The organism is Latilactobacillus parasakei, from assembly GCF_049674265.1.
Classification (GTDB): domain Bacteria; phylum Bacillota; class Bacilli; order Lactobacillales; family Lactobacillaceae; genus Latilactobacillus; species Latilactobacillus sakei.
Genome location: NZ_CP186861.1, coordinates 1,843,051 through 1,900,721, shown reverse-complemented (window position 1 = coordinate 1,900,721; position 57,671 = coordinate 1,843,051). Strand labels below are relative to the sequence as shown.

Here is a 57,671-nt window from a genome sequence, read left to right as displayed (position 1 = left end):
CTTCCGATGATTTTCTAGATCATCATTTAAATATTTAATTAAGCCGTACAGTGCTACTAATATAAATGGTAACGCATATTCTTCAGAAAAATTACCACCTGCAAATAACTCAATAAAGAGTCCTAGCGAGAGCCAAATTGTTAAACAAACTAAATAACTATTTTTCAATAAATAATTAAGTATTTTATAAAGTAATATCACTGTGGTAGTTAAAAATAAAACCTCAATTATCCATAACAGAAATTGCGCATGCCCTTGACCAAATAAGTAGGCCAATGAATTCACATAAAACAAAACACTACCTTTATGATCATACATATTGACATAAGGTACCATGCCATTATGAATCCCCCTACCAAAGTAAAGAAACATGGATGAATCATGTGTTGGTAAAACAGTTGATATCGGATTACTTCTAAATGTAAAACTGATAATCACAATAAAAATAGTCATACTGATAACATTCAGTACTAATGCTTTATTAGCAATAATTTTTTTCATTTTAACCCATACCATTCATTATTTATATTTTGCATATAATCCAATAATTCATTATACACTATCAGTGTATATTGTTCCGGCCTAAATAAAAAGGGATATCCTCAAATGAATACCCCTAGTTAAAAGTTTTTAAATACTTTTTAATCTTTTAAATAAATTATTCCAATAAAGAATAACGACGACAGCCATCAATAGCCATGCAATAATAGTATTAAGCATCAATATATGAATTATTCCATTCGGATGATAACTAATTTCTAAAGTATTAATTCCCACTTTTGAAGGAATAATCATAGCGCCAATTCTAGTTATTTTTATATCTTTTATTAATTTTCCATTTACAACAACCTGACTGTGATTGTATTTAATAATTGGTAGTTGTATATTCTTTTTTTCTTGATCCGTATTGATCCATTTTACTATCTGTTTATTCTTATTCACCTTTCGTTCGACTATAATTTGATTATCTAACACTTGTTGTTTATACAGGTTATATGGATCTACTTGACTATACTCAGCACTTTTAATACTTGGTGTAGCTGGTAAATAATCAGGTGTTCTCTTAGGTAATAATAGTAACCCTGCATTTAATTTATTTTTGTTTTGAAAGCTTTTTTTCAATAATTTAATATCATTTGTTGATCTTTCACCATTATATAAGGCATTAATATCGCTCCCCTGCCAATGTGCAATAGGAGCCTGTACTAAATGTCTAGCGTTAATAAAAATCATGCTCGCAATCACTAGCATACTGCAACTAACTAATCTTGTATAAGAAACTTTACTTAATGCTATTCCGATTCCTAAGAGCAAAAGTACAAAACTAATAACTGATAATCTCTCTGGAAACTGTAACATCGTTTTCAAGATTGGAAAATGATTTCCAACTCTCTTCCACGGCATTAAGCTGGATGAACCGATTAAAAAGATAATACCACATCCGTTAATAAGCTTTTCAACCAATGCCATATATCGGAATTTTATTAATGTATATATCGTCTGTGCGATAAAGATAAAGCTAAATATCAGTCCGTAGTGATTCCAGTTATAACTGGTAGTTGTAAAATGCATTACTGAATTACTTAAATCTGGATTGGGAAAAGTTGAAACAACAGTATTGCCACTATAAACATCCAATATTGCGCCCCAAACGTTCGCTGTCAATAACAACGTTATCCCCGCCGCAATTACCACCTTAATTAGTAATTTCTTTTTATCTCGACTTTTGTACAAACCAAAACTATAGAATAATACTAGAATTAAAATGCCAATTAAACTAGTTACTAAGTGGACTTGGATTAGAATTGACATAGTAATCGATAATAATACAACATTAACAGGCTGCGATTCATCCTGGATAACACGAACTGCTGAAATACATAACAATGGCAAGAAAGCAGCACCCCAGCCGGTAAAATTATGTCCAATTACCCAATACAAAACAACTGGTGAAAACATATATAGTACACTGATAACTATCGCAATCAAACGTTTAACATTTAGATAGCGATTTAAAGCGTACATATTACTTCCTGCAACCCACAATACAATTATATTTAAAACGACTTGCAACGTCACCCAACTCTTACTTAACGCTAAAATAATACCACCTAAATAATTAATAGCTGGCCCGTACAGCGCTGAAACAATTCTAGCGGAACCATTATAACCAAAATTAGATTGAAAATAACTAAACTTACCATTAAGAATTTGACTAGCAGTCTCATAAAAACTGTTCATATGAAATACAGTGTCCGTTCCAAAAATAACAGCATTACTTCTAATCTGTGGTATTACTAATATAATTGCACATACCAATATTATTAAAATTGATAAGATTTCAAATTTAAAATTATTTTTTCTATTCATTTTTACACCTACAAGTTTGTGATAAATTAATCATACCATTATATTTATCTAACTTCTACAAATTATATGCCGTTAATTACCGTTAAAATTAAATATGTATAAAAAAACAGAACTATCAATCTAACTATGATAGTTCTGATCTGACTTGCGCTAACAAGTATTCTGTGTCTGATCTAATGATAAATTAATGTACTACAGCACTCGACTGTGATTCACCATTAACTACTGCTTCTGATGATTCTGATTCTTTTTGAACTTGACTAGTACTTACTGAACTTATTTCAGATGTTGAACTACTTTGAGAAGTGGCTTCTTTAGCACTATCTTCTTTTATCACATTACTGCTTTCTTGTGACGATGTTTCTTTACTTTCAGCACTACTTGATTCCGATTCCTTATCTAATTTAAGCGTTGCCTTTTGAACAGATTTTTCAACTTCTGCAAAAGCTCTCGAATTACACCAGTAATAACGATCATTATACTTAAAATTATAATAATACTCGCCATTACTTACCTTATATCTTGCCACAACATGGACAACTCTATGATCAACTTGTGAACCTACTAATAATAATTTTGTTCCTGGAAGTGGTGACGGTGTATTATAAAAGCCATAGTTATTTAAACTAATTCTAAAATCTTTATTCATTGATTCTTTATCAACTACCTTAAATACGTCTGTAAAGGCACGTGTATTTGCCCAATAATAACGATCACCATATTTAAAGTTGTAATAATATTCTCCGTTGCTTACTTTGTATCTAGCAACAGCATGGACACTTGTTTGTTGAAGATGGTTACCTGTAATTAATAGTTTTGCACCATATATGGGAGATGGTGTATTGAATAAACTATAATCATAACTATTAATTCTAATATCTTTACTGATTGATTCCTTTGAAACTATCTCAAATGTATCTTTAAAAGCACGTGTATTTGCCCAATAATAACGATCACCATATTTAAAGTTATAATAATACTCACCATTACTTACTTTATACTTAGCTACTACATGAACAACACTCTGAGTTAAATCGCGACCATTAATTAATAACTTAGCGCCATTTAAAGGCGATGGTGTATTAAATAAGCTATAATCATGACTCGCAATTTGAACATTCTTATTGACGGATTGCTTTTCAGTTATTTTAAAACCATCATCTTCGCCTTCAGTGAACCGTCCATTGTAATCGTAACTCATATCAATTTTGTTACCATTATTATCCCATGTACTTGTAAACTGCCATGCTTCACATGGATAACCACACTGAGAAGTACCATACTCAGCTACCCATAAATTCTTATCATGTAATTGTGCATCTAAAACACGTTGAATTGTAAGCCAATAACGCATGACATACGTTGACGTTTTAGCATAGCCATTTGCAGATACATAATCTTCAAATGTATTAATATCTTTTGTAATTACATTACTGTCCTTACTGTTCTGTTCATCTTCGATATCCAGAACCATTACCCGGTTACTTTCAATTCCTAAACGTTTTGCTGCAGCAACAAAATAAGCTGCTTCTCGAATTGGACTAGTTACATCTACACTGGAATTAAATTCTGCATAATGATATGCGTTAACTAATAATCCCGCTTTCTTAGCATTATTTATTTGATCCTTAGCTTTAGGATTTGTATACCAATCACCCTGTGTCAATTTAACATTAACTGCTTTAACACCCTTTTGTTTCAAAGATTGAAAGAATGCTAAATTATCAGGTTGATAGCTAGCAACATCTGCAAATAGATTAGTGCTAGCCTGCACAGCATTCGTATTACTTATAAAAATCGGTAATATACTTAAGAACGCAATACATAGTAAAAATACCCAATTCTTTTTTTTCAAAGCTGATACCCCCATAAAAATTTAATCCGTTAATTAATATTACCATAACTGATAAGATTATCTAGCTAATTTCTTAATTCATTTATATAATGAAAATGATACATCATCTTAGGAGGAATTTTATGTTAATCTGGACCATTATCTTATTCATACTTGCACTAATTTTGATCATACTTTCTTTTTTTAAGCCGTTTAAGAGTAACCGGCACTTACGGATTATTTTATTTGTTATTTCAATATTCTGTCTTATTTTTAGTTGGATGAGCTACAGTCGTCTATCCTCTAAGAAGGAACCGTCGCATGATTCAGAAAAAGTAGCCACTGTAAAAAAGAAAAAATCTATCAAAATATCGTCTATCCAAAAAAGTAGCTCTGAAAAAACAAATGCTAAATCTCAATTTTCTGAAACTGATGATACCTTAAAACCTAGTACTTCCAATACTAGTTCTTCAGTAGTTGCTTCTGAAAAAAATTCAAGTAGTTCCATAAATAAACAAAATACGTCTTCTACTAGCTCTAGTATCACATCTAGTTCTAATAACAATTCAAACAGTAGTTCCAATTCCCACAACACGTCTAATGCGACTGCTGTTGCAAAAGAAACATTTGAAAACAAAATATCAGTTACAATATCTGATGCAAAACTAATTTTAACCCCACAGGATCCTGAACTAATAACACAACTCTCTAGAATTGCTAGTCACAATCAAGAACCGTATAATTTTGATACCACTAAAGATAAAATCACAACACTTTCTCAAAATTTCCCAACCTATACGATAACCTTAATTAATCCTCAAGATAACCAACCTTTATACGCTATGAAAGATGGCAAAGTCACAACAGATCATATTTATGGTTAATCAAAAAAGAGTCAAAACAACGAATAAAATCATTGTTTTGACTCTTTTTTTATCTTTCCAAATAAAATTCAAATCGTTCGCCCACGTATTGTGTGCGGACGTATTCAAATGGTGTACCGTCGTTTAAGAAGGATACTTGGCGCAAGCGTAAGATTGAGCCGTTGCGCTTGATGTCCAAGTATTCGGCAATGCGTTCTGAGGCGAGTTGAGCCGAAACGGTTTGTTGCGCGCCACCCATTTGGTAGCCGCCTTTTTCTTCCAGCGTCTTGTAAAAAGAGCTGGTGATTTCAGCTTTACTGAAATCAGCGACTAATGATTGTGGCACTGTGGCCACTTCAAAACAAATGGGAACATTATCCGCGTAACGAATCCGTTCCATCCGTAGCACTTGTTCACCGTCTTTTAGTTGGAGCTTTTCAGCTTCACTTAATGATGGGTTAGCAATGTGAAAAGAAATCGTCTTGCTAGATGGCGTCTTGCCTTGGGCCGTCATTAAATCTGTAAAACTGGTTACCCCGGACATCTTTTCTTGGACTTTTCGGTTTGCGACGTAGGTCCCGGCACCAATCCGGCGTTCCAAAATGCCTTCATCAACCAGCGTTTGGACGGCTTGTCTAAGCGTCATTCGCGAGACTTCAAAGTTTAATGCGAGTTCACGTTCTGAAGGAATCCGATCCCCAATCGACCACTTGCCGGCTTCAATATCTTTTTTAAGTTGATTATGAATTTGAATATAAACAGGTGATTCCATGGGTCACACTCCTATTGATTAATGTTGGTAACCTTGGCCGAAGCTATAAGTTGCCACTAAGTTTTGTTGTTGGTCTAAGATGTTTAAATCAGCATCGCGGCCTACTTCTAATTTACCTTTTTGTGTTAAACCAAATTCTTCAGCTTGGTTAACACTTGACATCATAACGGCTTCAAATTTATCACAGCCCGTGAAGGTTTGGATATTCTTGAAGGCGTCGATGTAAGTCAAGACAGAACCAGCTAATGTGCCGTCTTCTAAACGTGCTTGTTTGTCTTTAACGATTACTTTTTGGCCGCCTAATTCACTTTCGCCTTCAGCAATCCCTTTGGCACGCATTGAGTCAGTTACTAAATCGATGCGTTCTGCACCTTTTTGTTCATATGCTAATTTAATCATATCTGGCACGATATGGAAACCGTCTGCGATCAATTCAGCATACATATTGTCTTCTAACATTGCGTGACCTGTTACACCAGGTTCGCGGTGCTTGAATTCACGTTGGGCATTGTATAAATGCGTGACGTGAGTTGCTTTACTTTCAATCATTTGTTCACGTGTAGCATTACTATGACCAACAGAAGGTACGATGTTGTGTGCTAAACAGTAATCTTCGAACGCTTTTGAACCAGGATCTTCTGGTGCGTAAGTAATTAAACGAACGCGATTGCCTGATAATTTGTTCCATTCGTCTAATAAGTCAACGTCTGGATCTTTGATAAATTGTTCAGGTTGAGCACCCTTAAAGATTGGGGCGATAAATGGCCCTTCTAGATGGACACCTTGGATTAATGGGTTCTTTTCAGCAGCGTCTTTAACACCACGCATGGCATTTGCAATATTTTCGTTTGATTGTGTCATTGTTGTTGCAAATAAAGTTGTGACACCTTCGTTTTGCATCATCTTAGTTGCCATTTCGTCGATTTGGTTAGCATCGCCATCCATTGCATCAAAACCGTAACCACCATGACAGTGAACGTCGATGAAGCCAGGAATGATGGTTTGACCCTTCATATCTTGGATTTCTTCGCCAGCTTGTGCTTTATAGTCAAACATTGGGCCAACAGCTAAAATTTGTTTGTCAAAACGAATATAGCCATCTTCAATAACGTCATCACCAGTATAGATTACTGCATGTTTTAAAACTTTGATTGTCATTATCCATCCACCTCTATTATTAAATTACTTCCAGTATAAATGGTATAGACCAAAAATGCAAGGCACTCGACGTGATCTTTGAACCGTTTTCTTAAAAATTTGGTATACTGTCCTTATCAACTACTGTGAGGAGTTTTAAGCATGCTAAATATTGGGGTTATCGGTTTAGGCAACATCGCGCAAAAAGCTTATTTGCCAGTAATGGCACAATTACAAGATCAAGTTAACTGGGTTTTATGTTCCCGCCAACCCGCAAAACTGGCGCAACTACAAGACCAATATCACTTTAGCGATGGTTGTCTCTCTTTTGAAGATCTCTTGGCAAAATCCTTGGATGCCGTTTTTATCCATACACCTACTAACACCCATTATACACTTGTTAAGCAAGCACTTTCACATGGATTACACGTTTTTGTCGATAAACCGCTCAGCGAGAACCCACTGGAAGTCGCTGAACTCTATAAATTAGCCGAACAGCAAGGCCTATTATTAACGGTTGGTTTCAACCGCCGTTTTGTGCCGCAATTACAAAAGTTAAAAAGCATCCCTAATAAGCAACTGATCAACGTTACGAAAACGCGCGTCGATACGCGTCAACCAGCCGCTTTTGCGATTTACGATTTAATGATTCATACCATTGATACAGCCCTTTATTTAGCTAATGACGTTGGTTTGAGCGATAACGTGCAGACGTATTGTAAACAGGATGCCAACCAACAACTGCAAGTTGCCCAGCTGACCGTTGAAACGACCAGTCAACTCATCACTGCGACGTTAAATATGCAAGGTGGCACTAACCAAGAAATCGCTAGTCTTCAAAGTCCGCACGGTTTATTCACTGTTGATAACCTGACACAATATACCGCCAAAACGGCAACGGATAATCGGCAACAACAACCCGCGGACTGGGAACCAACACTAGTCAGCCGCGGTTTTGACCCAATGATTAGAGCCTTTATTACGGCATTGCAAACAAACGGTGAAAATCCCGTCTCACCTGCCAGCAGCTTATTAACACATCAGTTGTGCCACACGATGTGCAGACAAGCGCAACGTTGTTAAAAATAGGCCAGAACATGGCGTAAAAAAGAGGTCGCAACAAAAATTACTTTTGTTGCGACCTCTTTTTATACTTAAACGTGCTTCCCCGAACTGCCTTTTCCGGTTAACTACAAAATGAGCAGTATGGCTAAAACCTGCCATACTGCTCATTTTTAGGTTAATCCTCAAAGTCAAATCGTTCGAGTCCGCACGCTATTTTTGGCTTTCCAAGTCTTTTTCAATTGTTGCGTCGATACCTTTAACCACTGCTGACATTAAACCTGCTTCTTCCATTGCTAACAAGCCTGCAACGGTTGTGCCACCTGGTGATGATACTTTGTCGATTAAGTCCCATGGTGAATCGTCACTCAGCAGAACATTTTGGGCGCTCCCTAAAACAGCTTGGGCTGCGATTTCAGTTGCCGCTTTCTTGGTTAAACCGTGTTTAACACCGGCACGTGCCATTGAATCGATGAATAAGTAAACGAAAGCTGGTGAACTGCCAGCAAGTGCGCTGAAAGTTGTGAAGTCTTTTTCACCAATTTCAACAACGCCACCTAATTGTGACAAGACGTCCTTCACGCTCTTCAATTGATCAGCACTCACTTGTGCATTACCGACAACGGCTGTGATACCGGCGCGGTTAGCAACGTTGACGTTGGGCATAATCCGCAAAATAGGTAGATTATCCGCGTCCACTTGTTGACTTAATTTAGCCAACGAAAGACCGGCTGCCATTGAAACCATTAATGGTTTCTTTTCTTTAAAAGCGGCGCCTGTTTCTTCCAGAATAAGTGGCACAATATATGGTTTAACCGCCAAGAAGACAATATCAGCTTGTGCGACTACCGCGATATTATCTGCCACTGGTGTAATGTGTTGTTCAGCCGCAAATGCTTCATAATTTGCCGGATGAGCCCCGTGGACCAAAATATCCGTTGTTGCGATCTGATCAGCTTTCACTAAGCCTTTAATAATTGCTTGTGCCATATTACCGACACCAATAAAACCAATTTTCATTCTGCCACCCCTTTTTGTATTGAACCAAGAATACCGAAAGAAAGTGTTAAAGTCAATTAGCACCTTATCTATACTAAAAAAGCGTCCGGCAAAATTGACTTTTGTCGGACGCTTTCTCATTTAGAAGCGTGCTAAATTTTTAACTGATGCCTGCGACGTTTTAACCAATTCACCCACAACGACTGTTCGCTCGTAAGTCTGACCATTGACTATCTCGCCATCAGGATCACAGGTGTACAAAGTCACTAGGCGTTTTTGCCGGACATCATCCAAAATAGCTACTTGGTTGGCCTTAACCGTTTTGCGACTGATGACGCGATAGGTATAAACCTGCTTCGTATCGGTCAAATAAATCGCGGCGCCCACTTTCGTTTGACTGAGTGGTGAGAACAAAACATTTTCCTGGGCAATATCGTGACTACTTAAAACATAGTTTCGCTTGCCCATTGTCTGTCCCTGTTTATTGGTAACAGCCGCCTTTAGCATATTATCGTGCCCGTTTGTTTGACCAATACCTTTGATAATCGGCAATTTAATACCCACTGAGGGAATTGCCAACTTACCAACCGTAATCCCCCGCGTATCTTCATCCCAATAAGTTGGTTGCGGTGCGTTATCGTCCGCCATTTTTTTCGTCTGAACTGGTCGCACTTTAACGATTCGTGCGCGGGCGATATTTTGCGTCAACTGATCATGCCGATACTTTTGAACACCCATCAAACCTAGAAAAAGACAAAGTGATGCTATAAAAAGCCAACGAACCCATTTCACTGCCGGGCGCTTTTGCTGTCCTTTCATCCCCTTATCTCCTCCTTACAAGATTTTGCTGAACCTAGAAGCGTTTCCCAAAAACAAATAAGCCAGAAAGACTTGCTACGATACCCGCAAAAATAGTCGCAATTGTCTTGTCATGATTATCTTGACCCGTTTGAAGTAAGGTAGTTGGCTTGTTGCCAGTCTTATCGGCTGTGTCAGGCGCTTTATCAGCACTATTAGCTGATCCATTTTGACCATTATTAGTTGTGTTAACTGTCCCTGCTGCTGAATGGCTTGTTTCACCAGCACCATTTGATGCGCTATTATTTGACGAACCATTCTTTGAACCGTTATTGACTGAACTACTTGAATTACTTGATTCATTATTTGAAGCACCATCGAATTACTAACATTTGATGCTGACGAGGCAAACGAAATCAGTGAATTACTATTATCTTATTAGACGAATGAAATAAATAACAAAAAAGCTGGTGAAAATTAATTCATCGGCCTTTTTTGTTACCTTTTATCTTCTCTCAAAACCATTCTTTAAATTAACACTCTCTCTTGGCTATATATGGGCCCATGAAGTTTATAAGGCATACGACGGACTATTAGTCGGATTTCCTTTAACCTCTTCAGATTCGAGTTCTGGGGCTTACCTGAGGCGCGATTAAATCATCTTTCATACCTTAAAACACAGAACTGCTATTAATAATCCGCACACGCTTATTCTATAAATGAATAAAGCGTGTTTTTTTACTCACAAAAAAAAGCGCACCGACAACTGTCGGTACGCTTACCTGATAAATTATTGGGCTAGCTGGATTCGAACCAGCGCATGACAGGATCAAAACCTGTTGCCTTACCGCTTGGCCATAGCCCAATCAAGTGGAGGAGAGTGGATTCGAACCACCGAACCCGAAGGAGCGGATTTACAGTCCGCCGCGTTTAGCCACTTCGCTACTCCTCCATATGTCTGTCTCATCTCATCGATTCAACTATATTAGTTTACAAAATTTTCAGACAAAAATCAACCCTAAAATGCAAAAAAAACCTCGATTATTGTATAAATAACCAAGATTTTTTAAATAATTAGTTAACGCCTTCCATCAACTTGTGAATTGGTTTCACGAAGAAAATTAAGACGATCCCGAAGATTGCACTAACAATCCCGATGCCTAAGAAGTATTTAATTTCTGTTTGTGGTGAATATAAACGCACAAGTTGTGCATTAATTGCTTGCCCAGCAGCATCAGCTAAGAACCACATACTCATCATCTGTGATTGGAATGCTTTTGGTGCTAATTTCGTTGTAATCGAAAGGCCGATTGGTGAGATTAACATTTCAGCAATTTCAACAATCACCCATGAGCCGATTAACCAAAATGGGCTAACACGTCCAGCAGTCCCATGTAATAAGCCAGGAAGCGCCATGAACATATATGAAAGACCAGCAAAGATTAAACCAACAGCAAATTTACCAGGTGCTGAGGGTTGCTTCTTCCATGAACTCCACAACCAAACGAAGAACGGTGTTAATAGCATAATGAATAATGGATTAAGTGATTGGAACCATGAAGCAGCCAAATTAAAATGACCAATGTGTAAAACCGTACGATCTTCAGCAAATAATGCTAAGACCACTGAACCTGACTCTTCGATGCCCCAGAAAACAGCAGCAGCAATGAACAATGGAATATATGCTAAAACACGTGAACGTTCTTTTTTAGTCACTTTTTGACTTGCTAACATCCGATAGAAATAGATAATTGGTAAAGCAATCGCAACGATTGAAATTGCCAAAACAATATTTTCAATGTTTAAATGACCTGTAAATTGCATTGCTAAAACAATAATTACGATTGCGATAATACCAAGTACGATTCTGCGAATTACGCTTGTTAATTCTTCTGCAGCAATCGGATCATTAGGACGCGCATTTTCTTTATTAAATTGTGAACGACCACGATAATATTGAATTAACCCGAAGAACATCCCAATGGCAGCTAATGAGAACCCTAAGTGGAAATTCATCTGTAAGCCGACGGTCCCAACAATCAATGGTGCGACAAACGATCCCAAGTTAATCCCGAAGACGAACATACTGAAACCAGCATCTCGACGACGATCATCTTCACTGTATAAGCTACCAACCATTTCAGAAACGTTTGGTTTCAATAACCCAGTTCCGGCAACAATCAAGCCGATTGAAATAAATAAAGCAGTTGCGCCCATCGGTACCGCTAGTACAATATGGCCCAACATAATGAGGACCCCACCGATGAAGACGGTCTTAAAGCTACCCCAGATTCGATCACTCAACCAACCACCAGCAACACTGGCTAAATAAACCATCGAACCATAGATTGCCATCACTGACATCGCAGTCGTCTTGTCAAAACCAAGACCACCTTTATCTAAAGCAAAATACATATAGAATAGTAAAATTGCACGCATCCCGTAATAACTGAATCGTTCCCACATTTCTGTGAAGAATAATGTCGATAGGCCGTGCGGTTGGCCAAAGAATGTCTTTTCATGTTTCTCTTCCATTGTAATACCCCACTTTAAAACTTTATTATTTTTGAAACTAGGAATTGACAGCTGTTAAGATAGGGACTTCAATGGTTGAAATCGGCACTATACAAGAACTCTCTTATCATTCGCTTAGAATCTATAAATGACATTATAATCTTATTTTAATGTTAAAGCAATTCTTTTTTTAAATTTTTATGTATTTTTTGACTAACTTTCAAACCGTTTTTCACTAGGATTACCTAGCATTTTCGCAATTAATCTCCCCTACTTTCGTTTGTTTTCACCCAATATTTTCCCAAATTTGAATCAGTAATTATTAATATGTTATCTAAGTCATAATCGATTTTATCAATCTACTTCGATTTAATAATTATTTTATGGGTGAACGGGTGAAGAAACTTTGTAGTACAATGATTAAATAGAAAGTAGGTCGAATATTGTGACACAACTCAAATTAGTTGCACTTAAGAAATTATTAACGGATCGGTGGCTTAATTATTACGAAGCTACCTACCGAAACACCCAAAAAGAAGAGATTAATTATCATTTTGTCAGTCGTGAGGCTGATTTAACGACAGATAATCTTAAACACCCCGTAACAGCTTCTGCAGTCACCATGTTTTGCCTTAATCATGACCATAGTCAGGTCTTATTATTAAGACAATTCAGACTACCCCTCAACGATTATGTCTATGGTAATTCAGCTGGTTTAATCGAACCTGGTGAAACAGTCGAACAAGCCATTGAACGCGAACTCGTCGAAGAAACAGGCTATCAGGACGTTCATATTGATCAAATATTTAACCCTAGCTATTCTACACCAGGTATTACGGATGGTGCCATTACTTTAGCCATCTGTACAATCGATCAACACCCCACTCAAGAAACAACTTTAGAATCTGCTGAGGAATTGACCAGTATTTGGGTTAATAAAAAACAAGCTGCTGAGATATTAGCAAACGGTAAGATTTCAGGCCGAACGCAATTACTATTGTGGCAATGGGTTAATGATCGCTTAAACTAAATAAGATGCTGTTCCCAGCTGGGACAGCATCTTATTTTTGATTTTATTATAAATAAAGGTAATAAAAAAGCATTGCCAGTCATCAAGACCAACAATGCTTAACAAGAATCACATGCATAACACTTAGTGCCGGCTGCAGGAGTCGAACCTGTGACCCTCGGTTTACGATACCGATGCTCTACCAACTGAGCTAAGCCGGCATAAAAGATGACCCGTACGGGATTTGAACCCATGATACCGCCGTGAAAGGGCGGTGTCTTAACCACTTGACCAACGGGCCGAAAATAAAAAACGATTGAAGGGTCTCAACCGCTCAATTCATTACTCCGGTTGTCAGGCTCGAACTGACGACATCATGATTAACAGTCATGCGCTCTACCAACTGAGCTAAACCGGAATCAAGCGTGGCAACGTCCTATCCTCGCAGGTAGTTTCCCACCAACTACTATCGGCGCTAAGAAGCTTAACTACTGTGTTCGACATGGGAACAGGTGTATCCTTCTTGCTATCGCCACCACACTATTTTGTGCTTTCGCACTGAGAAGAACTTCGTTCTCTCAAAACTGCATAATAAGTAATATTTTCATTTCAAAAGCCAAACATTGCACCTTTGGTTAAGTCCTCGACCGATTAGTACTAGTCCGCTCCATACATCGCTGTACTTCCACTCCTAGCCTATCTACCTGATCATCTTTCAGGGGTCTTACTTCCATAAAGGAATGGGAAATCTCATCTCGAGGGGGGCTTCACACTTAGATGCTTTCAGCGTTTATCCCTGCCATACATAGCTACCCAGCGATGCGCCTGGCGGCACAACTGGTACACCAGAGGTATGTCCATCCCGGTCCTCTCGTACTAAGGACAGCTCCTCTCAAATTTCCTGCGCCCGCGACGGATAGGGACCGAACTGTCTCACGACGTTCTGAACCCAGCTCGCGTACCGCTTTAATGGGCGAACAGCCCAACCCTTGGGACCGACTACAGCCCCAGGATGCGATGAGCCGACATCGAGGTGCCAAACCTCCCCGTCGATGTGGACTCTTGGGGGAGATAAGCCTGTTATCCCCAGGGTAGCTTTTATCCGTTGAGCGATGGCCCTTCCATACGGAACCACCGGATCACTAAGTCCGACTTTCGTCCCTGCTCGATTTGTCAATCTCACAGTCAAGCTCTCTTATACCTTTACACTCTACGAATGATTTCCAACCATTCTGAGAGAACCTTTGAGCGCCTCCGTTACACTTTAGGAGGCGACCGCCCCAGTCAAACTGCCCACCTGACACTGTCTCCCGCCACGCTAAGTGGCGCGGGTTAGAGTGGTCATACAGTTAGGGTAGTATCCCACCAACGCCTCAATCGAAACTAGCGTTCCGATTTCTACGGCTCCTACCTATCCTGTACAAACTGTACAAACACTCAATATCAAGCTACAGTAAAGCTCCATGGGGTCTTTCCGTCCTGTCGCGGGTAACCCGCATCTTCACGGGTATTATAATTTCACCGAGTCTCTCGTTGAGACAGTGCCCAAATCATTACGCCTTTCGTGCGGGTCGGAACTTACCCGACAAGGAATTTCGCTACCTTAGGACCGTTATAGTTACGGCCGCCGTTTACTGGGGCTTCAATTCTGGGCTTCGCTTGCGCTAACTCATCCTCTTAACCTTCCAGCACCGGGCAGGCGTCAGCCCCTATACGTCATCTTACGATTTTGCAGAGACCTGTGTTTTTGATAAACAGTTGTTTGGGCCTATTCACTGCGGCTGACCTGACGGTCAGCACCCCTTCTCCCGAAGTTACGGGGTCATTTTGCCGAGTTCCTTAACGAGAGTTCACTCGCTCACCTTAGGATATTCTCCTCGACCACCTGTGTCGGTTTACGGTACGGGTAGTTTATTTCTCACTAGAAGCTTTTCTTGGCAGTGTAACATCAGGAACTTCGCTACTTAATTTCGCTCCCCATCACAACTTGTCCTTAAAGAATCAAGCATTTCACTCAACTCAAGACTTATTGCTTGGACACACATTTCCAGTCGTGTGTATTCCTTAGCTTCCTGCGTCCCTCCATCATTCAAACAAAATAAACTAGTACAGGAATATCAACCTGTTATCCATCGACTACGCCTCTCGGCCTCGCCTTAGGTCCCGACTAACCCTGGGAGGACGAGCCTTCCCCAGGAAACCTTAGTCATACGGTGGATCAGATTCTCACTGATCTTTCGCTACTCATGCCGGCATTCTCACTTCTAAGCGCTCCACTAGTCCTTACGATCTAGCTTCATCGCCCTTAGAACGCTCTCCTACCGCGGACACTTACGTGTCCACCCACAGTTTCGGTATTATGTTTAGCCCCGGTACATTTTCGGCGCAGCGGCACTCGACTAGTGAGCTATTACGCACTCTTTAAATGGTGGCTGCTTCTGAGCCAACATCCTAGTTGTCTGTGCACCGCCACATCCTTTTCCACTTAACATAAATTTTGGGACCTTAACTGGTGATCTGGGCTGTTTCCCTTTCGACTACGGATCTTATCACTCGCAGTCTGACTCCCGGAACTAAATCAATGGTATTCGGAGTTTATCTGAATTCAGTAACCCATGACGGGCCCCTAGTCCAAACAGTGCTCTACCTCCATGATCCAATATTCCGAGGCTAGCCCTAAAGCTATTTCGGAGAGAACCAGCTATCTCCAAGTTCGATTGGAATTTCACCGCTACCCACACCTCATCCCCGCCATTTTCAACTGACGTGGGTTCGGTCCTCCAGTGTGTTTTACCACACCTTCAACCTGGACATGGGTAGGTCACTTGGTTTCGGGTCTACATCTATATACTCACTCGCCCATTTCAGACTCGCTTTCGCTACGGCTCCAGCTTTTCACTTTAACCTCGCATATAAACGTAACTCGCCGGTTCATTCTACAAAAGGCACGCCATCACTCATTAACGAGCTTTGACTAATTGTAGGCACATGGTTTCAGGATCTATTTCACTCCCCTTCCGGGGTGCTTTTCACCTTTCCCTCACGGTACTGGTTCACTATCGGTCACTAGGGAGTATTTAGCCTTGGGAGATGGTCCTCCCGGATTCCGACGGAATTTCACGTGTTCCGCCGTACTCAGGATTCAGAACGGAGGTTAAGTTGTTTAATCTACGTGGTTATCACACTCTTTGACTCAGCTTCCCAGCTGATTCGATTACAACTTAACTTGGTAACTCCAAAGTTCTGTCCTACAACCCCAAGAAGCAAGCTTCTTGGTTTGGGCTCTTCCCCGTTCGCTCGCCGCTACTTAGGGAATCGATTTTTCTTTCTCTTCCTGAAGGTACTTAGATGTTTCAGTTCCCCTCGTCTACCTTCATTAAGCTATGTATTCACTTAATGATAATACTCGATTAAAAGTATTGGGTTCCCCCATTCGGAAATCTCCGGATCAAAGCTTACTTACAGCTCCCCGAAGCATATCGGTGTTAGTACCGTCCTTCATCGGCTCCTAGTGCCAAGGCATCCACCATGCGCCCTTTATAACTTAACCTATCTTTACCTACGGTAAAGGGTTATTATTTGAGTTTAGCGATATGAACTAATTCATATTTCTATTATTAAAAAACTCTTTAAAACGCAATGTTTTTCTCGGCTTTTAAAACTAATATATTACTTATTATCCAGTTTTCAAAGAACAAAGTTTGAGAGTAGACCTCTCAAAACTAAACAAAGTTTTGATTTCGCAAATGTACAAGGTTTTCCGTATTATTCCTTAGAAAGGAGGTGATCCAGCCGCAGGTTCTCCTACGGCTACCTTGTTACGACTTCACCCTAATCATCTGTCCCACCTTAGACGGCTGGCTCCCCGAAGGGTTACCTCACCGGCTTTGGGTGTTACAAACTCTCATGGTGTGACGGGCGGTGTGTACAAGGCCCGGGAACGTATTCACCGCGGCATGCTGATCCGCGATTACTAGCGATTCCGGCTTCATGTAGGCGAGTTGCAGCCTACAATCCGAACTGAGAATGGTTTTAAGAGATTAGCTAAACCTCGCGGTCTCGCAACTCGTTGTACCATCCATTGTAGCACGTGTGTAGCCCAGGTCATAAGGGGCATGATGATTTGACGTCGTCCCCACCTTCCTCCGGTTTGTCACCGGCAGTCTCACTAGAGTGCCCAACTAAATGCTGGCAACTAGTAATAAGGGTTGCGCTCGTTGCGGGACTTAACCCAACATCTCACGACACGAGCTGACGACAACCATGCACCACCTGTCACTTTGTCCCCGAAGGGAAAGCTCTATCTCTAGAGTGGTCAAAGGATGTCAAGACCTGGTAAGGTTCTTCGCGTTGCTTCGAATTAAACCACATGCTCCACCGCTTGTGCGGGCCCCCGTCAATTCCTTTGAGTTTCAACCTTGCGGTCGTACTCCCCAGGCGGAGTGCTTAATGCGTTAGCTGCGGCACTGAAGGGCGGAAACCCTCCAACACCTAGCACTCATCGTTTACGGCATGGACTACCAGGGTATCTAATCCTGTTTGCTACCCATGCTTTCGAGCCTCAGCGTCAGTTACAGACCAGACAGCCGCCTTCGCCACTGGTGTTCTTCCATATATCTACGCATTTCACCGCTACACATGGAGTTCCACTGTCCTCTTCTGCACTCAAGTTTCCCAGTTTCCGATGCACTTCTTCGGTTGAGCCGAAGGCTTTCACATCAGACTTAAGAAACCGCCTGCGCTCGCTTTACGCCCAATAAATCCGGACAACGCTTGCCACCTACGTATTACCGCGGCTGCTGGCACGTAGTTAGCCGTGGCTTTCTGGTTGGATACCGTCACTACCTGATCAGTTACTATCAGATACATTCTTCTCCAACAACAGAGTTTTACGATCCGAAAACCTTCTTCACTCACGCGGCGTTGCTCCATCAGACTTTCGTCCATTGTGGAAGATTCCCTACTGCTGCCTCCCGTAGGAGTCTGGGCCGTGTCTCAGTCCCAGTGTGGCCGATTACCCTCTCAGGTCGGCTATGCATCACGGTCTTGGTGAGCCTTTACCTCACCAACTAACTAATGCACCGCGGGTCCATCCTAAAGTGATAGCCGAAACCATCTTTCAACCCTACACCATGCGGTGTTAGGTTTTATGCGGTATTAGCATCTGTTTCCAAATGTTATCCCCCACTTTAGGGCAGGTTACCCACGTGTTACTCACCCGTCCGCCACTCACTCAAATGTTTATCAATCAGGAGCAAGCTCCTTCAATCTAAACGAGAGTGCGTTCGACTTGCATGTATTAGGCACGCCGCCAGCGTTCGTCCTGAGCCAGGATCAAACTCTCGATTAAAAGTTTGTAGCTCTTGTTTTGTTACTTAATTTATTTGCTAGCGAAATTGACTTCGCAAATATGTTGTGCCCCGAAGGGCGACCCTACACATTTGGTTTATCAAAACTTTGTTCAGTTTTCAAAGATCTACTGTGTTGAAACAGCTTAATTAATATACCATTTATAACAACCAATTGTCAAGAACTTTATTAATATTTTTTGAATAAATATTCAAAAGCAATTTTTAATGTCTCTTGTAATGGTTGTGGCTTTTATCTCGCTGACAACATAGACTACTATATCAGCTATCTAATCATTCGTCAACTTTATTTATTCATCTTTATTTCAGAACTTTCAACACCTAAATAATCCAATTTATCCGGTATTTTATGCAAAACATGAACAATTATCCAAAAGCAGTCTTTATATGGCGGTTATCCCGAAAATTACACAAAAAAAACGCCTTTTCAGGCGTTTAAAAAGTTTTAAATTTCTTCATTTTCTTGCTTATCTGGACGCATTGTTGGGAATAAGAGGACATCACGGATAGAAGCAGCGTCAGTTAACAACATAACAAGACGATCAATCCCGATACCAAGTCCACCTGTAGGCGGCATTCCGTATTCTAATGCTTCGACATAATCTTCGTCGATACCTTCAGCTTCATCATTACCATTTTCACGTTCCTTAGCTTGTGCTTCAAAACGTTCACGTTGATCGATTGGATCATTCAATTCAGTAAAGGCATTTGCATATTCATTACCATGCATGAAGAGTTCCCAACGGTCTGTGAAACGATCGTCTTCGGCATTCTTCTTAGCCAATGGTGAAATTTCCACTGGATGGCCATAAATGAATGTTGGTTGTACTAACGTATCTTCAACGAATTCTTCGAAGAAGGCGTTAATGATATGCCCCACTTGCCAGTATTCTTCATACTTAACGTGGTGTTGATCTGCTAATTCACGAGCAGCTTCAACTGTCATTGGTTGCCAGAAATCGACACCTGTTTCAGCCTTAATAGCATCTACCATGTGAACACGGGCAAAATCACCATCTAAGTCAATTGCTTGACCTTGATATGAAATTTGACCAGTTCCCAAGACTTTATGAGCTGCAAAACGGATAATGCCTTCTGTTTCATCCATGACATCTTTGTAATCAAAGTATGCAGCGTATGTTTCTAACATCGTGAATTCAGGGTTATGTTTGGTATCAATCCCTTCATTCCGGAATACACGGCCAATTTCATAGACCCGTTCCATCCCACCAACGATTAGTCGCTTCAAGTGCAATTCAAGCGCAATCCGTAAGTAGAGGTTAATGTCTAATGCATTGTGATGTGTAATAAATGGCCGTGCTGAAGCTCCACCAGCTTGGCCATGCAAGACAGGTGTTTCAACTTCAGTAAAGTCATGTGTATCTAAATATTCACGAACGGCAGAAATAATCTTACTCCGTTTTGTGAAACGATCCATACTTTCAGGGTTAGCAATCAAATCTAAATAACGTTGACGATAAATTTGTTCGACATTCGTTAAACCGTGATACTTATCAGGTAATGGGCGTAATGCCTTTGACAAGAATGTTAGATGAGTTGCCTTAACCGTTAACTCACCCATATCAGTTTTCATGATTTGACCGGTAATACCTAAGTGATCCCCTAAATCGGCTTTCTTGAAAATTTTGTAGTTATCTTCACCGACTTCGTCTTTACGAACATAAATTTGAATCTTACCTGAACGATCGCGGATATCGGCAAAACCAACTTTACCTTTACCACGTTTAGACATCATTCGTCCTGCAATTGTGACTTCTTGGTTTTTAACATCCAAGTCATCTTTTTCAATTGCTTCAAATTCTTCGTGTAGCGCTGCTGCTAAATGCGTCCGTTCAAAACGGCTCCCAAAAGGATCAATGCCTTCATCCTTTAAAAATTGCATTTTTTCGCGACGGACCTTAAGTTGGTCATTCATTTCTTTTTGATTATCTTTTTGTGCCAACTGACAATTCCTCCATTACTTTCAATTATCTACTCTTGTTGATTTTAACATGAAACTAGGCAATTAAGTATCCCCTTATGCCATTCTTGCTTCAGTTTCTTCAACAAAACGGTCTAAAATGTCGCCAACCGCTTGTTCTGTTTCAACTTCATTAACTGCAGCCTTCGTCTTAGCAGCGCGAGGAATCCCCTTGAGGTAGTAAGCAGCTTGTTGTCTGAATTCACGACAAGCAACGTTTTCGCCCTTCAATTCTACTAAACGATGCAACTGGAGCTTAGCTGTTTCAATTTTTTCTCTTGGTGTTGGTTCTGCAATCAATTCACCGCTTCGCAAATAGGTTTCAACTTGGCGTAAAATCCAAGGGTTCCCTAAAGCAGCGCGGCCAATCATGACAGCATCGGCACCGACCTCATCCAACATGCGTTTGGCATCTTGTGGTGTGCGGACATCCCCGTTACCCATAAATGGAATCTTCAATTCAGCTTTAACTTGCTTCAAGATATCCCAGTCTGCTTGACCAGTATACATTTGTTTACGAGTCCGACCGTGCATAGCAAGTGCTGACGCACCAGCGCGTTCTGCAGCAAGGGCGTTTTGAACAGCAAAGATGTGATCTTCATCCCAACCAGTCCGCATTTTAACCGTGACCGGTTTTTTAACAGCGTCCGTCACATATGAAACCATTTCGTAAACCTTATTTGGATCTAATAACCAACGCGCACCAGCGTCCGTCTTCACGACTTTGTTCACGGGACAGCCCATGTTGATGTCGATGATGTCAGCTTGTGTGTGTTGATCCACAAATTTAGCGGCTTCCACTAATGTATCTTTTGAGCCACCAAAAATTTGGATGCTCACTGGATGTTCGTTTGGATCGACGAACATCATGCCCATTGTTTTTTTGTTATTGTGCATAATCCCGCGGTCACTAATCATTTCACAGACGACTAAGCCTGCGCCAAATTCCTTTGCAGTCACTCGAAATGCTGCGTTTGTAATACCAGCCATTGGTGCGACGACTACTTGATTTGGAATCGTCACGTCTCCTATTTGCCATGTCATAATGCCAACCCATTCCCTTCGTGTCTTTCGACAATATCCAAGCTATCATAGCAAAAAATTATCTTTCAGGCAAAAATTCCGTCCTATTGTTCTGCTAAGATGGCTTTCAAATCTGCTTCACTAAATTGATATTGTTTGCCACAGAACCGACATGTTGCTTCGGCACCGTGATCTTCTTCAATTAATTGTTTTAAATCTTGGGGTGCAATTGAACTGAGTGCTTTAGCAAACCGTTCCTTAGAACAATCACATTCGTATTTAACAGGTAATTCTTCCAAAGTCTTCATTGGTAATTCACCAACGATTTCGGTGATGATTTCTTCAGGTGTCATCCCTTGTTGCAATAGTTCTGAAACAAGTGGCATTTCTTGTAGTCGTGCTTCTAGAATATCAATTAAGCGATCGTCTGCACCAGGTAAGATTTGAATCATAAACCCTCCGGCAACGCCGATTGTGCTATCTTCATTGACAAAAACTGAAACACCGACTGCTGATGGTGTTTGTTCAGATTTTGCTAAATAGTACGTAAAGTCTTCACCTAATTCACCAGAAACTAATGGCACTTGCCCAGTAAAGGGTTCTTTAAGGCCGAGATCCTTAGTAACACTTAACGTCCCCGTTGTGCCGACGCCGGCTTTAACATCAATCTTATTTTTCTCATTTGAGGGTAAGTTAACGTGGGGGTTAGTGACATAACCCTTAACAGTTCCTTGCGCGTTACCGTCAACTACGATTTTTCCGACAGGGCCATCGCCATCGACTTTAACCGTCATCTTAGTATCGCCTTTTAAACCAGCGGCACTTAATAGTAATGTCCCAACAATTGTCCGGCCAAAAGCGGCTGATGATGTGGGCCATGTATCGTGTTTTTCTTGTGCTTCTGTGACAACTTGTGTGGCATTTACGGCATAGGCCCGTAATTGACCATCTTCTGATACTTGTTTGACTAAATAATCCTTCATTATGCTACCTCTTTTATTTATTGATACAAAAAGGTCGACCACTAATCGTGTCGACCTTTTCGTTATAACCGATTATGCATTATCGCTTGAGTCATCATTAGTTGGTTTTGAATCAGCAGTATCATCCGCAACTTCTGTTGTTTCTGAATCAGCTTGTTCAGCCTCTAATTCTGAGTCAGTTTTTTCAGCTTCTTTAGCTTCAAGTGCTTTTTTAGCTTCTTCAAAAGTAGCCGCTTTTTCACTTGGGAATTCTTCAGTATTCTTTTCAGGCATCTTACCATCATTGAATAAGCTTAAGATTTCTTTTTCGTTTAATGTTTCGTACTTCAATAACATTTCAGCAATCAACTTGTGTTGTTCACGATGTGCTTGAATAATTTCAGTTGCTTGTTGATGTGCTTCGTCGATTAAGCGACGAACTTCGCTATCAATTGCAGCAGCCGTTGCTTCAGAAAAGGCTGGGCCTTGACCGTAAGCAGCACCGACGAATGGTTGGCCTTCTTTTTCAAGTGCAACCGTTCCTAGTTTTTCAGTCATCCCATAATGGGTAACCATGCCACGTGCAATATCTGTTGCTTGTTCGAAATCGTTTGAAGCACCGGTTGATTGAGAGTTGAAGATGATTTCTTCAGCTGTCCGACCACCCATTAAACCAGTCATTTGTTCCGTTAATTCTTTCTTACTCATCAAGAATTGATCCGTCTTAGGTAACATGATGGCATATCCGCCAGCACGACCACGAGGCACAATCGTGACTTTCCGAACGACACGTGAATCACTTAATACTAAGCCGATAATTGCATGACCAGCTTCGTGATAAGCCACTGTTTCACGTTCTTTAGGATTGATAACACGATCCCGTTTAGCAGGACCAGCAATTACCCGATCTTCGGCTTCATCAACATCAGAAGCATCGATATCTTTTTTACTACGACGAGCTGCCACAAGGGCTGCTTCGTTTAATAAGTTTTCAAGATCAGCACCCACAAAACCTGGTGTTTGTTGGGCAATTTCTTTTAAATCGACGTCGTCTGCTAATGGTTTGTTCTTGGCATGGACTTTCAAGATGGCTTCACGGCCCTTAACATCTGGACGACCCACAAGGATCTTCCGGTCAAAACGACCTGGACGTAAGAGGGCTGGATCTAAGACATCTGAACGGTTAGTAGCAGCGATGACGATGACGCCTTCATTACCTGAGAAACCATCCATTTCAACTAACATTTGGTTTAATGTTTGTTCACGTTCATCGTGGCCGCCACCCATACCGGCACCACGTTGACGTCCAACAGCATCAATTTCATCAATAAAGATGATTGATGGTGCTGATTTTTTAGCTTGTTCGAATAAATCACGAACACGGCTAGCACCAACACCGACAAACATTTCAACAAAATCAGAACCAGAGATTGAGAAGAACGGTACGCCCGCTTCACCAGCAACTGCTTTCGCTAATAATGTTTTACCAGTACCTGGAGGTCCTTCGAGTAATACCCCGGCTGGAATCCGTGCGCCTAATGCCGCAAACTTACGAGGATCTTTCAAGAATTCGACAACTTCGACCAATTCTTGTTTTTCCTCTTCAGCGCCAGCAACATCAGAGAAGCGTACTTTATTCGCACCCTTGTCTGCTTTTTGCGCCTTGGATTTACCAAAGTTCATCATTCGGCCACCTTGGCCACCGCCTTGACCTGCTTGACCCATCATCATGTAGAATAATCCGAACATAATAATTAGTGGCAAGATTAGGCTTAAGATGCTAACCCACCAACCAGATTGTGGTTCTTGCATTGTTTCAATCTTTGTTTTGTTTTGGTTAGCTAAATTCGTAATGGCACTAACTTGTGAATCACTTTGTAATAAAGTGGTTGTAAAGTGTGTCACTTTCTTATTTTTTGATTGTGAACCAAAAAATGTTGACTTAGGCTGTTCGTCTTTTTGTGCTTTACGATATTCCCCTGAAATTTTATAAATACCATTTGTCGGTTGAATTGAGAACGACTTAACTTTATCCGTCTTCAATTCACTTAAAAAAGTACTTGATTGAACTTCCTTAGACTCTGATCCGCTATTGCCATTCATGAAGAATGAAAATACACCGACTAAAGCCACTAGGATAATAATGTAAAACAGACTATTACTGAACAGTCTATTCTTCTTGTTGTTCATACGTGACCTCCTGAAGCTTCTCATCATTTGTGACACTGTGTCCTTTTGACACTGTTAAACTATAACATATCTGACTTTCATTGACCATTTATTTACCCGAATATATTTCCGGTTTCAAAACGCCAATTGTCCCCATATTACGGTAACGTTCGGCATAATCTAAACCGTATCCAACAACGAATTCATTTGGCACTTCCATGCCAACATAATCCGAATGAACTGGGACAACTCTACGACTTGGTTTGTCCATTAAAGTACAAACTTTAATCGAATTAGCTTGGCGAGTCTTCAAGATGGCCATCAAGTAATTCAACGTCCGACCAGTATCGACAATATCTTCAACAATGATAATGTCGCGCCCTTGAACGCTCGTATCGAGATCCTTAATAATCTTTACTTCGCCAGATGAAATCGTCCCTTCGCCGTAACTTGAAACGTCCATAAAATCGATTTCGACGTGCAAATCGATTTCCCGAATCAAATCAGTCATAAAGACAATTGCGCCCTTTAAAATCCCAATCATTAATGGGTTTTTACCTTGGTAATCCGCCGTAATTTGCTTGCCCAATTTTTCATTGACCCGTTGGATGTCTTCTCTGGTGTATAAAATACGTTCGATATCTTGTTCTAACATTGAGCTAGCCTCCATTTTTTAGTAAAGCCTGAATATTCTTTATTCATTTGCATAACATAGTACGTACCGTATTTTACCAGTTTGTTCGTGATTAAACAATGCTGAAACTCTAAATTCCGGATGACCAATCAGGGTTCCCTGCGTCCATACACCCCAACTATTCTGCCGCTTTTCCTGGGGCACCTTCAAATCGATAAACAAGCGTTTAAGTGTTTTATGATGGGTTTTATCAATCATAATTGCATCAGTTAACTGACATGGTTTGACAACAATTGGCCATTGCTCATCTGCCAGCCAGATTAATTGCTGACCCGATAGTTTACGGGGCAAATGATTAATTTCAAAAATCCCAATTTGTTCGTTATTTGGAAGCGTGCACCATTGATTTAGCGTTAGTGTTCGACTTTTTTCAGCTTTCGACACGCCTTCATCCCCGGTTAGTTGACCAATTTGGAAACGTTCATAGACTTTGGTAAACACCACGCCTTGACCAAGTGCTAACTGCCCTTGCGGCTTAGTCATCGATTGCACTAATTGATGGAGCTGCTGTAACTGTGCTTCTTTGAGCGGGCCAATATGCGCGAAGTGCTGGTTAATAACCAATTGCCAGATGGCTGTCTGTTGTGCTGCCGGTAATGTTTTAACCGCCTTGAGCTGACCACTAACAACTTTATCGGTGGTCTTCAAATCCAGTAACGGTAATAATGCCGTTGTTAATTGTGCTTGTTGTGCCAATACGGCCGTCAATTGCTGGCTGAAGCGATTCGCATTTTGCAAAATTTGACCATTCTCCTGTTTTAAAAAGGGGGTCAAGGTATGACGAACACGATTGCGCAAGACGGTCGTCTCATAGTTTGTCTGATCTTCAAAAGACGTAATATTATTGGCTACCGCAAAGTCGCGTAAATCCTGCTTAGCAAATGGTAGCAAGGGTCTAATCAACATGCCATTTGCAAATGGGCGTTGGCTTTGAATCCCACGCATTTCGTGCAGTTCACCACTGCGAATAAACTTCATCATCAGTGTTTCTAACTGATCGTCCCCATGGTGTGCCGTGACGAGGTAAGCCGCCTTTTCTGCAGTCATTAATCGTTCAAAAAATTGATATCTAAATTCACGGGCTGCCGCCTCAATCCCCGTTTGCGGGTGCTGTTTGAACGGCCAATGCGCCACTTGCAGTGCTAAGTCATTTTCCAAACAGAATTGCCGTAAATAGGCTTCTTCTGCCACACTTTCTGCGCGTAACTCATGATTGACGTGGGCAACAATCAATTGAGGTTTAAGTGCTGTCGGCAGGCGTTGCAAAAGGGTCAACAAAACCATTGAATCAACCCCCGTTGACGTCGCAACGATCACTTTGGCGCCAGCCGGCCAAAACTGGTGGCGCCGCATCTCATTTTGAAAAGCTCGTTCTAGCATCTTACCCCTCCTTCAAATGAATAGAGGTTGGGTTAAAAGTTTAATCACTAAACTTAAAACCCAACCTCTATCATGATTTTTTTGATTAACTACGACGACCGCCACGGCCCCCACGTTTACCTTCTGTATTGCGTTTAATAGTAGACAAACGATCTTCACTATCTTTTAAGAAGCCTGATAATAAATCGTCAAAGCCTTCCTTCTTAGGCGCACTTGTATGTTCAGGTTTACGATACCCACCGCGATTGTTATTTGGACGACTAGATTGTGGCCGAGTATGCTCTTGCACCTTAGGTTGATCAACCGCTTTTCGAATTGATAATCCGATTTTTCCGTTTTGATCTGACATCACCTTCACAGTCACTTCGTCCCCAACTGTTAAGACATCGTGAATGTCCTTGATATAACTATCAGAAACTTCACTGATGTGGACTAATCCGGTCTTGCCTTCTCCTAAATCAACGAAAGCGCCAAAATTCGTAATACCTGTTACCTTACCAGGAACTTTTGAACCAACTTCAACTGCCATATAAAACTACGTCCTCCTAAATGGTCGTTTGAACTCGTCAAACTTTTAATCACAAACTTGTGATATTTAATAAAATAAGTATAGCACGCTTTACCCTTGAAACAAGGCTGTAAACTGAAATTATTTTTGTTGTTCGTTTAAATTTGGTGCCTTATCCTGGGGCAAACTATAGATTGTTTCGCCCTTCTTTGAATAATAGTATTTATAGCGGATATACTTCGCTAGATAGTCATCATTATGCAACTGAGAGACTTGTACTTTTAAATCCGCTTCTTTAGCCTTGGCCTTTTTTAAGGACTGTTTTTTAACAACTGTTTGTTTCTCAATTAATGCCAGAGAATGGTGGGTTTGCAGGATTTGAATGCCGCAAACACTAAAAAGAATTAATGCAATCAGCCCGAGCGCTAATAACCGACGCTTATGAACCATTCGTGTTCGTTTTGATTTTTGTTCAACCTTCTGTTTAACCGCCTGTTGTTTCGTATAGGCATTTTCAATCTTCGTTATCTTACGACTCACGCTAGCCCCTCCAATCACTGATTGTAATCCCTTTATTATAGCAAGTTAATAAAAACAACGTCAACCAATATCACGAAAATAGGCGATATTAGTGATTATCCTTAACAAATTGGACTAAACCACTAATATCGCCTATTAAAAGACCTTATTCAAAATTTTCTGCAACCTTAGTTTCAAGGATTTCATACATTTCTGCCGCATCGCTCTTCTTGGTTGTTTCGATAATTTGTGTAATCTTGACAATCATCGTTTTATTGCCAAAACCAATTTCCAATTTATCGCCGACAACGACGTTACTTGAAGACTTTGCTTGACGATCATTAATTAAAATCCGGCCTTTATCTGCAATTTCCTTTGCAACTGAACGTCGTTTAATAATCCGTGATACTTTTAAAAACTTATCTAATCTCATTAGTGTCGCCTACCTTTTTAATTTTTGTGCTAGTTTCAGCAATCGTTTACCACCCGGTATCGTTAACCATTCTCGAATCGAGAATAATTGCCACGCTAAAGCAAGGCTGATAAAGACGGGTACCCCGACTGCAATCCCAACGCCAGCACCTAAAACGGCTTGGCCCCTTGAGACCAAACTAGGTTGAATGACGGTTACCACAAAGCGGACCGCTACAGCCATGATGCCACAGATCAAAACCAATTTACCTGTAAAATGCTGGCCGTCCAGGGCATCTCGCACCAATTCCGGTGATTGCCGTAAGATTAAGGCTAACACAACCCCTAAACTAATAACAGTCCCAACACTCGCACCCACAATTTGGAAATGTTGTACGAGCCATTGATTAATGACCACTTTGACGAAAAGGCCGATCAATAGCGCAATCGTCGTCTTATGGAACTGATCCAAACTCTGTAAAACACTATTGCAGGCATTGATTAGCGCAATAATCACAATACTTAGCATGTACCACACTAAGGCTTTATTCCCATCTGCATCCCCAAACAACAAGTAATTGACTTGAGGCATCAGAATCATCAAGCCGGTTGTTGCCGCTGCTGAAAGGCCTAAACTGATATGAATCAATGATTCAGCGACTTGTTGGAATTGATGATCTTGCTGTTGTTGACGCGCACGAGAAAGACTTGGAATCAATGTCGATGAAAAAGCCATCGAGATAACTAAGCCTAATTGCACGAGCGGTTGGCCCCGGTCAAATATCCCTTTAAGGTTTTTAGCAAAATCCTCGGTTAAGCCACTGGCCACTAAGCCTTTTTTAACCGTGAATGAATCAACCAACTGTAATAACACTATTAATGAAGCAAACAGACAAATTGAGCCCCCTTCTATTAATAAGCGTTTAGCCAATGAACGGTACGCACCTAGGTTAATGCCCTTCGGTTTTGTCCCTCTGAGCACGAAGGCCTTTTCCGCCGGTTTCAATAAAGCGACTGTCGCTACCAGACCCCCGAAAAAGGCCCCGGACATCGCCCAGGTTCCCATTTCATAAACGGACCAGTGTAGCTTCAGTGATAACCACGCCGCCAGGATAATCACGACCACCCGGACAAGTTGTTCAGCCACTTGTGACGTAGCCGTTGGAATCATATTGAAGATGCCTTGGAAATACCCCCGTGTAACCGCCAAAAACGGCATCAATAAGAACATGTATGACACCATTCTGATTAATGGTGCCAATTCAGCATCTGCCATCGCCACCGCAATTGTCGGTGCTTGATATTGCAAGTAGAAAAAGATTAGTGCGCCGAACAACCCTAATAGCGCAAATGACCGTCGTAAAATCTGGGTTTGTTCAGCCGGGGCTGTTTCTTCAGCTACAATTTTAGAGATATAAACCGGAAACCCACTTAGCGCAAACGTCATCCCAATTCCATAAATGGGATAAACTTGCTGATAAACGTAAAACCCGGTGTTGCCAACCATATTTTGAAATGGGATCCGATAGACCGCACTCAATATCTTGGCAACAAAGGAGGCAATTGATAAGACAACTGCGCCCTTCATTAAATGTTGCATCTGTTTATTTTGCATCGAATCCCTCCGATAATCGCTACCAGTAACTAGCGGTTATTTTGCCAACTGCTTCTTTTCGATTTCAACGAGTGTTTCCACAAAAATCGCCAATTCACGTAACCAATCGCCAGTCTTCATCTTAGGTTGGATAATTAACGTCACACTTAATTTTTCTTGTTCAAAACCGACCGTTGCCTTCAAGCGAGTTGCTGACAAGGCTTCAAAAATCTGTTCACCAGAAACTAAGCGACTCCCTTTTGGTGATAAGACGACTTGAATCTTGTCTTTGACTTGTTTAATCGTTTCGATTAACGCATCATCGGCATTCATTTTTAATTGGCCAATCGTTAAGAGATGCGCGACTTGAACGGGATAATCCCCGAAGCGATCGATTAAATCGCTCTGAATTTCCGTAAAGGCCGCTTCCGTATCCATTTGACGAATTCGTTTGTAAATTTCAATTTTTTGCCGTTGATCATTAATATAATCATCCGGCAAGTAAGCTTCGAGCTTCAAATCAATCTCAGCATTAGTCTTAGCCGCCACTTTCTTGCCTTGTTTCTTGGCGACTGCTTCGCTGAGCATTTGTGAGTATAAATCAAAACCGACTGAATCGATAAAGCCGTGTTGTTGTTTACCTAATAAGTTACCGGCGCCTCGAATCGATAAATCACGCATCGCAATTTTGAAACCGGAACCTAATTCAGTAAAGTCTTTAATGGCCTGCAGACGCTTCTCGCTGACTTCGGTCAATACCTTATCCGGTTTATACATAAAATACCCGTAAGCGACCCGACTACTCCGGCCAATCCGCCCCCGTAATTGATACAGTTGGGACAAGCCGTAGTGATCAGCATCTTCGACAATCATCGTATTCACATTGGGCATATCAACTCCGGTTTCAATAATCGTGGTTGTGACCAACACATCATACTTACCTTGAACAAAGTCGTAAATGACCCCTTCTAGTTGGGCCTCCGTCATTTGACCATGTGCATAGCCGACGGTTGCCTCTGGCACAAGTGCTTGAATCTCATCGACGGTTTGTTCAATATCACTGACCCGATTGTGCAGGTAAAAGACTTGTCCATTGCGTTCCAATTCCCGTTCAATCGCTTCTCGCATCGCACCAGCATTTTGTTCCATCACATAAGTTTGGATGGGGTACCGGTTAGTTGGTGGGGTTTCAATAACAGAAAGATCCCGCACACCCAACATCGACATGTGTAACGTCCGTGGAATTGGCGTTGCCGTTAAGGTTAACACATCGACTTGCGCCTTTAATTGTTTGAGTCGTTCCTTATGTTTAACACCAAATCGTTGTTCTTCATCGACAATTAATAAGCCAAGGTCCTTGAAGACGACATCTTTTGATAATAGACGATGCGTCCCAATGACGATATCCACTTGCCCTTTTTCCAAGCCTTTAAGCGTAGACGTCACTTCTTTACGCGTTTTGAATCTTGATAACAGTCCGAGTTCGACTGGGAAATCCGCAAACCGCGCTAACATATTTTCGTAATGTTGTTGGGCCAAAATCGTGGTGGGTACTAAGAAGGCGACCTGTTTACCAGCTGCCACTGCTTTAAAGGCAGCGCGCAAGGCAACTTCAGTTTTCCCAAAACCCACATCCCCGACTAACAAGCGGTCCATTGGGCGTACTTTTTCCATATCGTGCTTAATTTCAGCCGTACTGCGTAGTTGATCATCCGTTTCTGGGTACGCAAACTGATTTTCAAAATCAGCTTGTAATTGATCATCTTTAGGAAAGGCATAGCCCTTTTCAGCTTCCCGTTGCGCGTACAATTCGATTAAATCATCCGCAATATCTTCAATCTTCGCGGAAACTTTACTCTTCGTCTTTTGCCATTCTGCACCACCTAGTTTATTAATCTTAGGTGTTTTGGACTCGGCTGAGACGTATTTTTGAACCATGTCCAACTGGGTCACTGGAATAAACAGCTTCCCATTATCCCGGTACAAGATGGTGATGTAATCCTGATGGACACCGTCGACTTCTAAGGTCTCCATCCCGACGTATTCACCAATCCCGTGATTGACGTGAACAACGTAATCACCTGGTTTTAATTCGCTGTAACTCTTTAAGCGTTCCGCATTAGCCAACGTTTGCCGGCGCACTTTCTTTTTCGGCGCGGTATTAAATAATTCTTTTTCAGTCAGAACGACTAATTTTAAATCTGGTAGCTCAAAACCATTTTGCAATGAGCCCTGGACAATCTGAATCTGACCAGCCACCAATTTGGTTTTCGTTGTAACCGTCGCTTCGATTTCAAAGTCGTGGAAGGTTTGGTCAATTTTCTTCACCCGTTTGGCATCTGATACCAAAACAACGACGGTTTGCTGTTGCTTTTGCCAACGACTCATTTCCGTTTTCAACAATGGCATTTGGCTAAAGAACTGTTGCACATTGCGGGTTGGCATATTGCCTAACGTATCTAACTTTAGCTTTCCCATCCCTTTTTGAAATAGGGATAAATATAAATGCGGGTGTTGATCTTGCTTCATTAAATGATGAACATCGACTAATAGTTTTTGTGCCGGCAGTAAGCGGCGATTGCCCAACATATCAGTCTGCCAATTAGCGGCTTCTTCCGCTAAGACACGCTGCGTTTCTTGAATGCGGGGATAATCATCAAAAATCACTAACCCGCTGTTCTTAAAGTAGTCAATTAAACTCGTATGATCGGGGTAAAGATAATCGACGAAGAGCGCTAAATTTTCCAAGCGCTCGCCTGCCAATAATCGACTAATCGGCGTTTCAAAGTTCACGGCTAACGCCTTTTGATCATCTTTGGCCGTTATCTTGGCTGCTGCTTGCTGATAATCGGCCTGCAGTGCTTCTCCGGCCATTTCAAGTTGGGCCGCATTCGCTAGTAAATCAGTTGCTGGCATGAGGTCGACACTCTCAAGATTTTCAATACTCCGTTGGGTATCCGCCTCAAATGAGCGAATTGCATCAACCTCAGTATCAAAGAGTTCAATCCGGACCGGATTTTCCGTATCAAGCGGGAAGACATCAATAATATCGCCCCGCATTGCAAATTCACCAGGTTTACCGACTAATTTATCGCGATGATAGCCCATTTCGGCTAACTGTGCGCCTAAAATTTTCGGATCGACTTCGCCGCCTATTTTGATCTGGGTCTGACTATCGCGCCATTGCCGTACAGTTGGCAATAACCGTCGCATCCCTGCAACTGAAGTGACAACAATCCCTTTTTTACCCGTCGCCAAAAAGCTCAACGTCCGCACACGCTCAGCTCTAGATTCTGGTGAACTAACTGCAATCTCGGCTGCCATCACTTCTTCAACAGGAAAGGTATAAATCTGGTCTCCATTTAACTGATTAGCTAAATCCTCAGCCACCTGATTGGCTTGAAACATATTACTTTCGATGATTAATAACGGCTGACGCTGTTGTTTATAAATCGTCGCCAAAAAAAGCGTCTTGGCTGAGCCCGAAAGGCCCGTAAGCAGTTGTCTGACGCCTGGCTTTTGATTTTCTAATACGGATTGCACTTGCTGGGTGTTACCCAACATTGAAATTAAATCCATTCAAAAGGTCCCTTACTTTCTTGAATTTTGTGACTGGTAAAAATGGGCGATATGGCCTTTAAACTGTGCCATTAGTGCTAGATTTCTGCGCCTAGCTACGCATCGTAAACAATCGGTTGCACCGATTATTCACGATACTAGGCTAGTGCTCAAAATCTAAACAAGCACTAAAAGCACTCTAATTAAATTTATTCATTGTCTTCATAAAGTCGTCGTTTTGACACCAATCGTCGATTGCTTCGCAGGCTTGATCAATCGCTTGATTAATCACTGGTGCGCCATCTTTATCAAATGGTGTTAGAACCCAATTGACCACCGTACTTTTTTGAGGATGTTGAATCCCAATTTTAAGCCGCTTGAAGGTTTGGCTCTTCGTGTGCGCAATAATACTTTTAATCCCGTTATGACCGCCTGCTGAACCCTTTTGGCGGAGGCGTAATTTGCCCATCGTTAAATCCATATCATCTTGGATGACTAATAATTCATCAATCCCAACTTGGTAGTAACTCATCAATGGGCCAACTGAGCGGCCAGAGTCATTCATGAATGTCAGTGGTTTAACTAATAAGACTGTTTCACCTTCGTATTTGAAGCTGCCATATTCTGCTTCAAAATCATGTTTATTGAGTGTTACGTTGTATTTTTCACATAATTGGTCAATCACCATAAAGCCAATATTGTGTTTTGTTTTTGCATATTTACTCCCAGGATTCCCCAAACCAACAATCATCTTCATTTGTCTTACCTCTTCTTCAAAATCGCCGTTATAACGCAAAAATACTGAGAAGTTACTCTCCCCAGTCGACGTTTGTTATTGCTGTTTATTATACCATACCCGTTTTTCTTTCTATATTAGGAAATAAATAGTTTTCTGAAAATTTAAACAAAATTAGCGAACTTTCATGCAAATTATGCTATACTGGTTTTCGAAATGAAGAATTGTTTTACAGAAAGGACGTCATTATATTGGCAAACATTGAAAAAGATCACCAAAAAGTTATCCTCGTCGGCGACGGCGCTGTTGGTTCTAGCTACGCTTATGCTTTAACATTACAAGGTATTGCACAAGAAGTTGGTATCGTAGATATCTTTAAAGAAAAAACACAAGGTGATGCAATCGATTTATCTGATGCATTAGCTTTCACTTCTCCTAAGAAAATCTATGCTGCTGAATACTCAGATGCAAAAGATGCTGACGTTGTTGTTATCACTGCTGGTGCACCACAAAAACCAGGTGAAACACGTTTAGACTTAGTAAGCAAAAACCTTAAAATCTTGAAGACAATCGTTGATCCTATTGTTGAATCAGGCTTTAACGGTATCTTCTTAGTTGCTGCTAACCCAGTTGATATCTTAACTTACGCTACATGGAAATTATCAGGTTTCCCTAAGGAACGCGTTATCGGTTCAGGTACATCACTTGACTCAGCTCGTTTCCGTAAAGATATCGCTGAAATGGTTAACGTTGACGCACGTTCGGTCCATGCTTATATCATGGGTGAACATGGTGATACAGAATTCCCTGTATGGTCACATGCTAACATCGGTGGCATCAAGATTTCTGAATGGGTTAAAGCTCATCCAGAAGTTAAAGAAGAAGAACTTGTTAAGATCTTCGAAAGTGTTCGCGACGCTGCTTACACAATCATTAACTTAAAAGGTGCTACATTCTACGGTATCGGTACTGCATTAGCTCGTATTACTAAGGCTATCTTAGACGACGAAAATGCTGTCTTACCATTATCAGTATACATGGATGGCCAATACGGCTTGAACGATATCTTTATCGGTTCACCTGCTGTTATCAACCGTTCAGGTATTACTAACATCCTTGAAATTCCATTGACAGACCACGAAATGGAAAGCATGCACAAATCTGCAAAACAATTAAAAGATATCGTTACAAAAGCTTTTGAAGAATTAGATATCGAAACTCGCCAATAATCTCGATTATTGCTAATTAAAAAGGGCCCAGACAAAGTTAACTTTGTCTGGGCCCTTTTTTGATGTTTTACTGACGCTTAGTTGGCTTGTTCTAAAGTATGATTGACCATCGACATCAAGTTGATATCACGATCCTTTAATTGCGCATCCCAAGTCAGCAATTCCGCCTTAATCGATTCGTAAATTTCAACCCCTTCAGGCGTCGCATTAACCCGCATCAGACGCTGATCATCTTGTTCGCCGCGGACTTTGTAAACCAACTGCTTAGATTGTAGTAGATTTAACTTTCTTGAAACCGCTGGTAATGATGTTTTGAAGAAAACAGCCAGTTCACTTGGTGATTTTCTTTCCTCTTCAATGATTTGTTCAATCACCAAAAATTGTTCAAAACTAACGTCATACTTACGACTAATTGTATTTAATTTTGCTGCGATTTGCTGTAATTTTGAGTACCATTCCCCTAATACTTGCATTCTTGTATCTGCTTTACCGACCATTATCTTACCTCCTATGTAAAATAGTTATTTTTTAATTGTTTGGCATTCGTATAGGGCATATACCATTTTAGTTTATACGATCTATTCAATCCCAATAATTAGTTACCGAAATACTTGTATATAAAATATAAGTTATGATTAAAACATTTAATCTTTATTTTCACATTTGATTTATGTTCAAAAACCATTGTTATGGCAAATTTGCATAATCGTCTAATTGCTTATCCAGAGCCCTTTTAATATTGTTAACATCACTTATCATATCGCAATACTATATCGTTGACAATAGTTAATTGTTAAAATATTAACACAAAATATTAATACTATTAATATCTTTATTTATTTTTTATTCTACTATTCGAAATTTCTTCACAAACTTCACGTATCCTTATCAAGAGATTAGTTTCTACTAAAAAATTAACCAAGACCACTTTTTAGCTTATCGAAACCATTCATTTAATTTTAATAATTGCGCCTGCTATCAATAGATTGTTAAGCCCTTTATTTATCTTTCCTTAAAATTATCTAATAATCAACCTTTCATATTTCTTTTTAAGGTGCTTTCTAGTATGCTTACTATTAGTTAACGTCCTTTGTAATTAAAAACTATTTAGGGTATGATTAATCTATCAGAAAGATTGGAGTTGATGTTGTGAAGGTTTCAAAGAAAACTTATACCGCTTTGGGCATCGCAGCCGTTATTTTAATCGGTGGTTATTCGGCCATGAGTCTCCACTACAACAAAGTATTTTTACCAAACACGGTAGTTGCTGGTACCAACATTAGCGGGAAAACCCCTGCCGAAGCTAACGAAGCATTACTCAAGCAAGTCAATCATCAAAAATTTACATTAAAAGAAGATCAAACAACCCGCTTATCTTTTACAGCTAAGGAAGCTGGTTTTAGCCATAACTTCCAACCCCTTTTGAAGAAAATTCAAACTTCACAAAACGGTTGGACCTGGCTTGGTCATCAATTAAGCAATCCGAAGAAATTACAATCTGAAAATGCCCTCATTTTAAATCAACAAACTTTTAAGCAATTTACAGATCAAACGGCTGCTAAGTTAAATACCGGTCGAACAGCTTCTAAGAATGCAACGATTAAGTTAATTAATGAAAACTTTGAGATTGTTAAGGAAGTCAACGGCAACCAAATTGATCAAGCAAAATTTGCCAAAACAATCAATACAGCCATTAACCAAGGGAAAACAACGATTAATTTAAAGCAGGACTACACTGTGCCAACTATTAAATCAACCGACTCAGCCCTTCAAAAAACGGCTAAGAAAATGACCACCATCAGTGATGAAAAAATTAACTATTCAGTTAACGGTAACGAGTTCACAGTCCCTAAGGCCACTATTCAAGGTTGGTTAGTTAATAACAACGGTGCAGTGTCACTTGATAAAACTGCCGTTTCTAATTACGTTTACCAACTCAAGACAAAATACGATACTTATGATAAACCATTAACCTTTAAATCAACGAAACAAGGAACGGTCACCGTGCCTGCCGGTATCTACGGTTGGAGTATCTCACCTGCCGATGAAATTAGCGCCCTCATGAAAGAAGTCCCTGAAGGCAAAGACTTCTCTAGAACTGCTGTTATTCGTGGTTCTGGAATGGCACAAAAAGATCGCAGTGTCGGTTCAACCTACATCGAAATCGATAAAAAAGCACAACATATGTGGCTCTATCAAAACGGTAAGGTGACAATTCAAACCGATGTCGTGACAGCACGACCACCTCAAACAACGCCAAGCGGTGTCTGGAGTATTTGGAAGAAAGAAAGGAACGCTACTCTAAAAGGAACCAACTTTGACGGCGTTAGCGAGTACGCAAGTCCCGTTAATTACTGGATGCCAATCGACGAAACCGGCGTTGGTATTCACGATTCGCCATGGCAACCTAAATACGGCGGCACTTGGTATAAAGAACATGGCTCACACGGCTGTATCAATACACCACCAACAATTATGGCCCAACTTTACAATACCGTTAGCGAAGGGATTCCAGTGGTCGTCATCTAAAACAACTTAAAAAAGGTCCTAAAAAGCAATTCATACGATTGTCTTTTTAGGGCCTTTTTAAATCTCATTAATATTTAATTGTTTTTTCGCCAAGTCGAAAAACTAGTTATTTTAATTCCGGCAATGGTATGCTATGATTACATCAGTATATGAGAGAATTTTAATCTAAGGAGAAATGCTTATGTTAATCAAATCCCTAGTGTTACCCAAAGAACGTTTAACCACGATTGAAGAATCCGTGACGCTCGAAGAAGCCTTAACCATTTTGGAAGATTCCGGTTATCGTTGTGTCCCTGTTTTGGATGCCAGCGGTAAAATTTTTCGTGGCAATATTTATAAAATGCACATCTACCGGCATAAATCTCAAGGGGGCGACATGCAATTACCCGTCACAAGTCTCTTGAAGAATATGACGAAGTACATTCCGGTTGACGCGCCATTTTTCAAAGTCTTCTTTAATATCAAGGATTTACCTTATATTGCTGTATTAGATGAAGACAGCAATTTCTTTGGTATTTTAACGCATAGTACCTTGCTTAACATGCTTTCGGAAGCTTGGAACTTAGAACTCAGCAGTTATGTGCTCACGGTCCTTTCTGCCGGTGAACAAGGGGATTTGGTTGCCATGTCGAAGATTATCGCTAAATACACATCGATTGCCAGCTGCATGACCTTAGATGCTAAGCAAGACGAATTCGTTCGTCGGACACTCTTCACATTGCCTAGTGGCTTAGATATCGAAATCCTCAAGAAGATTACCAACAAACTTGAGAAAAAAGGCTTTAAAGTACCCGAAATCGATGACTTACAATCAGGCAAAGTTCTCCGTAATGATTCTGACGAAATTGAAAATGTGATTTAAATTAAAAGAAGTGCGTTGTCAGTGGCTAGCTTTTGAGTATTTGCAGAACTTAGCGAATTGGTGATGAAATCACCGGTTTGACAAGTTTAGCAAAGCACAGAAAGTTACTGACAAAAGCACGTTTAAGAAAAAAAGTGTGTTTGAAACGCTTTGACTTTGAGCATTAGCACAGCTCGGTGAATAACTGCTGTAGGCAGTTGTTTGACGAGTGACGCTAAGCACAGAAGTCAGTTTCAAAAAGCACGTTTACACCATCAATGTTCGGATAGTAAAAACGGCGCTAAAGACAAAATTACTTTTGTCCTAGCGCCGTTTTTTTGCTATTAAATTTGTCGTTCAAAATGTAAGACTTGATCGACCGCGTACATAATTGGTGCGGTAATCGTCATGATAACAGCCTCTGAAATCGCCAATGTGGCATAGGTTGGCCAGAATGGCACTTGCGTTTTAGCCGTTGAGCCGGTTAAAACAATCATCCAAGCAATCATGAACATCGATACCGTGAATAAAACGATATTAACTAACATTTTTTGCCATGTTTTCTTTAGATGGGGCATCACGAGCGTTAGCACTAATAACGCCAACAAGGTTTGGCCGCCGCCAAATAACGTATCCAAAATCTTATTTTCAGAGCTAAAGAAGAAATTGAAGACGAGCACGCCGGCAAAAACGCCCCATAAATATTTTTTGTTGAAGACAACCAGATGGTTTAACCCTTCTGATACTCGGAACTGAATGGGACTAGAAGCAAGGCCCAGCACCCCCGGAAATAGTGATAATACCACGTAGAGCGCAGCCACTAAGCCATTTAAGATCACACTACGTAAGCGATTTTGATTAGTCATTTAATAATCCTCCTAGTTTTTTAGCGTGGGATGGTTACGAACCACGTTTTTTCAATGCGATTACTATCATAGCATATCTGCACACTCGATATCAAAAAGAAAAAGCCCCAGGTACCTAACCTGAGACTCTCGCACTAACTTATGTATTAAGGATTCAAAACAGGTTGGAGCCCTACGCTAATCGTTAACGCACGATCGACTTGACGCATCTTCTCAGCGACTAAATGCGTCACCTTGTCTTTGAGGCGTTGTTTATCAATCGTCCGAACTTGTTCCAACAAGATAACAGAATCACGTTCAACACCATTGGCCTTAGCTGTGATACCGACATGTGTTGGCAACTTAGGCTTTTGAATCTTCGCCGTAATGGCCGCCACGATTACTGTTGGACTGTGATGATTGCCCACGTCATTTTGAATAATTAACACGGGACGCATCCCACCCTGTTCTGATCCTACTACTGGTGATAAATCTGCATAATAAATATCACCGCGTTGTATCAATTCTCCCACTTCTATCCCTCCAATTAGGATAAATCAACTGTGCGAATGTGGGCGTATGCCTCACTTTCACATGCGTTGAATTCAGCGGCGATTTGACTATTAAGATTAGCCATTTCGACATAGCCGTTAATGACGTTATCAACCTTGGTTTGCCGGGTTGCCATAAATTCATGAATGGCGTCTTGAATCAAATCATTCTCCTCAAGGCCGTAAACCTCGCAACAGGTTTTAATCTCTTGTACTAATTTAACGTCTAAGTTAACGGATAATTGTTCGTGGTTAGCTTCCATCTTCATCAGCCTCCGAAATCAACACTTTTTAACCTGTATTAATCCTAACACAGAAATGAAGATAAGCAAAATTGTTAATCGTTAGTGTTCATCTAATCCAGTATACACACGGGGAATTCGATCTGATAGATCGCAGATAATTTCATAATGAATTGTATCAGCATAATCAGCTACTTCTTGTAGTGTGATTTCATCGTCGCCACTCTTACCAACAAAGACCACTTTCGTGCCGACTGGATAACGTTTTGGTAAGCGAATCATCATTTGATCCATACAGATGCGGCCCACAATCTCACAACGTTGGCCATCGACTAAGACCGTTGAGCCTGACATCCGTCTCAACCAGCCATCAGCATAGCCCATTGGAATTGTGCCAATCCATTCACCTTCAGCGGCTTCATACGTCGCACCATACCCAATTTTGGTCCCAGCGGCAACCTGTTTAACAAAGACTAGTTCCGATTCAATTCCAAGTGCTGGTTTAAGCGAATAAGGTAACTCAGGAATAGCCGTGCCCGAAGGATTGAGCCCATATAGGCTAATGCCCATTCGAATAATATTGCCATTACATGCCGCATGCCACAAACTCGTTGCTGAGTTAGAAACGTGGACAAATCTAGGCCGTTGCGGTAATGCTGCAATCAACTGATTAAACCGGGCGCTCTGTTCCTTAAAATAAGTATCATCGGGATCGTCTGCCGTTGCAAAGTGCGTGAACACCCCTTCGAAATCGAAATAATCAGAGTGAGCTTTCATAAACGCATCAGCAGCCAATAATTCAGCTTCGTCTCTAAAACCAATTCGCCCCATACCACTATCAATGCCTAGGTGAATGTGAATTGGATGGAAATAAGACACTCGTTGTGCAATTTCAGCCGCTTCTTGTAACCATTCGAGTGACCCAACTGTTAATGAAATTTGATTGGCTGCTGCTAATTCAATTTCACTAGGTTGTGTAATCCCCAAAACCAAGATTGGTTCTGTAAAATTAGCCTGCCGCAACGCTAAAGCTTCATCCAATAAGGCCACACAAAAACCAGCGGCACCGGCTGCTTGAGCGGCCTCCGCAACTGGTATGAGACCATGACCGTAAGCATTAGCTTTCAATACTGGGAAAATAACGGTATCTGTGCCTTCAAGGTGTTTTAATTCATTTTGAAGATTTTCATAAATTGCATTTTGATCAACTAAAATACGTGTTGGTCGTAAGTACCCGACTGTCATGTCTTAACCTCTTTCCAAAATAACTTCTGCAATCACGAGTGTTGCTGTATGTGAAAGCGAAACGTGGACTGCGCCATCGAATAAATCTTGTTTGATATACGGTTTACCTTGCGGATCATTCAGCGTTTCCACCGCTTGGAGTTTCACCTGACCAATCCCCGTCCCGTAGGCTTTACTAAAGGCTTCCTTGACTGCAAAGCGCCCGGCTAAAAATTCTAGCGCTCGGCGCCCTGTATAATGATTGAACAGTTCGAATTCCGTTGCCGTTAATACTTTTTCAGCAAAACGACTATTCTTTGCCTGTGCTTTTTCAAATCGATCGATTTCAGCTAAATCAATTCCTAATCCAACTATCACAATATTCGCCCCTAGTTGCCTATTTTCTATTAAGTTTACCACAAAGCAGATACGGAAAAAACTTACAGCTCTGTCACATCATGATATGAAAATAGCGTCCCACCAAAATTGGTAGGACGCTATTAAACGTTAATTATTTATCGTTTGTCCGAATCGTGAAGTTCCGTTTTGAACGGCCATCAGTCTTCTTACGGCTGTCGCCGCGATTGTCGTTGCTACGACGTTTGCTGCTATCACCGTTACTGCTGCTACGACGGCCATCTTTACTGCTGTCGTTACCACGACGTTTGCCATCGCCATTACTACGACGGTTACCACCACGATAACCACCGCCGTTACCGCCACGACGATTGCCGCTATTACCACCACGACTGCCGCCGCGGTTTCCGCCACGATTGCCACCCTTTTTACGTGAAGGCAATGGACGTTCTGGTGTGATCTTAACTGGAACGGCTTCTTTACTGATTGTCTTCAAAAGAACTGAAGCTAATTCAACATCTGAGAATTGTTTTAATAATTCTTCAGCTTCTTCGTTGTATTTAGCTAATTGGCCTTTTTCAATCATTGAGTTGATATCAGCAACAGCTGCTGCTAATTGACCCTTGAAGGCTTCTTTTTCTGAAGGTGGTTGTAAAGGTAACATCCGTTTCTTCGTTAATTCTTCGATAATCCGTAAGTATTCCATTTCGTTTGGTGTCACGAAAGTAACTGAAACACCTGATTTACCGGCACGGCCAGTACGGCCAATACGATGAACATAACTGTCTGGATCTTGAGGAATATCGTAGTTATAAACATGCGTTACACCAGAGATATCAAGTCCACGAGCAGCAACGTCTGTTGCAACTAAGACATCCAAACGGCCAGCCTTAAATGATTTCAAGACGCTCATCCGTTTTTGTTGTGATAAATCACCATGAATACCTTCAGCATTGTAGCCACGAGCCTTCAAACCACGTGTTAATTCATCAACACGACGTTTTGTACGACCGAAAATCAATGTTAATTCTGGTGATTGAACATCGAATAAACGGGTCATAATGTCGAATTTTTCAAAGTCTTTAGCACGAACATAATATTGATCGATTAAGTCAGCAGTTAATTCTTTTGACTTCACTTTGATCATTTCTGGATTTGTCATGAAGCTCTTACCGATCTCCATGATTGGTGCTGGTAATGTTGCTGAGAATAATAATGTTTGACGTTTTTCAGGTACTTGTTTGATGATACTTTCGATATCATCCACAAAACCCATGTCTAACATTTCATCAGCTTCATCTAAAACTAATGTTTTAACGTGATCTAATTTAACAGTCCGACGATTGATATGATCCAATAGACGACCTGGTGTCCCAACAAGAATTTGTGGGTGATCTTTTAATGAACGAATTTGACGGCGAATATCAGCACCACCATAAACAACTTGAACCTTAGCTTTACGGTCGCGACCTAAACGATAAAGTTCTTCTTGTGTTTGGATGGCCAATTCACGTGTTGGTGAAATGATTAATGCTTGGATATCCGGGTTATCTAAATCTAAGTTTTGTAAGATTGGTAAACCGAAAGCAGCTGTTTTACCAGTCCCTGTTTGAGCTTGGCCGATAACGTCCTTGCCAGCTAATGCCAAAGGAATTGTTTCCCCTTGGATTGGTGTTGCTTCTTCAAAGCCTGCGCGGCTAATTGCTTTCATGATTGGTTCTGATAGACCTAATTCTGAGAATTTCAAATAGTGTTCCTCCTTGTTTTGTAAAAAACATGCCATTACAAAACAGGTCCACTTCATCAGTTACACCATTTTCAAAAATCTGTCTTGTAATATAATTGTTTTCAAGAGCCTTTTTCATTAAAAAAGCTCCTTAATAGCTTATCACGCTCACCATTAATTAGCAAACAGAATTAACCCGATTATGGGCATATTCATTGTTTTACGACGTTAATTAGTCGTGCGAACCCGACTCTACCGCCGTAAATGTATCAGCTAAAATTCTTTTTAACTTGTTAATCGTTCTCAGTTGTCAAAGCTGCCACTACTTTTTCTAAATGCAAGCCGTGACTAGCCTTTAAGACGACTAAATCGGATGGTTGGATAGTTTCTGCTAAAGCGGTAATTAATTCAGGTTGCTGTGTTTTTTCAAAGTAGTGTAGTTGTTCTGCCGGATAAATTGTTGCAAGCTTATCGAATAGTGGTTTGATTTCCGTCCCAAATAGATAAACTTCTTGGATTTGAGCAGGATCTAAGACCGTTGCCAAACTCTCATGGAGTTTCTTGCTTGCCGTTCCGAGTTCCAACATGTCCCCTAAGACGGCGATTCGACGGCCATCAGTTTCAAAATGGCTAAAGTTGCGTAACACTTCGATAGCCGCTGTTGGATTTGAATTATACACATCACTCAACATTCTTTGACCTGCAGTCCCGACCAACCATTCTGTTCGGTTACGCGTTACTTCAAAATTAGCTAACGCCTTGCTCATCACTTCTGGTTTAATGTGATAATGTTGCCCAATTAAAATAGCGGCTAAGGCGTTATTGACGTTGTACGCACCCATCATTGGAATTTCAAAAGCCACATCTGGCCAAGCATTCAACTTAAATTGCGTCTTCGTTTCACCAGCACGGACTTGAATTGGATAAAGTGTGTTGGTTGTTGCACTCCCAAAAGTTTCACGTTCCAAATCGCCAACGCGTTCGTTTAAGAGTGGTTCGTCGCCATCATAAACCAATAAACCATCTTCTTTTAAAAAGTCGGTGATTTCCATCTTGGCATCGGCAATTTTATCCCGTGTTTTGAAAAATTCAATGTGTGCTTCACCAATCATGGTAATGGCGGCCACATCTGGCATTGCGATTTCACTTAAAGCATGCAATTGTCCAGGACGGTCCATTCCCATTTCAATGACGAGAATTTCAGTATTGGCTTCCATTGACAAGATTGTCTGAGGGACACCAATTTCATTATTAAAGTTTGCTTGTGTTTTATGAATATTATATTGACTGCCCAATACAGCAGCTGTCATGTCCTTAGTGGTTGTTTTACCATTACTCCCAGTAATCGCCACAACTTTAGGATTAATCTTTAGTAAGTACCGTTTGGCCAATTGTTGATACGCTGCTAGCGGATCTTTCACAAGTAATACTGGAAAATCAGTTGGTTGATCATCACGTGCACTGGCCCATAATGTCGCTACCGCACCGTTTTCTCGTGCTTGATTGATAAAATCATGACCATCCCGATTACCGGCTAGTGGGACAAATAACGCCCCTGGCCGTAATTCACGCGCATCGAAAGCAACACTCGTCACTTCTACTGTCGCCCATTGTTCAGTCTCATTTTTCGCACCAGTCATCCGTGCAATTTCGCTCAATTGCATTTTCATATCTTAAATAGCTCCTATTGGTTAGTGATCAAAAGTCTCAGCTTTTAATCTTATTTTTATGATTCTTATAAAAAGTCCACACGACTATTTGGCGTGGTTAACTACGCAACATTGTACCATAAAATTTCAAAAGACCAACAGCGGATTCTAACCGACCAATCGGTTAATAAGGTCGTGAATAGGCATCACTTTTTTCTGCTGATTGCCGATATTGTTGTTTACTAGGGCTCTGCCAGCCGGCAAAGGCCCAGTCGCGTAATTGATGATCTAATTGGCGTGGCGGCCGACTATCCAGTTGAGCATGTTGTAAATTATTACGGTTGGCATAGTTGAAAGACTCGCCATTTAACAGCGCATTTTTTTCGGCGATATTCAATACATATTGTGCCGGATCACTCTCAATTTGATGGGGCGTCCGATAACGTAACACATCCCACTGCGTCACAAACTGCCCAGTTCGATTGATGATAAATTCGCTATGAAAATCAGGCGTCAACCGTTTACGATTCAAGTTAGCATCCGAATTAAAAGTGACACCACGCATATATTTATTATGCAAGCGGGCCGGTTCTCTTTTCAACCAATAAGCCCGTTGCTTCTTTTGCCGTTGCGCGATAAATTTTTGGAGTGCCATTTCGTCAGAATCACCAGCAGCCTTAAAATGGGTTCGAATATATTGAATATTCTGCCGATCCAGATACATTCTAAATTGATGCAGCCGTTGATCCGTCAAATCTTGGCCCTTAAAAGCAAGTTGAACACTCTGCGCAAACGTCTTTAAAAACGGTGCGTCCGGTGGCATTTCTGAATAGATTTCAAAATCTTCTGCCGCTAATTGTAAAAAATGGTGCGCATCTAATTGCGCCCCCAACTGCATCAAAACTAAATTAGCTCGCTGCCAATTAATCAACCGATTCGTTGTTCGGTCCCCATAAGCCTGATATAGTTGCTGATAAAGTGGTGACCCCACGCGATGTAGCGCCCGATTGGCAGCCGTTAGATTAAACAACGGTTCTTGGTGTCTGATAATGCCGGCATAAGCCCGCAAGCTATTATCATCCCAGTTTTCCAACTCTAACTGGGCAAAATGAGCAACCAGTCCGTTTTTGGTGGGAAGATGGTACCGTAATTGGGTTGTCTCTAGCCAAAGCGCACTTAAGGCCGTACCATTACTTGGCTCAATCAAATTCTGAATTAACAACTGTTCCAGCTTTGTTTGGGTTGCAGTTGGCAGTTGAAATAACCGCTTGTCCTGTAACGCCAACAGCAATTGACCACGTACTTGTGGCAATAATTGTTGTTGTATCATTTGCCGCATGACTGCCGTTGTTTGGCGATCTTGCAATTGCGTGATCAGTACCGTCTGTAAATTCATTAATCGTCGTAATTTTTGATTAACCATCATCCCCACCACCTTACATTCATTATACCCGTTAATCAGTCAGACGCCGAAAGTTTCACACAAAAAAAGACTGATCAGCAAACAATTGCGATCAGTCTCTTTTAAGCTAATTAATAACTACTACATATTACGTAAACGTTCGACCCGTTGTTCAATTGGTGGGTGACTATCAAATAAATGCGCACCAAAGCTACCGCGACCCTTAAACGGATCTGAGATATACAACGCCGCGCTAGACGGATCCGCAGCTTGCATCGGTTCACTATTAGAAATCTTCAATAAAGCATTGATTAACCCTTCTGGATTCCGAGTCAACTCAACGCCGGAAGCATCCGCTAAGTATTCACGATTTCGCGACAAGGCCATCTGTGCAATGCTAGCCGCTAATGGCCCCAGAATCATTAAAAGAATTGAAAAGACTAAGGCAATCACATTGCCTGCGCCACCTTCACGGTCATCATCGCGATCACGACCGCCGCCCCACCACATCATATTACTACCGATATTAACAAGTAACGAGATGACCGCAGCTAACGCCAAAGCAATCGTCGATAAGCGAATATCGTAGTTCTTGATGTGTGAAACCTCGTGGGCAATCACGCCTTCTAATTCTTCACGATTTAACCGGGCCATAATACCGGACGTTACAGCAACCGCGGCATTTTTAGGATCATTACCCGTTGCAAAGGCGTTTGGACTATCGTCATCGACGATAAAAACCCGCGGCATTGGAATCTGACCGACCATTGCCATATCTTCAACAATATGCCATAAATCTGGATACTGACTGGCATCCTTAATTTCGTGTGCGTGATTCATCTGCATGACCACGTTGGTTGAATTACTAATCATCATCACCATATAAACGGCCGCTAAGACCGCTGCAATGATCACACCCGTCAAAGTATTTTGCATGAAGAGATAACCTAATGCCGCACCAATTGCGAGTACGAGCATCAAGAAACCAATCATCACGTAGACAGTCCGGCGTTTATTCTGTGCAATTTGTTCATATAACATTTCAGATCACACTCTAATCGAAAGAAACTTTTGGCACTTCTCTTTCAACTTCTGGCGTTGCTAAGTAAGCCGTCTTTTGGAAGTTGTGTGCCCCAGCGATGATGTTGCCTGGGAAAGTTTCAATTTTATTGTTAAAACGAGTTGCACTTGAATTGAACAATTGACGTGCGTAAGCAATCTTGTTTTCAGTATTCGTTAATTCTTCCATCAACTTCATGTATTCAGCATTTGCTTTCAAATCTGGATAACTTTCTGTTAATGATAAGATACTCTTCAATGATTCTGATAATTGATTAGAAACAGCCATCGTTGCTTGACGATCATCACTTGGCATTTCTAATAATTGATTACGCATTTCTACAACTTTGGTAAATGTTTCTTGTTCGTATTTAGCGTAACCTTTCACCGTTGATAATAAGTTGGGAATTAAATCATTCCGGCGCTTGAGTTGCACATCGATTTGACTCCATGATTCATCTGCCCAGTTGCGGCTTTTGACCATGCCATTATACGTGCTGATGTAAAACGCAACGGTCCCAACGATTAATACTAATATAATAATCACAACTAACCATAGCATAAACTAATCCTCTTTTCTTTTGATATTGTCTTCATAGTAGCAGACTCTTATTCACAAATAAAGCAGAATTATTATTCTTAACAAAATTCAAAACTATCGTCGATTAGTGGTAAACTAGAGAGATATCCCTATTAGCAAAGGAAGGTCTCACATGTTTTCTGCACACCCAACAATTGCGGATAGCGGGCTGACCGATCCGCGATTTATCAAACCTAACGCAGCTTTACCAGCGGATTATTTAGCACTATGCCAAGAGACTAACGGTGGTTTTTTAAGCCGCTTCAGCCTTCCCACTAGCGAACCGACTAGTGATGGTTTAGACCACGTTGAGTGTCATTATCTCGCTGGTATTGCAACGGGTTCACAAGCAGTCATAGAAGTGGCGCAATGGCCTGATTATTTGATACCATTTAGTCAACACGGTACGCAATATTTTGCGTTCGATTATCAACAATCACCTGATAATCCCAGCATTCGCTACATTGATACCGAAGTTGACCAGTGGCTGACTGTTGCGTCCTCTTTTTCCCAGTTTCTCGCACAATTAGGTACCAAACCGATTGTCGTTCCTGAAACTGATGACTTGACGCTGACGCCGTTGCAACGTAATCACTACCTATTAATTGCACCTGCTGAACAATTAATGGCGCTACTAGCGCTTTACGAGGCTGATAGCCCTAAAGACTGGTATTTAGACTGGCTGCTCTTTTTCGCGCAATCTGGTACCTTAGAACAGCAAAAATGCGCATTAGACGCCTACCATACACAACGTTTATATTTTAAACGCCAATTGCCTCAAGCTAAGAGTCAACAGTTGGCGCAAATTTTTGCACAACAACCTGCACTACTAGCGACTTACCAAGCTTATCAAAAGCAATGGTCGCCGCTTTAACTCATTAGAATCGAGATGATTGTTTCATGTTGACTCATATCCGTCAACGTTTATTCAGACCCAGAGAACAATGGGAGCAAAACCTTGTTGTTTTATGGTTTGGGAATTTCATGGCCGGGGTTGCCTTTAGCCTCATCATGCCCTTTATGTCACTTTATATAGATACGTTAGGCGATTTTTCCGCCGCACAACTAAGCATGTGGAGTGGGTTAACCTACTCGATCACCTTCTTAGTAACGGCCATTATCTCGCCTTGGTGGGGCAAAATTGCCGATCGCCGCGGTCGTAAATTAATGTTACTCCGTGCTTCACTTGGAATGGCCATTGTCCTAGGGGCCATGGGCTTAGTCCAAAACGTCTACGAGCTGATTGCACTCCGTTTGTTGCAAGGGGTATTTTCTGGTTATATCAGTAACTCAAACGCCCTCATCGCAACTTCCGCTCCTCAAGAAAAGAGTGGTCAAGCCTTAGGAACCCTGACAACTGGGACCGTTTCTGGGACTTTGTTAGGCCCACTACTTGGTGGCGTTGTTGCTGAAATGACTGGTTACCGAACGACCTTCTTCATTACCGGAACCATTTTATTCGTCGTCTTCTTACTCTGTTTAGCTTTCGTTCATGAAAACTTCACACCAATCGAAAAAGGCGATCAAGTTCCCGGTAAACAACTGATCCAAAATCTTAAATATCCCCATTTAATTATCGGGATGTTTGTCACAACAATGATTATTCAAGCTTCCAACAACTCGATTAGTCCGTTGTTAAGTTTATACGTTCGCCAATTAATGGACCATGGCAAAAATGTCGCGTTAGTCAGCGGGATTGTCGCCGCGATTCCGGGGATTGCGACCCTGATTGCCGCACCGCGCTTTGGTGCCCTCGGTGATCGAATCGGGTCCGATAAAATCCTGATTGGTGGTTTGATCTTCGCGGTCTTCGTCTACATCCCCCAAGCGTTCGTTCAAAACGTTTGGCAATTAGGCGCCTTGCGTCTGCTTGTCGGGATTGCCGATGCAGCTTTATTACCACAAGTTCAAACCATTCTAGCAAAATACTCGCCGCATAATTCCGCCGGCCGTATTTTCAGTTATAACCAATCCTTCCAGGCAATGGGCAATGTTGCCGGACCGCTAATTGGTTCAAGCGTTTCTGGCTTTTTCGGTTATGGTGGGGTCTTCATTTCCACCACCGTCTTAGTCGTAATCAACCTCTTTTGGGTCAATCAAAATACCCATGTTCTTCGTAAAAATCGAGCAGACGCGGCTAAAAAAACATCTTAATAAAAAGAGTGTGCCATCAGTCGAGGCTATTCTGAGGATTAACAGAGAGTGGCGAATGATTGCTGACAGCAATCGTTTGACATTCGGCGTTAACCGCAAGAATATGACTGATAAAACACGTTTAGCCGATAAAAATTTGACTAACAAAAAGGGCGCTAAGACAAAAATAATTTTGTCTTAGCGCCCTTTTTTAACTTTAAAACGCGTTTACTCAACCTGACTCCTGTGCCTTGCTACGTTGCACAAACAATCGACTGAACAAGTGCTCAGAATCAAACCGGTTGTTATATCACTCTTATTTCTTGGTGAACGTTAATTTATTTAGCCATTCTCGGTTATGTTTGATGCAGAAATAGCCAATGATTGCGATTAAAATTGAGCCGACCACATCTGCTAATAAATCGCCCATCGTATCAACTAAGGCCGCTTGCCCACGTAGTAAGTGGCCATTTGCCATAAAGCGTTGCATGTTTAGGCCTAACAAACGGTCGCCTGTGAACTCGTAGAATTCCCAGAAAACACCAATTGTACTGCCAAACGTTGCGGCAAATAAACTCATCAATAGCGGCGAAATCGTTTGGCGTAAGTGGCCCGAAATTAGGGCTGAAAAAATCGTATACCCTAAGCCTGCCAACAAACCAGCACTTAAAATATGCAGGAATTTATCCCAATAATAGATTTGACTGTAAAAATGTAACCCGGTCCCTAATAAGATCGAACAATAGATAAAAACTAAATAAACGGCATATAATATTTCTGGAAATCGATAACGCATAAACCGTTCCAAGATAATTGGTAAGGTCGCAATGACTAGCCCCCCAACAACTTGAACCATCGTAAAGGCTAAACCCGCATTTTGATCGGGATGATTTAACATTTCTTCTAAAGCAATTCCGATATATAGCAAATGACTCGCAATCGTGAAGACGTAGACCCAATCGACCCAGCGCCAATTTTGTGTTCGTTTTGCCACTTTTATCACTCCTTATTCAATTAAATGATGTTTTTCAATATTCCGACTCAAACGCAAATACGCGATAAAGTGGAAGATGTTCCCCAAGAGGATTAATAGTGCCCCGACAACGACATTAAACTGAATCCCCACCAATGCAATTACGTAAATCAGCACACTTCGTAATGGATCATTGCGAATGGCTCGGTAGAATTGTTCGTGTTGTTCTTGGTGGATCATCAAATCTTGATGCACCGCCATAAAACGATACAATACCCAAAATAGACCCGAGATCACCAACGCCACCAGTGCATAACTTGTGAATGCAAAGCGAATGTCCGCTAAATTCCGTTGCGCAACTGCTTCGGATAACAAACTCGTCGGGTAATTAATCAACGTAATGGCAAACAATAGGATTAAATTTAAGATATTGAGTTGCCAATTCGTCCGTTTAATTTTAGCAAAATAGTCATGATGAAATAACCATAACGTTCCTACATAAAAAAATGATAACATATACGCTGCTAAAATGGGCCATTGCGCGATTACGGCTTGTCCCAAATGCCCAATCTTGTAGTTGGGCAACTTAAAATCTAACACTAACAGTGTCAGCAAAATCGCAAAAACCCCGTCACTAAATGCTTGTAACCGATCAATTTTCATTATTATTCTCCTCCATGATTAATCACAATTCTACTATGGTCAAATACGCGTGGTTAGTGCATAATAGTGCATAAATAATCCCATTTTTAGGAGGGCCTATGCCATCATCAACCACTAAAACCACGCAATTTAAAATTATTTTTGTGCTATACAGCTTACTGTTAGGCTTATTGATTGGTGGCTTAGCCGCCGCCTTTTTAGCGCTTATCAACCTCAGCACCCACCTCATTTGGCAAGTTGGTTATTCACATTTCAACCACCCTACCTATCCCTTAGTCATCGGATTATTCGGTGGCATCCTCGTTGGTTTAATGCAACGTTATTGGGGGCCTTATCCGAAAACAATGCACGAAACGCTTAGCGAATTCAAGCAAACCGGCGCCGTTGCCTATCAGCATCAAGTTGGTAAAAATATCATTGCGGCCTTAGTCGTCCTAGCTTGCGGTGCCAGTTTAGGGCCCGAAGCAGCATTATCAGCTATCGTCGGCGGCTTGATCACTTGGTTGGGTGATCGCCTTAAATTAACAGTCCACCAACAAACACTATTTTTAAATATGGGAATTGGCGCCATGTTGGCTACTATTTTCCACGCTCCATTCGCTGGTGTGGGTGAGGCTATTGAAAAAACGCCGCTTCGCGAACACTTTAAATCCCATTTCAACCAAATGCTATTATATATTCTAACGACGGCCACGGGGTTACTTGGTTTTACTTTGGTCAATCAATTATTCCCCAAAGAAAGCCCGTTTGCCTTACACACGCCAACCATTCATTGGACATTGGTAGTCTGGCCATTACTTATTTTAGCATTAATTGTCGGATTCGTTTTTGGCAATCTATTTTTAAAAATTGAACAATGGTGTCAGTGGCTTGCCGACACCATTCACCGACCAGTTTTACTCGCCGTTATCGCTGGTATTTGCCTAGGCGCTTGCGGTCTATTGTCCCCCTATTTACTGTTTTCCGGAGAACACTATTTACTAACCTTTACCAAATCCGGCTTGGATCAATCGTTTGGCTACTTACTCTTAATCGGACTTGGCAAAACAGTTTTAACCAACCTCATCTTTGCTTTCGGGTGGCGCGGTGGTAAAATTTTTCCAGCCATCTTCGCCAGTGCAGCAATTGGCTTAAGTTTGGCGGTCCTCTTCCCCTACACCCCAGGATTGCTTGTTGCAACCGTAGTAGCCGTCAGCTGTACAATCATCGTAGCGCAACCGTACGTCACGGCGACATTATTACTCTTCTTATTACCGCTTCAATTTTTCCCAATAATTCTGCTGGCTTGTATCGGTACGCATAAAATTCAGCAATTACACATTAAATAACCGCAAAAGGCCCGATTGAACGTCCAATCGGGCCTTTTTTTGTGCAAAAAAAAACCAGGGAAAAATTCCCCGGTTCCAAAATAATTATTTGGCAGCGTTCTTGTCTGCAAAACCATATTTTTTGTTGAAACGATCGACACGACCATCTGCTTGAGTAAATTTTTGTTTACCAGTGTAGAATGGATGTGAATCTGATGAAATTTCAACACGAATTAATGGATATGTGTTACCGTCTTCCCATTCAACAGTTTCAGCTGAGTTAGCAGTTGAACCTGAGATGAACTTGAAGCCAGTTGATGAATCCATAAATACAACCTTGTGATAATCTGGATGAATACCTTGTTTCATGTCTTTTCCGCTCCTTTTTACTAAAGTTAGTGTGCCACCGAAATGGCACTCAACTTAAGTTTCGCCCTGAGATATTTACTATGTCAGAGATATTTGTTTACATAACCATTAAATATTAGCACGAATGCCAACAAAAAACAATAGACGTTCGCGGTTATTCTTCAACCATTTTGACGACAGCCCCGAGGCCCGTTAGTTTATCAATAACGCGATCGTATCCTCTTAAAATATTACTTGCGTTCGTAATGGTTGTCACACCGTTGGCCATTAAGCCTGCAATCATTAGACATGCGCCACCGCGAATTTCATCGGCTGACACTTCTGCGCCTTGCAATTTATCTGCATGGTGCAATAAGATAACATCATTTTCGATTGAGATATCCGCACCCATCCGAATTAATTCTGGGACATGACGCGTCCGTTTAGGATAAAGCGTATCAACAACCAGGCCTTCCCCTTGTGCTTTTAATAAAAGAGGTGTTAATGGTTGTTGTAAGTCAGTCGCAAAACCAGGATATGGCATTGTCTTGACTTGTACCATCTTCAAATCAGGTGATGGATAAACAAAAATACTGTCTTCTTTAACATCCATCTTAACGCCCATTTCTTCTAACTTAGCAAGATAGGCATCCATATGTTCACTAATAATATTTTTAACGTTCACGCCGTCACCGATGGCAGCTGCCATGCTGAGGTAAGTCCCGGCTTCAATCCGGTCAGGGATAATCGTATGTGTGTTGTGGCCATATAAGTGTGCCACCCCTTCAATCCGAATAATATCAGTACCGGCTCCACGAACCTTCGCACCCATATTATTTAAGAAAGTCGCAATATCGACAATTTCAGGTTCACGCGCAGCATTTTCAATGACTGTTTGACCTTCAGCACGAACAGCAGCCAATAATAGGTTAATGGTTGCCCCAACTGATGCCATGTCTAGATAAATTTTAGCGCCGTGTAAGCCTTCCGGTGCATTAATTTCAATCGCACCATGATTATTAGTAACCACCGCACCAAGAGCTTCGAAGCCCTTAATGTGTTGGTCGATTGGCCGTGGTCCGATATCATCGCCACCCGGCAAGCCTACGATTGCTTTACCAAAACGTCCTAACAAAGCCCCCATGAAATAATATGAAGCCCGTAAACTTTGAATTTTACCACTTGGTAAAGGTGTTGATACAATATTTGTCGGATCAATTTCAACCGTATCGCCCGTGAAGGTTGAAGTAACCGACATATCTTCTAAAATTGATAGTAAGCTGTTGACGTCCTTGATGTGCGGCACACTATCCAGAACAACTTTGGATTCTGCCAAAATCGCTGCTGGGATAATTGCTACCGTACTGTTTTTAGCGCCGCCAATTGTCACTTCCCCTGATAGAAGATTACCGCCTTGAATTAACATTTTTTTCATTTTTTAGATTTCTCCGTTCGATTCATAACAAAAGAGCAAACTTCCGTTGACTAATTAACTAAGTTATTGCAACTTAAAGTACGCTTTTGGCTTTCCAAGTTTATTATTTAATTGATTATTGATTTGTTAACATACCTAAAAACATGTTATATCGTTTCTAAATAAGTCATACACGTATAATAATAATTAATTAATTGCTAAATTACAAGCCATTCTCAGAATATCATTCGTTTTATAACAAATTATAGTTCATAGCAATAACTTTTTAATTAACTCAGACATTGAATCCCTTGTGAATCAGTGGACAAAAAAACTCGACCCATAATATAGGTCGAGTTTTTGTTAATTACATTGTTGCGCCGATGAATGCTTTGAACAAGCCTTCTGGTTTGTTTGGACGTGATAAGAATTCTGGGTGATATTGTGCAGCCACGAAGAATTTATTTTCTGGAATTTCGATGACTTCAACTAAACGGTTGTCAGGTGAAGTACCAGCAAATACTAAGCCCTTGTCTGTTAACAAGTCACGGTATTCGTTATTGAATTCATAACGGTGACGGTGACGTTGTTGGATAACACTTTGGTTATCATAAGCTTCGGCAGTCTTAGTCTCTGGTTTTAACTTACATGGATACAAGCCAAGACGTTGTGTCCCACCCATATTTTCAAGATCTTTTTGATCTGACATGATGTCGATTAATTTGTGTTCTGCATCTGGGTGCACTTCACCAGTTGTGGCATCTGTGATACCAGCAACGTTGCGGGCAAATTCGATACTTGCCATTTGCATCCCTAAACAGATACCAAGATATGGGACATCATTTTCACGAGCATATTGGATTGAAAGAATCATCCCTTCCAAACCACGATCGCCGAATCCACCAGGAACGATGATGCCATCGAAACCAGCTAATGTTTCAGCAACATTTTCTTTCGTAATATCTTCTGATTGAATTGGTGTCACTTTAACGTCTGTATTATAAACATAACCAGCATGACGCAATGCTTCATTCACTGAGATGTAAGCATCTTGTAATTCGATATATTTACCAACCAAGGCAATCTTCTTTGTCCCTTCAAGATTCTTGATTGTGTGTAACATGTCGATCCATTCTGTCATGTCAGCTTCTGGCGCTGTCATCTTGAAGTGGTTCAAGACAAAATCATCTAAACCTTGGTTCTTCAATAACAATGGAATATCGTAGATTGATTCTGCATCGCGTGATTCAACAACTGCTTCAGGTTCAACATCACAGAATTGCGCAATTTTGTTACGCATGTCATCTGGAATTGCTTTTTCAGTCCGACAAACCAAGACATTTGGTTGGATACCAATGCCACGTAATTCTTTAACACTGTGTTGTGTTGGTTTAGTCTTCATTTCACCAGCAGCCTTTAAGTAAGGCACCAATGTTGTGTGAATGTAGATACAGTTTTCAGCACCGACATCCGCCTTCATTTGACGAAGTGCTTCTAAGAATGGTAGTGATTCAATATCACCAACAGTCCCACCGATTTCAGTAATGACGATATCTGAATCAGTAGTTGTCGCAGCACGCATGATTTTTTCTTTAATCATGTTTGTGATATGTGGAATGACTTGAACAGTTGCGCCAAGGTATTCACCTTTACGTTCTTTACGTAAAACTTCTGAATAAATTTTACCTGTCGTCACGTTAGAATATTTATTTAAATTGTTGTCGATGAAACGTTCGTAATGGCCAAGATCTAAATCAGTTTCAGTACCATCATCTGTTACGAAAACTTCACCATGTTGGTAAGGGCTCATTGTACCGGGATCCACGTTGATGTATGGATCAAATTTTTGAATCGTTACTTTTAAGCCACGATTCTTTAATAAACGACCGAGTGAAGCCGCAACGATTCCTTTACCTAATGAGGAAACAACGCCACCTGTTACAAAAACATATTTGGTCATATAAATATTCTCCTTTTCTTCTTAGCCAATGCTAATCCTTCAGTTCTCTGGGAAACAACAAAAAACAAAAACAAGCTCCCTATTCAAAATGAACAGGGAGCTTGTTAACCGATTCTGGCTTCACAAATAATTGTAAAGCGCCCATAGAATATAATACAAGAAATCTATTTTAGCGTCAAGCAAAAATCACCTAACTTATTAACTGCTTTTAGACGCTTTTTTGTAGTACTATAAGGTGATTGTTAAAATCAAGGAGGTTTGCGACTATGGTTCAATCCACAGAAACAATCTTAGCATTAGATATCGGTGGTTCAGCCGTTAAATACGGTTTTTGGACGGCCCAAAAACTCGACTATCAAGACCAGTTTCCAACACCC

General features: G+C 41.0%; 47 protein-coding genes, 5 tRNA genes, 3 rRNA genes and 1 riboswitch (2 of these 56 only partly in view). Of the genes, 11 read left to right on the top strand and 44 right to left on the bottom strand.

The window, feature by feature from the left end; all coding sequences use genetic code 11:
• The 3 genes from ACPBEH_RS09465 to ACPBEH_RS09455 all read right to left on the bottom strand — a co-directional run.
• Nucleotides 1–501, bottom strand: partial view of a hypothetical protein gene (locus ACPBEH_RS09465; RefSeq protein ID WP_424349003.1) — the 5' end (the start) only. Its footprint begins 1,008 nt before the window's first position; only the first 501 of its 1,509 coding nucleotides appear in the window; the start codon lies at nt 499–501; its stop codon lies beyond the left edge, outside the window.
• A gap of 129 nt (nt 502–630) precedes the next feature.
• Nucleotides 631–2,370 carry a hypothetical protein gene (locus ACPBEH_RS09460; RefSeq protein WP_424349002.1) on the bottom strand — a complete coding sequence of 580 codons (1,740 nt, stop codon included), beginning with the start codon at nt 2,368–2,370 and terminating at the stop codon, nt 631–633.
• Nucleotides 2,371–2,554: 184 nt separating this feature from the next.
• Nucleotides 2,555–4,225 carry a GH25 family lysozyme gene (locus tag ACPBEH_RS09455; protein WP_424349001.1) on the bottom strand — a complete coding sequence of 557 codons (1,671 nt, stop codon included), beginning with the start codon at nt 4,223–4,225 and terminating at the stop codon, nt 2,555–2,557.
• Nucleotides 4,226–4,347: 122 nt separating this feature from the next.
• Here ACPBEH_RS09455 and ACPBEH_RS09450 point away from each other — a divergent pair, with 122 nt between their 5' ends.
• Complete coding sequence (locus tag ACPBEH_RS09450; protein WP_424349000.1) at nt 4,348–5,088, top strand: hypothetical protein; 741 nt, start codon at nt 4,348–4,350, stop codon at nt 5,086–5,088.
• A gap of 49 nt (nt 5,089–5,137) precedes the next feature.
• On the opposite strand, the gene ACPBEH_RS09445 is transcribed toward ACPBEH_RS09450, so the two are convergent.
• Both ACPBEH_RS09445 and nagA read right to left on the bottom strand, forming a co-directional pair.
• The gene (locus ACPBEH_RS09445; RefSeq protein ID WP_016265600.1) at nt 5,138–5,839 is read right to left on the bottom strand and encodes a GntR family transcriptional regulator; all 702 of its coding nucleotides are present in this window, start codon (nt 5,837–5,839) and stop codon (nt 5,138–5,140) included.
• A gap of 18 nt (nt 5,840–5,857) precedes the next feature.
• Nucleotides 5,858–6,997 carry an N-acetylglucosamine-6-phosphate deacetylase gene (gene nagA, locus ACPBEH_RS09440; RefSeq protein ID WP_035147474.1) on the bottom strand — a complete coding sequence of 380 codons (1,140 nt, stop codon included), beginning with the start codon at nt 6,995–6,997 and terminating at the stop codon, nt 5,858–5,860.
• A 141-nt stretch (nt 6,998–7,138) separates the two neighbouring features.
• Between nagA and ACPBEH_RS09435 the strand changes: the two genes are divergently transcribed.
• Nucleotides 7,139–8,059 (top strand): Gfo/Idh/MocA family protein, encoded by a 921-nt coding sequence (locus ACPBEH_RS09435; RefSeq protein WP_424348999.1) that lies wholly within the window; start codon nt 7,139–7,141, stop codon nt 8,057–8,059.
• Nucleotides 8,060–8,251: 192 nt separating this feature from the next.
• Here the strand turns inward: ACPBEH_RS09435 and proC are convergent, their stop codons facing one another.
• On the bottom strand, nt 8,252–9,058 hold the full coding sequence (gene proC / locus ACPBEH_RS09430; protein ID WP_424348998.1) for a pyrroline-5-carboxylate reductase: 807 nt from the start codon (nt 9,056–9,058) through the stop codon (nt 8,252–8,254).
• A gap of 120 nt (nt 9,059–9,178) precedes the next feature.
• The gene (locus ACPBEH_RS09425) at nt 9,179–9,856 is read right to left on the bottom strand and encodes a class A sortase (protein ID WP_424348997.1); all 678 of its coding nucleotides are present in this window, start codon (nt 9,854–9,856) and stop codon (nt 9,179–9,181) included.
• Between the two features lie 224 nt (nt 9,857–10,080).
• Here ACPBEH_RS09425 and ACPBEH_RS09420 point away from each other — a divergent pair, with 224 nt between their 5' ends.
• Nucleotides 10,081–10,224, top strand: coding sequence for a hypothetical protein (locus ACPBEH_RS09420; RefSeq protein ID WP_424348996.1), 144 nt, complete (start codon nt 10,081–10,083; stop codon nt 10,222–10,224).
• A 404-nt stretch (nt 10,225–10,628) separates the two neighbouring features.
• Here ACPBEH_RS09420 and ACPBEH_RS09415 read toward each other — a convergent pair.
• The 3 genes from ACPBEH_RS09415 to ACPBEH_RS09405 all read right to left on the bottom strand — a co-directional run bounded on the left by ACPBEH_RS09415 (nt 10,629) and on the right by ACPBEH_RS09405 (nt 12,370).
• A tRNA-Gln gene (locus ACPBEH_RS09415) sits at nt 10,629–10,700 on the bottom strand.
• 6 nt (nt 10,701–10,706) lie between these two features.
• A tRNA-Tyr gene (locus ACPBEH_RS09410) sits at nt 10,707–10,787 on the bottom strand.
• Nucleotides 10,788–10,909: 122 nt separating this feature from the next.
• Nucleotides 10,910–12,370 (bottom strand): peptide MFS transporter, encoded by a 1,461-nt coding sequence (locus tag ACPBEH_RS09405; protein ID WP_424348995.1) that lies wholly within the window; start codon nt 12,368–12,370, stop codon nt 10,910–10,912.
• 424 nt (nt 12,371–12,794) lie between these two features.
• On the opposite strand from ACPBEH_RS09405, the gene ACPBEH_RS09400 reads away from it, so the two are divergent.
• The gene (locus tag ACPBEH_RS09400) at nt 12,795–13,379 is read left to right on the top strand and encodes an NUDIX hydrolase (protein ID WP_424348994.1); all 585 of its coding nucleotides are present in this window, start codon (nt 12,795–12,797) and stop codon (nt 13,377–13,379) included.
• A 127-nt stretch (nt 13,380–13,506) separates the two neighbouring features.
• Here ACPBEH_RS09400 and ACPBEH_RS09395 read toward each other — a convergent pair.
• From ACPBEH_RS09395 to pth, 18 genes are all read right to left on the bottom strand, one after another.
• A tRNA-Thr gene (locus ACPBEH_RS09395) sits at nt 13,507–13,579 on the bottom strand.
• Nucleotides 13,580–13,587: 8 nt separating this feature from the next.
• A tRNA-Glu gene (locus ACPBEH_RS09390) sits at nt 13,588–13,659 on the bottom strand.
• A gap of 44 nt (nt 13,660–13,703) precedes the next feature.
• Nucleotides 13,704–13,776 (bottom strand) — tRNA-Asn (locus ACPBEH_RS09385).
• 5 nt (nt 13,777–13,781) lie between these two features.
• Nucleotides 13,782–13,898 (bottom strand): 5S ribosomal RNA (gene rrf / locus ACPBEH_RS09380).
• Nucleotides 13,899–13,989: 91 nt separating this feature from the next.
• Nucleotides 13,990–16,908 (bottom strand): 23S ribosomal RNA (locus ACPBEH_RS09375).
• Between the two features lie 226 nt (nt 16,909–17,134).
• A 16S ribosomal RNA gene (locus tag ACPBEH_RS09370) occupies nt 17,135–18,708 on the bottom strand.
• Together the 16S, 23S and 5S rRNA genes with 3 tRNA genes alongside form the textbook arrangement of a ribosomal RNA operon.
• Before the next feature lie 464 nt (nt 18,709–19,172).
• A complete protein-coding gene (gene lysS / locus ACPBEH_RS09365) occupies nt 19,173–20,663 on the bottom strand; it encodes a lysine--tRNA ligase (RefSeq protein WP_096695405.1) in 1,491 nt (496 codons plus the stop codon).
• A 102-nt stretch (nt 20,664–20,765) separates the two neighbouring features.
• Complete coding sequence (dusB, locus tag ACPBEH_RS09360; RefSeq protein ID WP_424348993.1) at nt 20,766–21,752, bottom strand: tRNA dihydrouridine synthase DusB; 987 nt, start codon at nt 21,750–21,752, stop codon at nt 20,766–20,768.
• An 83-nt stretch (nt 21,753–21,835) separates the two neighbouring features.
• Nucleotides 21,836–22,714: an Hsp33 family molecular chaperone HslO gene (gene hslO / locus ACPBEH_RS09355; RefSeq protein ID WP_424348992.1), complete on the bottom strand. Its 879-nt coding sequence runs from the start codon at nt 22,712–22,714 to the stop codon at nt 21,836–21,838.
• Nucleotides 22,715–22,786: 72 nt separating this feature from the next.
• A complete protein-coding gene (gene ftsH, locus ACPBEH_RS09350; protein ID WP_424348991.1) occupies nt 22,787–24,883 on the bottom strand; it encodes an ATP-dependent zinc metalloprotease FtsH in 2,097 nt (698 codons plus the stop codon).
• Between the two features lie 88 nt (nt 24,884–24,971).
• The gene (gene hpt, locus ACPBEH_RS09345; protein WP_424348990.1) at nt 24,972–25,517 is read right to left on the bottom strand and encodes a hypoxanthine phosphoribosyltransferase; all 546 of its coding nucleotides are present in this window, start codon (nt 25,515–25,517) and stop codon (nt 24,972–24,974) included.
• A gap of 39 nt (nt 25,518–25,556) precedes the next feature.
• Nucleotides 25,557–26,936, bottom strand: coding sequence for a tRNA lysidine(34) synthetase TilS (gene tilS, locus ACPBEH_RS09340; RefSeq protein WP_424348989.1), 1,380 nt, complete (start codon nt 26,934–26,936; stop codon nt 25,557–25,559).
• Between the two features lie 85 nt (nt 26,937–27,021).
• Nucleotides 27,022–27,465: a S1 domain-containing RNA-binding protein gene (locus tag ACPBEH_RS09335; protein WP_011375293.1), complete on the bottom strand. Its 444-nt coding sequence runs from the start codon at nt 27,463–27,465 to the stop codon at nt 27,022–27,024.
• A 120-nt stretch (nt 27,466–27,585) separates the two neighbouring features.
• A complete protein-coding gene (locus ACPBEH_RS09330; protein WP_424348988.1) occupies nt 27,586–27,984 on the bottom strand; it encodes an FtsB family cell division protein in 399 nt (132 codons plus the stop codon).
• A 145-nt stretch (nt 27,985–28,129) separates the two neighbouring features.
• Nucleotides 28,130–28,396, bottom strand: coding sequence for an RNA-binding S4 domain-containing protein (locus ACPBEH_RS09325; protein ID WP_011375295.1), 267 nt, complete (start codon nt 28,394–28,396; stop codon nt 28,130–28,132).
• A gap of 9 nt (nt 28,397–28,405) precedes the next feature.
• Entirely contained in the window at nt 28,406–29,989 is a 1,584-nt protein-coding gene (locus ACPBEH_RS09320) for a putative polysaccharide biosynthesis protein (RefSeq protein WP_424348987.1), read from the bottom strand.
• A gap of 36 nt (nt 29,990–30,025) precedes the next feature.
• Nucleotides 30,026–33,547: a transcription-repair coupling factor gene (mfd, locus tag ACPBEH_RS09315; RefSeq protein ID WP_424348986.1), complete on the bottom strand. Its 3,522-nt coding sequence runs from the start codon at nt 33,545–33,547 to the stop codon at nt 30,026–30,028.
• Between the two features lie 178 nt (nt 33,548–33,725).
• Nucleotides 33,726–34,283 (bottom strand): aminoacyl-tRNA hydrolase, encoded by a 558-nt coding sequence (gene pth, locus ACPBEH_RS09310; RefSeq protein ID WP_011375298.1) that lies wholly within the window; start codon nt 34,281–34,283, stop codon nt 33,726–33,728.
• Nucleotides 34,284–34,513: 230 nt separating this feature from the next.
• On the opposite strand from pth, the gene ACPBEH_RS09305 reads away from it, so the two are divergent.
• A complete protein-coding gene (locus ACPBEH_RS09305; protein ID WP_104964513.1) occupies nt 34,514–35,491 on the top strand; it encodes an L-lactate dehydrogenase in 978 nt (325 codons plus the stop codon).
• A 77-nt stretch (nt 35,492–35,568) separates the two neighbouring features.
• On the opposite strand, the gene ACPBEH_RS09300 is transcribed toward ACPBEH_RS09305, so the two are convergent.
• A complete protein-coding gene (locus tag ACPBEH_RS09300; protein ID WP_424348985.1) occupies nt 35,569–35,988 on the bottom strand; it encodes a MarR family transcriptional regulator in 420 nt (139 codons plus the stop codon).
• Nucleotides 35,989–36,640: 652 nt separating this feature from the next.
• On the opposite strand from ACPBEH_RS09300, the gene ACPBEH_RS09295 reads away from it, so the two are divergent.
• Together ACPBEH_RS09295 and cbpA are read left to right on the top strand one after the other, a co-directional pair.
• The gene (locus ACPBEH_RS09295) at nt 36,641–38,020 is read left to right on the top strand and encodes a peptidoglycan binding domain-containing protein (protein WP_424348984.1); all 1,380 of its coding nucleotides are present in this window, start codon (nt 36,641–36,643) and stop codon (nt 38,018–38,020) included.
• 181 nt (nt 38,021–38,201) lie between these two features.
• Nucleotides 38,202–38,882, top strand: a complete 681-nt coding sequence (gene cbpA, locus ACPBEH_RS09290) for a cyclic di-AMP binding protein CbpA (RefSeq protein WP_011375302.1) — start codon at nt 38,202–38,204, stop codon at nt 38,880–38,882.
• A gap of 323 nt (nt 38,883–39,205) precedes the next feature.
• On the opposite strand, the gene ACPBEH_RS09285 is transcribed toward cbpA, so the two are convergent.
• The 10 genes from ACPBEH_RS09285 to ACPBEH_RS09240 all read right to left on the bottom strand — a co-directional run bounded on the left by ACPBEH_RS09285 (nt 39,206) and on the right by ACPBEH_RS09240 (nt 48,478).
• Nucleotides 39,206–39,727: a QueT transporter family protein gene (locus ACPBEH_RS09285; RefSeq protein ID WP_424348983.1), complete on the bottom strand. Its 522-nt coding sequence runs from the start codon at nt 39,725–39,727 to the stop codon at nt 39,206–39,208.
• A 6-nt stretch (nt 39,728–39,733) separates the two neighbouring features.
• A riboswitch (PreQ1 riboswitch) is annotated at nt 39,734–39,778 on the bottom strand.
• A 95-nt stretch (nt 39,779–39,873) separates the two neighbouring features.
• Nucleotides 39,874–40,230, bottom strand: a complete 357-nt coding sequence (locus ACPBEH_RS09280; protein ID WP_011375304.1) for a type II toxin-antitoxin system PemK/MazF family toxin — start codon at nt 40,228–40,230, stop codon at nt 39,874–39,876.
• Nucleotides 40,231–40,253: 23 nt separating this feature from the next.
• On the bottom strand, nt 40,254–40,520 hold the full coding sequence (locus ACPBEH_RS09275) for a hypothetical protein (RefSeq protein WP_424348982.1): 267 nt from the start codon (nt 40,518–40,520) through the stop codon (nt 40,254–40,256).
• A gap of 81 nt (nt 40,521–40,601) precedes the next feature.
• Nucleotides 40,602–41,744 (bottom strand): alanine racemase, encoded by a 1,143-nt coding sequence (gene alr / locus ACPBEH_RS09270; RefSeq protein WP_424348981.1) that lies wholly within the window; start codon nt 41,742–41,744, stop codon nt 40,602–40,604.
• Nucleotides 41,745–41,747: 3 nt separating this feature from the next.
• Nucleotides 41,748–42,101: a holo-ACP synthase gene (gene acpS, locus ACPBEH_RS09265; protein WP_104964519.1), complete on the bottom strand. Its 354-nt coding sequence runs from the start codon at nt 42,099–42,101 to the stop codon at nt 41,748–41,750.
• A 133-nt stretch (nt 42,102–42,234) separates the two neighbouring features.
• Complete coding sequence (locus ACPBEH_RS09260) at nt 42,235–43,827, bottom strand: DEAD/DEAH box helicase (RefSeq protein WP_424348980.1); 1,593 nt, start codon at nt 43,825–43,827, stop codon at nt 42,235–42,237.
• 272 nt (nt 43,828–44,099) lie between these two features.
• The gene (locus tag ACPBEH_RS09255; protein ID WP_011375309.1) at nt 44,100–45,476 is read right to left on the bottom strand and encodes a UDP-N-acetylmuramoyl-tripeptide--D-alanyl-D-alanine ligase; all 1,377 of its coding nucleotides are present in this window, start codon (nt 45,474–45,476) and stop codon (nt 44,100–44,102) included.
• A gap of 163 nt (nt 45,477–45,639) precedes the next feature.
• Complete coding sequence (locus ACPBEH_RS09250) at nt 45,640–46,881, bottom strand: DUF3114 domain-containing protein (protein ID WP_424348979.1); 1,242 nt, start codon at nt 46,879–46,881, stop codon at nt 45,640–45,642.
• A 117-nt stretch (nt 46,882–46,998) separates the two neighbouring features.
• Nucleotides 46,999–47,898 carry a zinc metalloprotease HtpX gene (gene htpX, locus ACPBEH_RS09245; RefSeq protein ID WP_011375311.1) on the bottom strand — a complete coding sequence of 300 codons (900 nt, stop codon included), beginning with the start codon at nt 47,896–47,898 and terminating at the stop codon, nt 46,999–47,001.
• A 13-nt stretch (nt 47,899–47,911) separates the two neighbouring features.
• The gene (locus ACPBEH_RS09240; RefSeq protein WP_104964523.1) at nt 47,912–48,478 is read right to left on the bottom strand and encodes a LemA family protein; all 567 of its coding nucleotides are present in this window, start codon (nt 48,476–48,478) and stop codon (nt 47,912–47,914) included.
• A 151-nt stretch (nt 48,479–48,629) separates the two neighbouring features.
• Between ACPBEH_RS09240 and ACPBEH_RS09235 the strand changes: the two genes are divergently transcribed.
• Nucleotides 48,630–49,370, top strand: a complete 741-nt coding sequence (locus ACPBEH_RS09235) for an SMI1/KNR4 family protein (RefSeq protein WP_407129289.1) — start codon at nt 48,630–48,632, stop codon at nt 49,368–49,370.
• 26 nt (nt 49,371–49,396) lie between these two features.
• Nucleotides 49,397–50,650: a multidrug efflux MFS transporter gene (locus ACPBEH_RS09230; RefSeq protein WP_424348978.1), complete on the top strand. Its 1,254-nt coding sequence runs from the start codon at nt 49,397–49,399 to the stop codon at nt 50,648–50,650.
• A gap of 295 nt (nt 50,651–50,945) precedes the next feature.
• Here the strand turns inward: ACPBEH_RS09230 and ACPBEH_RS09225 are convergent, their stop codons facing one another.
• A complete protein-coding gene (locus ACPBEH_RS09225) occupies nt 50,946–51,623 on the bottom strand; it encodes a hypothetical protein (RefSeq protein WP_424348977.1) in 678 nt (225 codons plus the stop codon).
• A 12-nt stretch (nt 51,624–51,635) separates the two neighbouring features.
• A complete protein-coding gene (locus tag ACPBEH_RS09220; RefSeq protein WP_056947551.1) occupies nt 51,636–52,265 on the bottom strand; it encodes a TMEM175 family protein in 630 nt (209 codons plus the stop codon).
• A 98-nt stretch (nt 52,266–52,363) separates the two neighbouring features.
• Between ACPBEH_RS09220 and ACPBEH_RS09215 the strand changes: the two genes are divergently transcribed.
• Complete coding sequence (locus ACPBEH_RS09215) at nt 52,364–53,593, top strand: chloride channel protein (protein ID WP_424348976.1); 1,230 nt, start codon at nt 52,364–52,366, stop codon at nt 53,591–53,593.
• Nucleotides 53,594–53,677: 84 nt separating this feature from the next.
• Here the strand turns inward: ACPBEH_RS09215 and ACPBEH_RS09210 are convergent, their stop codons facing one another.
• From ACPBEH_RS09210 to ACPBEH_RS09200, 3 genes are all read right to left on the bottom strand, one after another.
• Nucleotides 53,678–53,941, bottom strand: coding sequence for a type B 50S ribosomal protein L31 (locus ACPBEH_RS09210; RefSeq protein ID WP_004270647.1), 264 nt, complete (start codon nt 53,939–53,941; stop codon nt 53,678–53,680).
• Between the two features lie 154 nt (nt 53,942–54,095).
• Nucleotides 54,096–55,355: a UDP-N-acetylglucosamine 1-carboxyvinyltransferase gene (locus ACPBEH_RS09205; protein ID WP_011375320.1), complete on the bottom strand. Its 1,260-nt coding sequence runs from the start codon at nt 55,353–55,355 to the stop codon at nt 54,096–54,098.
• 346 nt (nt 55,356–55,701) lie between these two features.
• Nucleotides 55,702–57,294 carry a CTP synthase gene (locus tag ACPBEH_RS09200; RefSeq protein ID WP_424348975.1) on the bottom strand — a complete coding sequence of 531 codons (1,593 nt, stop codon included), beginning with the start codon at nt 57,292–57,294 and terminating at the stop codon, nt 55,702–55,704.
• A gap of 266 nt (nt 57,295–57,560) precedes the next feature.
• Here ACPBEH_RS09200 and ACPBEH_RS09195 point away from each other — a divergent pair, with 266 nt between their 5' ends.
• A protein-coding gene (locus tag ACPBEH_RS09195) for an ROK family protein (RefSeq protein WP_424348974.1) crosses the window boundary here: on the top strand, nt 57,561–57,671 show its beginning. The gene runs 825 nt beyond the window's last position; 111 of the gene's 936 nt are visible here — the first part of the coding sequence; its start codon is at nt 57,561–57,563; its stop codon lies beyond the right edge, outside the window.

Excerpts from the sequence above, each read along its gene's own strand:
- ACPBEH_RS09460 (WP_424349002.1), bottom strand. The coding sequence starts at position 2,370 with ATGAATAGAAAAAATAATTTTAAATTTGAAATCTTATCAATTTTAATA.
- ACPBEH_RS09450 (WP_424349000.1), top strand. The coding sequence starts at position 4,348 with ATGTTAATCTGGACCATTATCTTATTCATACTTGCACTAATTTTGATC.
- ACPBEH_RS09445 (WP_016265600.1), bottom strand. The coding sequence starts at position 5,839 with ATGGAATCACCTGTTTATATTCAAATTCATAATCAACTTAAAAAAGAT.
- nagA (WP_035147474.1), bottom strand. The coding sequence starts at position 6,997 with ATGACAATCAAAGTTTTAAAACATGCAGTAATCTATACTGGTGATGAC.
- ACPBEH_RS09435 (WP_424348999.1), top strand. The coding sequence starts at position 7,139 with ATGCTAAATATTGGGGTTATCGGTTTAGGCAACATCGCGCAAAAAGCT.
- proC (WP_424348998.1), bottom strand. The coding sequence starts at position 9,058 with ATGAAAATTGGTTTTATTGGTGTCGGTAATATGGCACAAGCAATTATT.
- ACPBEH_RS09425 (WP_424348997.1), bottom strand. The coding sequence starts at position 9,856 with ATGAAAGGACAGCAAAAGCGCCCGGCAGTGAAATGGGTTCGTTGGCTT.
- ACPBEH_RS09405 (WP_424348995.1), bottom strand. The coding sequence starts at position 12,370 with ATGGAAGAGAAACATGAAAAGACATTCTTTGGCCAACCGCACGGCCTA.
- lysS (WP_096695405.1), bottom strand. The coding sequence starts at position 20,663 with ATGAATGACCAACTTAAGGTCCGTCGCGAAAAAATGCAATTTTTAAAG.
- dusB (WP_424348993.1), bottom strand. The coding sequence starts at position 21,752 with ATGACATGGCAAATAGGAGACGTGACGATTCCAAATCAAGTAGTCGTC.
- hslO (WP_424348992.1), bottom strand. The coding sequence starts at position 22,714 with ATGAAGGATTATTTAGTCAAACAAGTATCAGAAGATGGTCAATTACGG.
- ftsH (WP_424348991.1), bottom strand. The coding sequence starts at position 24,883 with ATGAACAACAAGAAGAATAGACTGTTCAGTAATAGTCTGTTTTACATT.
- hpt (WP_424348990.1), bottom strand. The coding sequence starts at position 25,517 with ATGTTAGAACAAGATATCGAACGTATTTTATACACCAGAGAAGACATC.
- tilS (WP_424348989.1), bottom strand. The coding sequence starts at position 26,936 with ATGCTAGAACGAGCTTTTCAAAATGAGATGCGGCGCCACCAGTTTTGG.
- ACPBEH_RS09335 (WP_011375293.1), bottom strand. The coding sequence starts at position 27,465 with ATGGCAGTTGAAGTTGGTTCAAAAGTTCCTGGTAAGGTAACAGGTATT.
- ACPBEH_RS09325 (WP_011375295.1), bottom strand. The coding sequence starts at position 28,396 with ATGAGATTAGATAAGTTTTTAAAAGTATCACGGATTATTAAACGACGT.
- ACPBEH_RS09320 (WP_424348987.1), bottom strand. The coding sequence starts at position 29,989 with ATGCAAAATAAACAGATGCAACATTTAATGAAGGGCGCAGTTGTCTTA.
- mfd (WP_424348986.1), bottom strand. The coding sequence starts at position 33,547 with ATGGATTTAATTTCAATGTTGGGTAACACCCAGCAAGTGCAATCCGTA.
- pth (WP_011375298.1), bottom strand. The coding sequence starts at position 34,283 with ATGAAGATGATTGTTGGTTTGGGGAATCCTGGGAGTAAATATGCAAAA.
- ACPBEH_RS09300 (WP_424348985.1), bottom strand. The coding sequence starts at position 35,988 with ATGGTCGGTAAAGCAGATACAAGAATGCAAGTATTAGGGGAATGGTAC.
- cbpA (WP_011375302.1), top strand. The coding sequence starts at position 38,202 with ATGTTAATCAAATCCCTAGTGTTACCCAAAGAACGTTTAACCACGATT.
- ACPBEH_RS09285 (WP_424348983.1), bottom strand. The coding sequence starts at position 39,727 with ATGACTAATCAAAATCGCTTACGTAGTGTGATCTTAAATGGCTTAGTG.
- ACPBEH_RS09275 (WP_424348982.1), bottom strand. The coding sequence starts at position 40,520 with ATGGAAGCTAACCACGAACAATTATCCGTTAACTTAGACGTTAAATTA.
- alr (WP_424348981.1), bottom strand. The coding sequence starts at position 41,744 with ATGACAGTCGGGTACTTACGACCAACACGTATTTTAGTTGATCAAAAT.
- ACPBEH_RS09255 (WP_011375309.1), bottom strand. The coding sequence starts at position 45,476 with ATGAAAATGCAATTGAGCGAAATTGCACGGATGACTGGTGCGAAAAAT.
- ACPBEH_RS09250 (WP_424348979.1), bottom strand. The coding sequence starts at position 46,881 with ATGATGGTTAATCAAAAATTACGACGATTAATGAATTTACAGACGGTA.
- htpX (WP_011375311.1), bottom strand. The coding sequence starts at position 47,898 with ATGTTATATGAACAAATTGCACAGAATAAACGCCGGACTGTCTACGTG.
- ACPBEH_RS09240 (WP_104964523.1), bottom strand. The coding sequence starts at position 48,478 with ATGCTATGGTTAGTTGTGATTATTATATTAGTATTAATCGTTGGGACC.
- ACPBEH_RS09235 (WP_407129289.1), top strand. The coding sequence starts at position 48,630 with ATGTTTTCTGCACACCCAACAATTGCGGATAGCGGGCTGACCGATCCG.
- ACPBEH_RS09230 (WP_424348978.1), top strand. The coding sequence starts at position 49,397 with ATGTTGACTCATATCCGTCAACGTTTATTCAGACCCAGAGAACAATGG.
- ACPBEH_RS09220 (WP_056947551.1), bottom strand. The coding sequence starts at position 52,265 with ATGAAAATTGATCGGTTACAAGCATTTAGTGACGGGGTTTTTGCGATT.
- ACPBEH_RS09215 (WP_424348976.1), top strand. The coding sequence starts at position 52,364 with ATGCCATCATCAACCACTAAAACCACGCAATTTAAAATTATTTTTGTG.
- ACPBEH_RS09210 (WP_004270647.1), bottom strand. The coding sequence starts at position 53,941 with ATGAAACAAGGTATTCATCCAGATTATCACAAGGTTGTATTTATGGAT.
- ACPBEH_RS09205 (WP_011375320.1), bottom strand. The coding sequence starts at position 55,355 with ATGAAAAAAATGTTAATTCAAGGCGGTAATCTTCTATCAGGGGAAGTG.
- ACPBEH_RS09200 (WP_424348975.1), bottom strand. The coding sequence starts at position 57,294 with ATGACCAAATATGTTTTTGTAACAGGTGGCGTTGTTTCCTCATTAGGT.